At 42.6% G+C, this 57,671-nt stretch carries 47 protein-coding genes, 1 pseudogene and 1 CRISPR repeat array (1 of these 49 only partly in view); of the genes and pseudogenes, 26 read left to right on the top strand and 22 right to left on the bottom strand.

Annotated elements, in window-relative coordinates; genetic code table 11:
- The 3 genes in view from V7K84_RS09490 to V7K84_RS09480 are tightly spaced (at most 13 nt apart) and all read left to right on the top strand, a layout consistent with a single transcriptional unit that may run on beyond the window.
- Window positions 1-164: the 3' portion of a hypothetical protein gene (locus V7K84_RS09490; protein ID WP_334837565.1), read on the top strand. It extends 88 nt beyond the left edge of the window; the window shows 164 of its 252 coding nt (coding positions 89-252); its start codon lies beyond the left edge, outside the window; the stop codon is at window positions 162-164.
- A 13-nt stretch (window positions 165-177) separates the two neighbouring features.
- Window positions 178-630, top strand: coding sequence for a hypothetical protein (locus V7K84_RS09485; RefSeq protein ID WP_334837563.1), 453 nt, complete (start codon window positions 178-180; stop codon window positions 628-630).
- Window positions 631-642: 12 nt separating this feature from the next.
- On the top strand, window positions 643-933 hold the full coding sequence (locus V7K84_RS09480) for a hypothetical protein (RefSeq protein WP_334837561.1): 291 nt from the start codon (window positions 643-645) through the stop codon (window positions 931-933).
- A 234-nt stretch (window positions 934-1,167) separates the two neighbouring features.
- Here V7K84_RS09480 and V7K84_RS09475 read toward each other — a convergent pair whose 3' ends face one another.
- Both V7K84_RS09475 and V7K84_RS09470 read right to left on the bottom strand, forming a co-directional pair.
- On the bottom strand, window positions 1,168-1,941 hold the full coding sequence (locus V7K84_RS09475) for an SDR family oxidoreductase (RefSeq protein WP_334837560.1): 774 nt from the start codon (window positions 1,939-1,941) through the stop codon (window positions 1,168-1,170).
- A 160-nt stretch (window positions 1,942-2,101) separates the two neighbouring features.
- Window positions 2,102-2,941, bottom strand: a complete 840-nt coding sequence (locus tag V7K84_RS09470; protein WP_334837558.1) for a nuclear transport factor 2 family protein — start codon at window positions 2,939-2,941, stop codon at window positions 2,102-2,104.
- An 84-nt stretch (window positions 2,942-3,025) separates the two neighbouring features.
- Between V7K84_RS09470 and murG the strand changes: the two genes are divergently transcribed.
- Window positions 3,026-4,099: an undecaprenyldiphospho-muramoylpentapeptide beta-N-acetylglucosaminyltransferase gene (gene murG / locus V7K84_RS09465; protein WP_334837556.1), complete on the top strand. Its 1,074-nt coding sequence runs from the start codon at window positions 3,026-3,028 to the stop codon at window positions 4,097-4,099.
- Between the two features lie 25 nt (window positions 4,100-4,124).
- A complete protein-coding gene (locus V7K84_RS09460) occupies window positions 4,125-5,414 on the top strand; it encodes a hypothetical protein (RefSeq protein ID WP_334837554.1) in 1,290 nt (429 codons plus the stop codon).
- Between the two features lie 148 nt (window positions 5,415-5,562).
- On the opposite strand, the gene V7K84_RS09455 is transcribed toward V7K84_RS09460, so the two are convergent.
- Entirely contained in the window at window positions 5,563-5,928 is a 366-nt protein-coding gene (locus V7K84_RS09455) for a VOC family protein (RefSeq protein ID WP_334837552.1), read from the bottom strand.
- A gap of 313 nt (window positions 5,929-6,241) precedes the next feature.
- Between V7K84_RS09455 and psbA the strand changes: the two genes are divergently transcribed.
- The 3 genes from psbA (at window position 6,242) to V7K84_RS09440 (ending at window position 9,010) form a co-directional block, all read left to right on the top strand.
- Window positions 6,242-7,324, top strand: a complete 1,083-nt coding sequence (gene psbA / locus V7K84_RS09450; protein WP_334837550.1) for a photosystem II q(b) protein — start codon at window positions 6,242-6,244, stop codon at window positions 7,322-7,324.
- Between the two features lie 240 nt (window positions 7,325-7,564).
- A complete protein-coding gene (locus V7K84_RS09445) occupies window positions 7,565-8,074 on the top strand; it encodes a hypothetical protein (protein WP_334837548.1) in 510 nt (169 codons plus the stop codon).
- A gap of 48 nt (window positions 8,075-8,122) precedes the next feature.
- Window positions 8,123-9,010: a hypothetical protein gene (locus tag V7K84_RS09440; RefSeq protein ID WP_334837546.1), complete on the top strand. Its 888-nt coding sequence runs from the start codon at window positions 8,123-8,125 to the stop codon at window positions 9,008-9,010.
- Window positions 9,011-9,055: 45 nt separating this feature from the next.
- On the opposite strand, the gene V7K84_RS09435 is transcribed toward V7K84_RS09440, so the two are convergent.
- From V7K84_RS09435 to V7K84_RS09410, 6 genes are all read right to left on the bottom strand, one after another.
- Window positions 9,056-9,778, bottom strand: coding sequence for a hypothetical protein (locus tag V7K84_RS09435; RefSeq protein ID WP_334837544.1), 723 nt, complete (start codon window positions 9,776-9,778; stop codon window positions 9,056-9,058).
- 356 nt (window positions 9,779-10,134) lie between these two features.
- The gene (gene rpsU, locus V7K84_RS09430; RefSeq protein ID WP_069073011.1) at window positions 10,135-10,329 is read right to left on the bottom strand and encodes a 30S ribosomal protein S21; all 195 of its coding nucleotides are present in this window, start codon (window positions 10,327-10,329) and stop codon (window positions 10,135-10,137) included.
- Window positions 10,330-10,453: 124 nt separating this feature from the next.
- On the bottom strand, window positions 10,454-10,765 hold the full coding sequence (locus V7K84_RS09425) for an RNA recognition motif domain-containing protein (protein ID WP_094348369.1): 312 nt from the start codon (window positions 10,763-10,765) through the stop codon (window positions 10,454-10,456).
- Window positions 10,766-11,161: 396 nt separating this feature from the next.
- Window positions 11,162-12,022 (bottom strand): 3'(2'),5'-bisphosphate nucleotidase CysQ family protein, encoded by an 861-nt coding sequence (locus tag V7K84_RS09420; RefSeq protein ID WP_334837542.1) that lies wholly within the window; start codon window positions 12,020-12,022, stop codon window positions 11,162-11,164.
- 81 nt (window positions 12,023-12,103) lie between these two features.
- Entirely contained in the window at window positions 12,104-12,961 is an 858-nt protein-coding gene (locus V7K84_RS09415) for a sugar kinase (RefSeq protein WP_334837540.1), read from the bottom strand.
- A gap of 12 nt (window positions 12,962-12,973) precedes the next feature.
- Window positions 12,974-13,573, bottom strand: a complete 600-nt coding sequence (locus tag V7K84_RS09410; RefSeq protein ID WP_334837538.1) for a PadR family transcriptional regulator — start codon at window positions 13,571-13,573, stop codon at window positions 12,974-12,976.
- A 333-nt stretch (window positions 13,574-13,906) separates the two neighbouring features.
- Between V7K84_RS09410 and V7K84_RS09405 the strand changes: the two genes are divergently transcribed.
- The 3 genes from V7K84_RS09405 to V7K84_RS09395 all read left to right on the top strand — a co-directional run bounded on the left by V7K84_RS09405 (window position 13,907) and on the right by V7K84_RS09395 (window position 17,168).
- Window positions 13,907-14,320: a hypothetical protein gene (locus V7K84_RS09405; protein WP_334705113.1), complete on the top strand. Its 414-nt coding sequence runs from the start codon at window positions 13,907-13,909 to the stop codon at window positions 14,318-14,320.
- 393 nt (window positions 14,321-14,713) lie between these two features.
- Entirely contained in the window at window positions 14,714-15,688 is a 975-nt protein-coding gene (locus tag V7K84_RS09400) for a DNA polymerase III subunit delta' (RefSeq protein WP_334837536.1), read from the top strand.
- A 286-nt stretch (window positions 15,689-15,974) separates the two neighbouring features.
- Window positions 15,975-17,168: a Coenzyme F420 hydrogenase/dehydrogenase, beta subunit C-terminal domain gene (locus V7K84_RS09395; RefSeq protein WP_322710825.1), complete on the top strand. Its 1,194-nt coding sequence runs from the start codon at window positions 15,975-15,977 to the stop codon at window positions 17,166-17,168.
- A gap of 93 nt (window positions 17,169-17,261) precedes the next feature.
- On the opposite strand, the gene V7K84_RS09390 is transcribed toward V7K84_RS09395, so the two are convergent.
- The 3 genes from V7K84_RS09390 to V7K84_RS09380 form a co-directional block, all read right to left on the bottom strand.
- Window positions 17,262-17,621 carry a VOC family protein gene (locus V7K84_RS09390; protein ID WP_334837632.1) on the bottom strand — a complete coding sequence of 120 codons (360 nt, stop codon included), beginning with the start codon at window positions 17,619-17,621 and terminating at the stop codon, window positions 17,262-17,264.
- A 158-nt stretch (window positions 17,622-17,779) separates the two neighbouring features.
- Entirely contained in the window at window positions 17,780-19,405 is a 1,626-nt protein-coding gene (locus tag V7K84_RS09385; RefSeq protein WP_334837534.1) for a hybrid sensor histidine kinase/response regulator, read from the bottom strand.
- On the bottom strand, window positions 19,402-23,670 hold the full coding sequence (locus V7K84_RS09380) for a PAS domain S-box protein (protein ID WP_334837532.1): 4,269 nt from the start codon (window positions 23,668-23,670) through the stop codon (window positions 19,402-19,404). Before V7K84_RS09380 ends, V7K84_RS09385 begins: the two co-directional genes overlap by 4 nt.
- Before the next feature lie 76 nt (window positions 23,671-23,746).
- Here V7K84_RS09380 and V7K84_RS09375 point away from each other — a divergent pair, with 76 nt between their 5' ends.
- The 8 genes from V7K84_RS09375 (at window position 23,747) to aroF (ending at window position 31,606) form a co-directional block, all read left to right on the top strand.
- Window positions 23,747-23,869, top strand: coding sequence for a hypothetical protein (locus V7K84_RS09375; RefSeq protein ID WP_334837530.1), 123 nt, complete (start codon window positions 23,747-23,749; stop codon window positions 23,867-23,869).
- Window positions 23,870-24,092: 223 nt separating this feature from the next.
- Window positions 24,093-25,310, top strand: coding sequence for a circadian clock protein LdpA (ldpA, locus tag V7K84_RS09370; RefSeq protein WP_334837528.1), 1,218 nt, complete (start codon window positions 24,093-24,095; stop codon window positions 25,308-25,310).
- Between the two features lie 83 nt (window positions 25,311-25,393).
- Window positions 25,394-27,127 (top strand): R3H domain-containing nucleic acid-binding protein, encoded by a 1,734-nt coding sequence (locus tag V7K84_RS09365; RefSeq protein WP_334837630.1) that lies wholly within the window; start codon window positions 25,394-25,396, stop codon window positions 27,125-27,127.
- A 445-nt stretch (window positions 27,128-27,572) separates the two neighbouring features.
- Window positions 27,573-27,752 carry a high light inducible protein gene (locus V7K84_RS09360; protein WP_334720969.1) on the top strand — a complete coding sequence of 60 codons (180 nt, stop codon included), beginning with the start codon at window positions 27,573-27,575 and terminating at the stop codon, window positions 27,750-27,752.
- Between the two features lie 179 nt (window positions 27,753-27,931).
- Window positions 27,932-28,255 carry a hypothetical protein gene (locus V7K84_RS09355; RefSeq protein ID WP_334837526.1) on the top strand — a complete coding sequence of 108 codons (324 nt, stop codon included), beginning with the start codon at window positions 27,932-27,934 and terminating at the stop codon, window positions 28,253-28,255.
- Window positions 28,256-28,610: 355 nt separating this feature from the next.
- Window positions 28,611-29,368: a CRISPR direct-repeat array (repeat unit 37 nt; unit sequence ATCGCAATCAACTAAAATCCCTATTAGGGATTGAAAC).
- A 142-nt stretch (window positions 29,369-29,510) separates the two neighbouring features.
- Window positions 29,511-29,780, top strand: a complete 270-nt coding sequence (gene rpsO, locus V7K84_RS09350; protein WP_094348354.1) for a 30S ribosomal protein S15 — start codon at window positions 29,511-29,513, stop codon at window positions 29,778-29,780.
- 11 nt (window positions 29,781-29,791) lie between these two features.
- Complete coding sequence (locus tag V7K84_RS09345; protein ID WP_289796490.1) at window positions 29,792-30,262, top strand: PAM68 family protein; 471 nt, start codon at window positions 29,792-29,794, stop codon at window positions 30,260-30,262.
- 285 nt (window positions 30,263-30,547) lie between these two features.
- On the top strand, window positions 30,548-31,606 hold the full coding sequence (gene aroF / locus V7K84_RS09340; RefSeq protein WP_334837525.1) for a 3-deoxy-7-phosphoheptulonate synthase: 1,059 nt from the start codon (window positions 30,548-30,550) through the stop codon (window positions 31,604-31,606).
- Between the two features lie 290 nt (window positions 31,607-31,896).
- On the opposite strand, the gene V7K84_RS09335 is transcribed toward aroF, so the two are convergent.
- The gene (locus V7K84_RS09335) at window positions 31,897-32,148 is read right to left on the bottom strand and encodes a hypothetical protein (RefSeq protein WP_334837523.1); all 252 of its coding nucleotides are present in this window, start codon (window positions 32,146-32,148) and stop codon (window positions 31,897-31,899) included.
- 483 nt (window positions 32,149-32,631) lie between these two features.
- The gene (locus tag V7K84_RS09330) at window positions 32,632-33,894 is read right to left on the bottom strand and encodes an HhoA/HhoB/HtrA family serine endopeptidase (protein WP_334837521.1); all 1,263 of its coding nucleotides are present in this window, start codon (window positions 33,892-33,894) and stop codon (window positions 32,632-32,634) included.
- Window positions 33,895-34,121: 227 nt separating this feature from the next.
- Here V7K84_RS09330 and V7K84_RS09325 point away from each other — a divergent pair, with 227 nt between their 5' ends.
- Complete coding sequence (locus tag V7K84_RS09325) at window positions 34,122-35,018, top strand: ATP adenylyltransferase family protein (protein ID WP_334837629.1); 897 nt, start codon at window positions 34,122-34,124, stop codon at window positions 35,016-35,018.
- A 140-nt stretch (window positions 35,019-35,158) separates the two neighbouring features.
- Here V7K84_RS09325 and bioD read toward each other — a convergent pair whose 3' ends face one another.
- Both bioD and V7K84_RS09315 read right to left on the bottom strand, forming a co-directional pair.
- On the bottom strand, window positions 35,159-35,848 hold the full coding sequence (bioD, locus tag V7K84_RS09320; RefSeq protein WP_334837520.1) for a dethiobiotin synthase: 690 nt from the start codon (window positions 35,846-35,848) through the stop codon (window positions 35,159-35,161).
- On the bottom strand, window positions 35,848-37,593 hold the full coding sequence (locus V7K84_RS09315) for a protein kinase domain-containing protein (protein WP_334837628.1): 1,746 nt from the start codon (window positions 37,591-37,593) through the stop codon (window positions 35,848-35,850). The genes bioD and V7K84_RS09315 overlap by 1 nt, the downstream gene beginning before the upstream one ends.
- A 1,253-nt stretch (window positions 37,594-38,846) precedes the next feature.
- Here V7K84_RS09315 and V7K84_RS09310 point away from each other — a divergent pair.
- Window positions 38,847-39,863, top strand: coding sequence for a ribose-phosphate pyrophosphokinase (locus tag V7K84_RS09310; protein WP_334837518.1), 1,017 nt, complete (start codon window positions 38,847-38,849; stop codon window positions 39,861-39,863).
- Window positions 39,864-40,086: 223 nt separating this feature from the next.
- Window positions 40,087-40,782 carry a Uma2 family endonuclease gene (locus V7K84_RS09305; RefSeq protein WP_334837517.1) on the top strand — a complete coding sequence of 232 codons (696 nt, stop codon included), beginning with the start codon at window positions 40,087-40,089 and terminating at the stop codon, window positions 40,780-40,782.
- 21 nt (window positions 40,783-40,803) lie between these two features.
- On the opposite strand, the gene V7K84_RS09300 is transcribed toward V7K84_RS09305, so the two are convergent.
- From V7K84_RS09300 to V7K84_RS09275, 6 genes and pseudogenes are all read right to left on the bottom strand, one after another.
- Window positions 40,804-44,427 carry a response regulator gene (locus tag V7K84_RS09300; protein ID WP_334837516.1) on the bottom strand — a complete coding sequence of 1,208 codons (3,624 nt, stop codon included), beginning with the start codon at window positions 44,425-44,427 and terminating at the stop codon, window positions 40,804-40,806.
- A gap of 700 nt (window positions 44,428-45,127) precedes the next feature.
- On the bottom strand, window positions 45,128-46,039 hold the full coding sequence (locus V7K84_RS09295) for a hypothetical protein (RefSeq protein ID WP_334837515.1): 912 nt from the start codon (window positions 46,037-46,039) through the stop codon (window positions 45,128-45,130).
- 59 nt (window positions 46,040-46,098) lie between these two features.
- Window positions 46,099-46,377 carry a GlsB/YeaQ/YmgE family stress response membrane protein gene (locus tag V7K84_RS09290; protein ID WP_099101768.1) on the bottom strand — a complete coding sequence of 93 codons (279 nt, stop codon included), beginning with the start codon at window positions 46,375-46,377 and terminating at the stop codon, window positions 46,099-46,101.
- A gap of 390 nt (window positions 46,378-46,767) precedes the next feature.
- Window positions 46,768-47,628, bottom strand: a complete 861-nt coding sequence (gene rsmI / locus V7K84_RS09285; protein WP_334837514.1) for a 16S rRNA (cytidine(1402)-2'-O)-methyltransferase — start codon at window positions 47,626-47,628, stop codon at window positions 46,768-46,770.
- 237 nt (window positions 47,629-47,865) lie between these two features.
- Window positions 47,866-47,958, bottom strand: a pseudogene (locus V7K84_RS09280) (IS1 family transposase); the annotation flags it as partial.
- 68 nt (window positions 47,959-48,026) lie between these two features.
- Window positions 48,027-49,967 carry a heavy metal translocating P-type ATPase gene (locus tag V7K84_RS09275; protein ID WP_334837512.1) on the bottom strand — a complete coding sequence of 647 codons (1,941 nt, stop codon included), beginning with the start codon at window positions 49,965-49,967 and terminating at the stop codon, window positions 48,027-48,029.
- Between the two features lie 220 nt (window positions 49,968-50,187).
- Between V7K84_RS09275 and V7K84_RS09270 the strand changes: the two genes are divergently transcribed.
- The 4 genes from V7K84_RS09270 (at window position 50,188) to V7K84_RS09255 (ending at window position 57,334) form a co-directional block, all read left to right on the top strand.
- Complete coding sequence (locus V7K84_RS09270; RefSeq protein WP_334837510.1) at window positions 50,188-51,306, top strand: AAA family ATPase; 1,119 nt, start codon at window positions 50,188-50,190, stop codon at window positions 51,304-51,306.
- A complete protein-coding gene (locus V7K84_RS09265; protein WP_334837508.1) occupies window positions 51,293-51,862 on the top strand; it encodes a hypothetical protein in 570 nt (189 codons plus the stop codon). The genes V7K84_RS09270 and V7K84_RS09265 overlap by 14 nt, the downstream gene beginning before the upstream one ends.
- A gap of 6 nt (window positions 51,863-51,868) precedes the next feature.
- Window positions 51,869-52,975, top strand: a complete 1,107-nt coding sequence (locus V7K84_RS09260; RefSeq protein WP_334837507.1) for a precorrin-8X methylmutase — start codon at window positions 51,869-51,871, stop codon at window positions 52,973-52,975.
- Window positions 52,976-53,353: 378 nt separating this feature from the next.
- On the top strand, window positions 53,354-57,334 hold the full coding sequence (locus V7K84_RS09255; RefSeq protein WP_334837505.1) for a DUF4912 domain-containing protein: 3,981 nt from the start codon (window positions 53,354-53,356) through the stop codon (window positions 57,332-57,334).
- Window positions 57,335-57,671: the final 337 nt, after the last annotated feature.

The following is a 57,671-nucleotide window of genomic DNA, read 5'->3' as shown; positions in this document are numbered from 1 at the left end:
ATAGTACTGTTCAAGGAATGTTGATTGTCAACGGCGCTGCTAATCAGTGGTTGACCGGAACAATGGATGATTACACCTACTTTGAATTGTTAGATCATTTCGGCATTAACCCATTAGGCTTTGTTGGGGAAGTCGAAGAACACATGGCTTTGTTGATGAGGTAATCAACTACCTTAAATGACTAGAAACTTGGATTTATCTACTGAATCCAATTGGCAATTGATGTATTCGGTGTCTATCCCGGCGACGATAATAGGAACCGTTGCTAGTAAAACTTATTACGCTCGGATCGTACCAATTCGTCCGGGCGTAATTCTTGATAAACCAATACTAGGAATTGCTATAAATACGACAGTGCCCGCTGGTAAACAATGGTCTTATGCTGGCAGTCTTTCCCGCTTTACAGATTCACCTCTTGGTGAAATATACATTGACGAGCGAAAGCCATTGTTTTTGGGTAGATTCAATTTAGCAATTTCTGATAATTTATCAAACAATTATCAATTGCAAATCAATATTCCGAAATGGTTCATTTCCTGTAATTTGGGAATTTACCAATATGAGGGAGAAAGTCGAACAATAATTGAACAGGAATTAGATGCGATCAAAGCGGCGGTAATTCCTGAGTAACAAACTAAAAAGATGAAATTCGATGCTAGTCTAGCCAGCTTCCTGTTGGCTTTTGTCGGCGCGTTATCAGGCTGGATAGCTTGGTGGATCGGGAAACGACAGCAAACTATTCAAAAAGCCGTCGCTGACGCTGAAAAAGCTCTTAATGATAAGCGAAACTTCGATCATCTCGTCAGAAACCAATCTGAAATTTCAAAAAATATCGCTTACGGCTTTGAAGACATTGAGAATCAAATCACCGAGCAGAATAATGAGCTTAGGGAAATCAAGGCTTGGCTAATCCGTGGCAAAACTGGCGAATAGTTCTTGTGGGGATTCACTCTAGCTGAGTAGGTAAAGCCTTAACAAACTCTCTAGACGTAAACTGAAACATCAACTGTAAGACTTTAAATATTTGGTGAAATTAAATATGCGTTATCCAGAACCCATGTAGAGACGTAGTAGTGCTACGTCTCTACATTTTTTCTACCAAATGTCTCTTGAGTAGAGTAAGTGGCAGGGGTAAGCTTTTTTAGAATGGGATGAGATGAGTTACTTTTATGTTCGTCGATTAACTAAGGTAGCGCTAGCTTGGTCAACAGGCATTAGCACAACTTCATTAATATTGACATGGGGCGATCGCGTCACACAGAAAAATATCACATCAGCCACATCATCTGCTGTTAGGGGTGTAACTCCTTGGTAGACTTTGTTAGCACGTTCAGTATTTCCGTGAAAGCGCACCTCGCTAAATTCCGTTTCTACCATACCCGGATCGACAGAAGTTACACGGACTCGCGTACCCAACAGGTCTTGTTTTAAACCTTCAGAAATGGCTCTGACAGCAGCTTTGGTAGCACAGTAGACATTACCACCGGGATAGGTTTGATGTCCGGCGATGGAACCTAAATTTACCACATGACCGCGATCGCGACTTACCATTCCCGGAACGACATAGCGGGAGACGTAAAGTAAACCCTTAACGTTAGTATCAATCATGTCTTCCCAGTCTTGAAAGCTGCCTTCGTGCAACTTGTCTAAACCACGACTCAAGCCAGCATTATTAATGAGAATGTCGATGTCAGACCAGGCAGGGGGTAGAGTCGCAATGGCAGATTCAACAGCATGGCGATCGCGCACATCTAATTGTAGTAAATGAATTTCAGTACTAAAATCTTTACTCAGAGTATCTGCTAGCTGCTGCAAACGTTCTAACCGTCGTGCTGCTAAAATCAGTTTTGCACCCGCACTAGCGAAGATTTTTGCACAAGCAGTACCAATACCACTACTTGCACCAGTGATCAAAATAATTTGATTTTGTAGGGAAATCATTAGGATAGTTAGGAGTGAGGAGTTAACACTTATGAATTATGAATTAGCACAAGTTTCATCGTTCATAATTTATCATCAGTCGGTCTCTAACTCCTAACTCCTAACTCCTAACTCCTAACTCCTAACTCCTAACTCCTAACTCCTAACTCCTAACTTCTAACTACTTCTTCACCACTTGCAAGCGCTGAGTTACCATTGTCATTCCATTACCTCGCAGGATGACAGCAGAAACCCATTGGCTACCTGGGGTAGATGGTGCTTGTCCAACTTTAAACAGTCCGCCAGATGTTAATAATTGCAAATCTACGGGTGTAGGGTTAAGAAATTTATCTGGTTGGATGGGTTCTTCTAGCGCCGTTCCTAGTAGAAAATCATCACCAAGTGGCTCTTGGACGATCGCATCAAAATTATACTTCTGACCAACCAGCACCTGCTGCGGTAATTTAAAATCAATCTGGGGCGGTTTGCTACCAGAGGTAAGCAAGGTTCGTTCTGACAAAATATCTTGGCGGACTATTTTTCCGCCTTCAATACGCTGACGCGATTTAATCGTCGCATTGAGAGCCAACTTATTACCGTTACCAGAGGGTAAGCCAGTTATCTTCGTTTCTGTTTCAGCAATAATCCCATTGGCTTCAGGTTTTGAAGATAGCAGTTTCGTGCTGTATTGCAATTTCGGATATCGTTGCCAAAGTGAAGTCAAAGACTTTTCCAGGGTTTGGAGGTTTAATCCATCGCCATGAGTGAAATTGGGACTGTAAAATTGCAACACCCCTCTGACATCGCCTCGGCTAGCAGCGCTATCAACTTGTGTCAACAGGTTTTTCAGATCGGCTGGTGCATTTTGGGCTGTTGTGGCTTGGGATAATTGCTGTGGTGTTGCAGCCTGAGTGCGTTGCCAACCGCTTGTTAAACCAATGGTCAGTAGGAACGAAACTAGCCAAATATTTGCTGGAAATTTGAGTTGTCGTCTCACTGAGGCGGTAATAATGTTAGTCATTGGTAAGAATTTACTGATTTGATTAGAGAAAGTAAGCAAATTGTTTTATCTTAGTTAAGCTAGACGCTAAACGGTAGAGGTTTGATGGCAAACGCACCGATACGATTATTAATAGCTGCCAGTGGGACTGGTGGACATTTGTTTCCAGCGATCGCCCTGGCGCAAAAACTTCCAGATTATCAAATAGAATGGCTGGGAGTACCCGATCGGCTAGAAACTCAACTTGTTCCCAAACAGTATCCCTTGAATACTATTGCAGTTGAAGGGTTTCAGCAAGGGTTTGGACTTTCCTCGATTCGCATTTTGGGTAAACTCGCCCTTTCGATTCTAGAAGTCAGACGAATTCTCAAACAGGGAAATTTTCAAGGGGTGTTTACCACAGGGGGTTACATTGCCGGGCCAGCCGTCATTGCAGCGCGTTCCCTTGGTTTACCTGTAGTTTTCCACGAATCTAACGCCTTACCAGGGAAAGTAACTCGCTTTTTTGGCCCTTGGTGTAGCGCGGTAGCCTTGGGATTTGAAGTAGCTGCTAAGTATTTACCTCGTGCCAAAAATGTCTATGTTGGTACTCCCGTAAGAGCGCAATTTCTTGATGGGGCAATTAATGCGCCACTGGATTTAGCTATTCCTGATGGTGTGCCTTTAATTGTTGTTTTTGGTGGTAGCCAGGGTGCAGTTGCAGTAAATAAGTTGGTGCGCGAATCTGCAAAAGCTTGGTTTGATGCTGGTATTTATGTAGTACATTTAACTGGCGATCGCGATCCCGAAGCAGATAGTCTCAAACATCCACAGTACATAGCCTTACCTTTTTACAACAATATGGCAGCGTTGTTGCAACGAGCAACTCTTGCTATTAGTCGTTCTGGCGCAGGTAGCTTAACAGAATTGGCAGTGTGTGGAACGCCAGCGATTTTGATTCCTTACCCCTTTGCCGCAGAAGACCATCAATCTTACAATGCAGACGTATTTACTTCATCGGGTGCAGCGTTAACGTTGAAGCAATCTGAGTTGACGACTGAAGCATTGCAAAATAATGTGTTGAATTTATTGCAGTCACCCCAAGAGTTAGCAAAGATGGGGGAAAAAGCTTACGCGATCGCAGTTCCTGATAGTGCCGAAAAGTTAGCGCAGTTAGTGCGTGAGGTGATAGAAACATAACGTTAATTATTTAGCATTAAAGAATATGTTATTTAGCAAAAAATTTCGCTTTACAGTAGGTTGTGCGGCCTTATTAGTTGTCAGTTTAGCAAGTAGTTATCTATATACCCAGTCAAAAACTAAACAAATAGCTCAACAAAATCAGTCATTTACTCAACAAGAAAATTCTGCCCTACTTCAATCACAGATTTCTCTGACCTCAAATCAAGCTGCCGAACAACTTAACTCAAGGCTTCAAAATACTTTTTCATCTCGACAGAATTTGTTAGCAGCATCTGCACCTTATCCAGTTGTTGATGAGTTCAAAAAATATAAATTTAACATTAATGGCAGCCAAATTGCTACTCCAGGAAAACTCCCAAATAGTAAGGTTAAATTCAATCAAGGAGATTTATTAACTGTTCTCGTTAATACTAGAAAATATTTTCAAGATTATGCTTCCCAAGACCCAGATATTATGCGTACAGGAGTGCTTGCCACTCAAGGAGTTACTGTACCAGATGTCCTTAAAACTTTAGATTTCATGATTGCTGTTTTGAAGGAGGATATTGCTAATAAACGGGCTACTCGTTTACAAGACTCTAATTTTATTAATACCAATTTCCGAGTTATTAAATGGTCTGCCTACAACCCCAAGAGTAAACAGCAAAAACAATTACGAATTACCAAATATGCTGTATTTACTCACCCTGGTTCCCGCAAAAAAACTTCTACTTTTAATATACCAATTTATAGCTTAAAAGATAACTCTAATAACGATAAGTTCTACACTCGATACACAAAGCAAGATGTTTTGTCTGGTATTTATGAACCAGGTGGTAGAGAATTTGGAAAAGTTAACACTCTTGCTTATCTAACCAGAAACGGCTTAGAAGAAGCAATTATGGAAGGAACAATCCTGATTAATTTTACCGATGGTGATAAGGCATTTTTTAATGTAGATAGAAACAATGGAATAGCTTATATCCGCGGATTAAAGGCAACAGCACAAAAACGTTATTGGTATTTTAGAGAAGTTGATGATATTAAAGGCTATGGATACAAAATAGATGCAAAAATTTCTATCAAACCCGGAGTTACTTTTGCTGGAGATGTTTTAAATATTGGTTTAGGTAAAGTGGTTGTGATTGAGCATACTCAAGGTGGCCGCAAACATCTGCAAATGGGAGTCATCGCCGATACAGGCGGAGCATTTTTACCCAATCTTTATCAGCTCGATTTTTTGGCTGGTATTTTTAAGAATAAAACAGAATTTGGGCAGAATATCAGCCAATTGCCGGACTATGCTACAGCATATTTTTTAGTCAAGAAGTAATGCATTGACCTTTTTTTAATTAATTTGGGGTACCAGATCCCACCCTTCGGGAATTAAAAATGCAAAATTAAAATTTGTTTATTCAATTTTTAATTAATAATTTTTAATTTTTAATTGGAGCGAAGCGACTTGATCTGATGTCAAAAATCTATGCACGGGTTAACAATTCTAAGTTGTGGCCATCGGAGTCATAGAAATAGAAGCCGCGACCTTCATTCCAGTGGTTAATTTGCCCTTTCTTCCGATGCATGGGGTCGCTACTGTATTCAATACCTGCCTCTTTGATGCGTGCAAAAATTGCATCAAATTCTTCATCACTGACATGGAATGCATAATGATGTGGCTCGAACGCTTCAGCGTCGGCGAAGTCGAGCGTTAATGCATCATTTATATGCACAGCAGCAAAGTGACCAACGGGAAGCTCGACCTCTAAACCGAAAATTTTTGCAAAGAACCTCGCGGATGCTTCTTTGTCATGTGCGGGCACTATGGTGTGATTTAAAGTAATTGTCATGTCACACCTTCCCTCCTAATTTTGGTAGTAATCCATATCAACTCTCGATTTCAGAGTTGATAACAATAATGTTCCTTTCTATTTTATCTTTTCAGCGCTAACGCCGAAGTAAATATATTTAAATCCTGTGTTCAATGTATTGTGAACAACTGCAAACACTAAAATTCACGCTTAAATAAGCAAACCTAATGACTTACATCAGGTTTACTGTAGTAATAAAAGTTGATTAAAAATTGTAAAGCAGTGTAAAGTAGTCTCACAGGCAAAGACGAAACCGCCTGATTCATAAATAACTAACCGCACTTATAAAACAATGACAACAACCTTACAACAGCGCTCAAGCGCCAATGTATGGGATCGATTCTGTGAATGGATCACCAGCACCAATAACCGGATCTATATCGGTTGGTTCGGCGTAGTAATGATTCCAACCTTGCTAGCGGCTACCGCTTGCTTCGTAATCGCTTTCATCGCTGCTCCTCCAGTAGACATCGATGGTATCCGCGAACCAGTTGCAGGTTCTTTGATCTACGGAAACAACATCATCTCTGGTGCAGTTGTTCCTTCCTCCAACGCTATCGGGTTGCACTTCTACCCAATTTGGGAAGCAGCTTCTCTTGATGAGTGGTTGTACAACGGCGGTCCTTACCAATTGGTAATTTTCCACTTCCTGATTGGCATATTCTGCTACATGGGTCGTGAATGGGAATTATCCTACCGCTTAGGTATGCGTCCTTGGATTGCGATCGCCTATTCTGCTCCAGTAGCAGCGGCAAGTGCAGTATTCTTGGTATACCCCATCGGACAAGGATCATTCTCTGATGGCATGCCCTTGGGTATTTCTGGAACATTCAACTTCATGATCGTGTTCCAAGCAGAACACAACATCTTGATGCACCCATTCCACCAACTCGGTGTAGCTGGTGTATTCGGTGGAAGTTTGTTCTCTGCAATGCACGGTTCTTTGGTAACTTCTTCCTTAGTTCGTGAAACAACCGAAACCGAATCCCTTAACTACGGTTACAAATTCGGTCAAGAAGAAGAAACCTACAACATCGTTGCGGCTCACGGCTACTTCGGTCGTCTAATCTTCCAATATGCTTCTTTCAACAACAGCCGTTCACTGCACTTCTTCCTCGCAGCATGGCCTGTAATCGGAATCTGGTTCACCGCCTTGGGTGTAAGCACAATGGCGTTCAACTTGAACGGTTTCAACTTCAACCAATCAATCATTGACTCTGAAGGTCGTGTGATTGCAACTTGGGCGGATGTAATCAACCGCGCTAACCTGGGTATGGAAGTAATGCACGAGCGCAACGCTCACAACTTCCCTCTCGATTTGGCTGCTGGCGATTCTGCTCCTGTAGCTTTAACCGCTCCTGCTATCAACGGTTAATCATAATCTGAGATACGCTCCCCACGCTTATCTGTAGACGAAAGACGCTCTCCCGAAAGGGGGGGCGTTTTTGCATTGGGTTAATTGTTAAGCATGACACTTGACACTTTTTTGAAGTGTAAAAATGATTTTTATAGTTGAGAAGTTAGGAAATAATTATCAAAAAGTAAATTTTACGGGTAATAATTGCTAGCAGCGCAGATAATTGCCTGAAAGCTCAACTATAAGGAAAAGCCAAGAATGATTTTACACCGTGGACGTAGGGTAGTAGCCGCTTTGCTGCTGTCGGTGGTACTACTGACAACAGCCTGTAGCCCCAAAACACCTGGACGTTTTGACCAGGCGCAAAAAGAAAGCACTCAACAGAAAAAGGGTCTTGCGGTAGCTAAAACCGCAACTCAGGGTAGCGAATTTAATAAATTTTTCCCAAAAGCTGGTGATGGCTACCAACGCGTCTATACCCAAGAGAAAAAAGGCTTTGCGGAAGCGAAGTTGAAAAAAGGCGGTAAAGATATAGCGGTGCTGTCTATTTCTGATACCACTAGCACACCCAATGCAGCAGCAAAGTTCTCGAAAAGCACTAAAAAAATTGGCGGTTATCCTGCAATAGAAGTTGGTAAAACGCAAACTGCAATTTTGGTAGGTAAGTACCAAGTAAAAGCACTTTCTCGCGATTCATCATTTACAGGTAGCGATCGCGAAGATTGGCTAGAGAAGTTTAACCTTAATGGTTTGGCTAACCTGAAATGATTTGCACTACTAACATTCAAATAATAAAACCTAAATAAGGAGATTTTTGTGAGCAAATCGATTGTTGAGTTGATCGATCAATTGCCAACTGGCGGCTTGACTGTTTCTATGTTGAAGTCCCTAGATTTTGTTGCTCCTGGAGAGTGGCAAAACACCGTTGGCTTTGTCAACACTATTAAGAAAGTCACTGGCGAAGACGATGAAGATTTAATTCAGCAAATTGGCGAACGAGCGATTTATCTATTCAACGACAAATCCCAAGGATACCAAACAGCCTTGTGGTTATATCAAACTGTTGATAATACAGATAAAGCGCTTGGTGCAGCAGCTTTAGCTAACAAAGTCGGGGAAAAAATTCCTTTGTTGGGTTTTTTAAACTCTGTCACTCCCAAACCTGATAAAGCCCAAACCATTGATTTGACATTAAAGTTAGTGGCTGAGTTGGTAGCCTTCTGTCAAATTAACGGCATTCCGGGAGACAGTATTGGGGATTTTGTCGCCTCTTTAGGAGAGTATAGTGGTGAGTCACTGATCCGTATGGTGGCGTTAGTTTGTGTTGATGGTTTGATACCTTTGGGGCCAGATTTTATCAGCAAAGCGATATCTGGGCTGAATCAAACAAATCCACAGGAGTTAGAACAAAACTCGACTTTCCAAAACATCAAAGATGTGATTCCAGGGAACAATGCTGGCAGTAAACTCAACTTTATCGGCGAAAGCTTTGACTCAGTTAAAGGTTGGATGAGTGGGTTAGTTAGCGCCAATAATTTAACGCCGCAAAAGGTTGTCCACAACTTGCAAAGTTTTACCGATATTGCTGATGACAAGTTGGACTACCTCGCAGCATTCCTGGATGTAGCAACAAATTATTATGAGCACACTGGCACGCAAACTTTAGCACATCGCTTGATTGAACGCGCGGTGGCTGAGATTTAGGTTGATGGGAAGTGGGGACTGGGAAGATTTCCCAATCTCCAATCCCTATTGGGGTAAATGCAAATCTGCTGCGATCGCATACAAGTAAGGTTGAAAAATAGCCAAGTTTTCTAATTTATCAAACTTACCTGTTTGCGTACCTGTGTCAAATGCAGTAGTAATTACGTAAAGTTTAGTGCCATCAAAGGCAACGTGACCGATATGTTGCTCTTGTACTCCACCTTGTTGATTGAGTTCAGCGAACCCATAGCGGATTCCCTGAAGCTTACCAACAGGTACTGGTTGCGGTGGGTAGGATGAGAAAGTAATCTGTTTTCCATATTTACCCTGACGATCTTTCGCAAACGCAGCGTAGTGGTCTGCAACCCAAGTCTTAAGTACTGGTAATAACTGAGTTTGGTACTTGGGACTTTGGTAGTCTACTAGGGAAGCAGTTGGAATACCAGCGGCTAAGAGTTTCTTTCGGAAATCCTCATTGTTTGCTAGTGGATAAATGTTAATCTCAACTGTACCCAAACGTTTTCCTTTGGAGGAGACACACAACAGGGGTGCATTTCCTTCACAGGGAGCAACTTGCCAGTCAGTTGGAGCAGCAGCACTTCCCAGAATTTTCTGCCAGATATTTCCCTGATTAGAGTTGGGAAGTTTGGCAACGGTAGGAGGTTTTACTACTTTGGGTGGAGAAAATTGGGGTAGAAAAAATTTGGCTCCTACCGGTATTGACACCAGCAAAATAGAGCCTAGTAATAAATGATAAAGTCGTAACATTTTTTTTCAAAATCCAGAGCCAGGGATTGCAGACTAACGATATCTACAATACTTTATGGATATAGAGGAAGAATACATTTATATTGCCGCGAGTTCCGCAAATGGAACTCAACAAACTATAGCGCTTCTTTGTGGAATCAGGTATAAGTTAGAGGCGCATAGCTAGCTGTACGCCTATACTTAACGCAATTGAAAACATGTATAATTAGTAGCACCGAAAGTCAGTATAGCGCTACTACGAACAGTGTTGTTTATTGATTGATGTGTGCCTAATTACTTGTGGCTTGCCGGAGGTATGGCAACAATGAAGAGATGCTGGCTAGATGTCAAATCGAAGGGCAAATTTGCTTGGACTTTTAATTGAAGCGAGAACGTTGTTGACGACGTTGTTTGTGCCTAGCAATTGCTTTACGCTTCTCTTTTTCTATCGGTGTCTCGAAGTGACGTTTTTTTCTCATATCTTGGAAAATTCCTGCTTTAGAAACTTCCCGTTTAAATCTTCTCAAGGCTGATTCGATACCTTCATTCTCTCCTAAAACTACTTGTGTCATTCTCATTCCTCCTTAGCGTGGATGAATAGTTCAAGACTACATACCAAATAAAATATTCCAGCAGAATGGAGCCTTTGGCTTTATCTGCTGGAGACTCTAAATGTGAAATTTTCAGAAATCGACTTTAGTAGCGATTATTGTTGCGGCGGGCATTACCGCCACCCCAGCTACCACGAGGAGAACTGCTTCTTTCCTCACGAGGTTTAGCTTTGTTCACTTTCAAGTCACGTCCCATCCACTCAGCACCATCAAGTGCGTCAATGGCAGCTTGTTCTTGTGTGTCTGATTCCATTTCCACAAAAGCGAACCCACGAGGCCGGCCTGTTTCCCGATCTGTGGGTAGTTGAACACGATTTACTGTTCCGTATTCTGCAAAAGCCTGCTTTAGGTCCTCTTCTGTAACCTGATAGGACAGGTTTCCGACGTAAATTGACATAGAAATCTCCGAATTCAGGGAGTGTAGAGAGTTAAATTCGGAGAGACGGTTTTTAGAAATCAAAACGAGTAACTCAACCGAAAATAATCTTTATGTCCATGAGTGTAACACAGCCTTCAGCCTATGAATATCGTCTTGTAGTGAATTTTATTCACAAATCAAACCCTTAACGAAGGTTTGCAGACTTTCTAAAGACTGGCTTTTTTTGCTTGTACTATATAAAGTTACACTTTTAATCGGAAATCGTAATTAACTTGCGATCGCCCAGATATTGAGTGTTTTGAAAATTAAGCTGTGGACTAAAGAGTAAAAATTATTATCGGTGTTAGTGCTAATCATACCATGATTAACTATCTTAAAAGAAAATTAAAAAATATTCATCCTCAAATGCCCTATTTAGCTATGGTCAAACTGCGCTAAGATGCCTTCTGCTTTCTTACATAGTACTTCGTGATATTCACCATTACTAGCTAGCAAACCTCCCCATTGATTGATATCACCAGTGTTATACCGCAACGGTGTGCCATCGAAGTGGGTAAATTTACCACCAGCTTCTGTTAAAATCAATTCTGGAGCGGCTATATCCCAATCTTTGGGCGCAGACTTGCCGGAAAGAGATATATAGATATCTGCTTGTTGCTCGACAATGGTGGCAATCTTACAGCCAACACTACCCACAGATTTCTGATTTTGACACGGTAAGTTTTGTAGCAGATGATCTAAGCGTTGGTTGCGGTGAGAGCGACTAACGACTAAGGTTAAATCTTCAATTCGTTTACCTGATGATACTTGTAAAGGAACAGATCCGTCACGGGTTTCTACAAATGTACCTCCGCCTTTAGTAGCGTAATATAACTTTTGAGTCTCTGGTAGTGCAACCACTGCCAAGACTGGGCGTGTTTCTTTGACTAAAGCAATGTGAACTGCATAGTCTCCAGTTTTTTCGATAAAGTCTCGTGTGCCATCTAAAGGGTCAATTATCCATACCCAAGGGGCAGAAGCCTTTCTACCACTACTTGACGATTGATAAGTTTCTTCGCTGATGTAAGCAAAATCTTCGTTACCCAAAGTTGCTTGTAGCCTCTGCAAAATGTATTGACTCACAGCTACATCGGCAACGGTGACAGGCTCATTCTCCTTATATTGTATTTCTAAGTTAGGGTCTTTTGCAGTCCCGTCGTAATACGATCGCAGTATCTCTGCTGCGCCCCAACCTACCTCACGAGCGATCGCTAATATTTCTTGTAAATCTTTCATTAATTTGGCCTATTTAAAAATATGTATAACGTGATTAGGGGCGCACAGCGATACTTAGTTTAACTAATTACGAATTACGAATTATCTTAAATCCATCCAGCGCCGAGTACCAAAAAATTTACAGGAATCAGCAGCAATATTAGCTGCTAGTGCCAGTGCATCAGTAAAGCTTTCCCTTAAAATGTAATGACAGAAAGCACCGTGAAAAATATCTCCAGCCCCTAACGTATCAACCGCTTGAATCTGCGGCACATCTACGATACCAGTTTTAGTGCCGCTCAAGTATGCAATTGGTTCTTGTCCGTGGGTAATGGCGATGTGAGGAATGTCAAATCCGCTGAGATAGTTAAAAACGTCTTCTCCAGTTTGGCAGTTAGGGGGGTAAAAATTAGCTGAACAGATAGCGTAATTCACAAACGGTAGAATTTGCTCAAATCCAGGCTTCCAACTACCACCATCGATCGCTACTGGGATATTATTGGCTTTAGCCATTTGAACGATGGAATCACCAACCACCATCTGATGTCCATCAATCAGTACTATATCCACATTCTGCAAAATATCTGGCGGGATAGATGCGCTGCTAGCTTGAGTTTTGACAGCATTGATCGAAACCACAGCGCGTTCACCTGTGGTTTGAGTGACAATAATCGAAGATACAGGCGGTACTAAATCAGTGCTAGGCTCAAGGTCTGCGATCGCAACTTTGTAATTTGCCAAGTCATCTCGAATCAGCTGCGTCATTGGGTGAGAACCTACTACACCTAAGACTGTAGCCTGATTTCCTAAATAATTGAAAGTTACAGCTGCGTTTGTTGCTGGGCCGCCTGCCGCTACAGTATAGTCAGTAGCGACAATCTTCTGATTATTCTTAGGGGGAGAGTCAGCAAGGTAAATCAAATCTAAAGTTACTAAACCTACAAATAATCCACGATTCATCTGCTCTTTCGTTCAAAATTCAATTCTGAATTCTGACTCCTGACTCCTGAATTCTTTCTTGGTAAATGGATATGACTCTTGGCGACTGACAACATCGATTGCTGTCTTCAACCAATCAATATAAGTCTCTTCTCTTCGGATTAACAACTCCAGCACCAGCCTTTGCATCACCTGCTTGCGGTTGGCAGATTCATCGCCAATTGATGGCAAATCGATGGTTTCACATTCAGCCAGCTTTTTGCTTCGAGCCGCCAATTGTTGCTCCAGTAGGTGAATGATGGTTTCATTCGACAACTGATCTGCAAAATGCAACTGGACGAGTAAAGGTTCTCTGATAGTCGGTAAGGGCTGATGAATCCCTAGCCATCGCCTAAATTCCGCTTTCCCTTGTTCCGTCACACTGTAAACTTTGCGGTTGGGGCGATCGTGTTGAATCTCAATGTTACAGGTAATCCAGCCTTGCTCAACTAGCTTATCGAGAGTTCTGTAAATTTGTGCCTGATCTGCTGGCCATAAATGGGCAACGCATTGATCGAAGCAGCTCGTTTTGAGGTCGTAGCCCGTCATTTCTTGCTGCTGAAGAAGACCTAAAATTACATTTGCTAGCGACATGAAGATGGTTTTCCCATAATTGATATTTTCTCGCTCGGTTCTACACTGTGTACTTCTTATAATTTTATGCTATTATATGATTAATCAGATATAAGATATAACGGTTATAAACAGATATGCTCATTATAATGCTTCTTAGCAAGGAAACCAAATAGATAAAAAACTCCATTCACCAGGGCATGGGGAAGAAGAAAGGAATAGGTTAAAGGTTACAGGGTACAGATCCCTATCACCTGTTACCTGTCACCTCTCCCCCAATCCCAATGCCCAATTGTCAATGCTTAGAAATTATTTAAGCCATTGAAGACTATTGTAACGAGAGGATAAGTAACATTGACTTCTAACACACTTACAGAAAGAATACGTCAGCATCAATATCTGCGTGATTTACGAAACAAATTACTCGACCTTCACAAGATGTTGCTGGAGACAGAACGCATTGCCTACGAACAGATTAGTGGACGAGTATCAAGTGGAGAACTTCTTCAGCTAGTCATCGCTCACGAACAATTTGCTTGGCTACATCGCATTTCTGAGATGGTTGTGCAAGTTGATGAAATGCTCCAAGCAGATGAACCGATATTGCTGGATGATTTCCAAAAATTGATTGCTGATGTCCGCACACTCATTGTACCGTTAGAGACGGGTAATACCTTTGAGAGAAAGTATTACAACGCTCTCCAGCGCGAACCTGGGGCTGTGTTAGCACACGCGGAGATATCCAGATTTCTCACGTCTAAGGTTTAAGTAGTAGGGGCACGGCATACGCATTGGTGTCAACTTAACGTATAAGCTAGCTTTGGCGAGCTTTCCAGGTTTTACCCTCACCCCCAACCCCTCTCCCAAAATTGGGAGAGAGGAAATTCTCTAGTTCCCCTTCTCCCAACTTGGGAGAAGGGGTTAGGGGATGAGGGTAAAACGTCCTCTCAAAGCAGATTTTTTCTTAAGTTGACACCAATGACGGCATACCGTGCCCCTACGTTCGCGGAGCGTCCCGCAGGGATGGGGTGTTTTTTTTAACTGGAAGTCCCTAAAAGTAAGATTTTTATAAGCGATGCCCCAAAGTAATTGCAACTACGAATTACCAATTATCAATTACGAATTATGTTGACCTGTCAGCAGTTCTACAACATCTAATTAATGATTAATGACCCATTTGCACCAGTTATCGGACAACAGCAAGCTATAGAATTACTCACTCAGGCTGTCAGGCAAAACCGGGTTCCTCCAGCCTACTTATTTGTAGGGCCAGATGGTGTAGGTAGGAGTTTAGCAGCTAGGTGTTTTGTAAAATTGCTATTTTCTAATGGGATGGGAGTTACTGCATCTTTACAAAACCGTTTGCGTCAAGGCAACCATCCAGCTTTATTGTGGGTGCAACCAACGTACCAATACCAGGGACAACGATTAACAGCAGCAGAAGCAGCCGAAAAAGGACTCAAGCGTAAAGCACCACCTGTAATTCGATTAGAGCAAATTCGGGGAATTACCGAGTTTTTAGGTCGTCCGCCCTTGGAAGCGCCGAGAAATGTGGTAGTGCTGGAAGAAGCCCAAACAATGGCAGAAGCCGCAGCGAATGCCTTACTTAAAACTTTGGAAGAACCGGGACAGGCGACATTAATTTTAATTGCACCTACACCTGAATCTGTGTTGCCGACTTTGGTATCACGCTGTCAACGCATTCCTTTTTATCGCTTAAATGCAGAGTCTTTGGCTGTTGTACTCACACAAACAGGCCATCAGGAAATTTTGTCAAATCAGGCAGTTTTGAGTATAGCAGCTGGTAGTGCTGGAAGTGCGATCGCATCTTATGAGCAACTACAAGTTATTCCCGATGAGTTACTCGAAGACTTGAAAAAAGCGCCCAAATCTTACCGTAACGCCTTAGAGTTAGCCAAAAAAATTGATAAGGATTTAGATACAGAAGCACAACTGTGGTTAGTTGATTATCTTCAGCAATTCTACTGGCAGCAATGGCATCAACCTAGTATCATTAACCAGCTAGAACAATCTCGTAAACACTTGCTTTCTTACGCTCAACCACGGCTTGTTTGGGAATGTCTGCTTTTATCTGTGTATCAAAAATCAAATTCTATTTCTCCTATTCATCGTTGAATGCACTCGCATTTCTATAATTCCTCATCAAAGACTCAGTACAATATTTAATTAATTCGTAGCAAAATAAATTAAGCAAAACTCTGCGTTCCTACCCTGCGGGAAGGCGTACCACTTCGTGGAAGCAAGCTACGCGTAGCGTCTCGTAGAGAAGCGCCTATGCGTTTACTTTGCGTCCCTCTGCGTTTCAAAATATTACAATGTCTTGTTCATCCTCTATCGTCAAGTTCATAGCGAGTGAAGGTATTGTAATAAAAGCGATTCCTGGATAAAACAAAAAGTTTATATGACCTCAGTTTCTCCTCACAAAAAAGCCAGAGCCTTAAAACCTACCAGCCGCCGCCCTGCGAAAGAACTCTGTAGCGAGTGCGGACTATGCGATACATACTATATTCACTATGTCAAGGAAGCTTGCGCTTTTATTAATCAGCAAATAGGCGAACTTGAACAAGAAACACACACGCGATCGCGCCATCTCGAAAACCCCGATGAACTCTACTTTGGTGTTCATCAAGACATGATAGCAGCGAAGAAACAGCAACCCATCGAAGGCGCACAATGGACGGGTATTGTGAGCAGCATTGCCATTGAAATGCTGAATCGCGGCTTAGTTGAAGGTGTCGTCTGCGTGCAAAACACCAAAGAAGACCGCTTTCAACCCATGCCAGTCATCGCCCGTACCCCAGAAGAAATACTAGCCGCACGGGTAAATAAACCAACACTTTCTCCGAACCTTTCCATATTAGAACAGGTGGAAAAATCGGGGATGAAACGGCTGTTGGTAATTGGTGTTGGTTGCCAAATCCAGGCATTACGAGCCGTAGAAAAACAACTTGGTTTAGAAAAGCTGTATGTTTTGGGTACGCCCTGCGTAGACAACGTTAACCGCGCCGGACTGCAAAAATTCTTAGAAACCACCAGCCGATCGCCTGACACAGTTGTGCATTACGAATTCATGCAAGACTTTCGGGTTCACTTCAAACATGAGGATGGCTCATCAGAAACCGTGCCTTTCTTTGGCTTGAAGACCAACAAACTCAAAGATGTCTTTGCCCCATCTTGTATGAGTTGCTTTGATTACGTCAATTCCCTAGCCGACTTAGTTGTTGGCTACATGGGCGCACCCTTCGGCTGGCAATGGATTGTAGTTAGAAATGACACTGGTAAGGAAATGCTGGATTTAGTGAAAGACCAGTTAGATACTCAACCAGTAACGTCTAAAGGCAACCGAAAAGAAGCCGTACAACAAAGTATTCCTGCTTACGATAAAGGCGTTACACTGCCGATGTGGGCAGCAAAACTAATGGGTGTGGTAATCGAAAAAATCGGCCCCAAGGGTCTAGAATATGCGCGATTTTCCATTGATTCTCACTTTACTCGGAATTATTTGTATGTGAAGCGCAATCATCCAGAGAAATTAGAAGCGCACGTTCCAGAGTTTGCCAAGCGTATTGTTGGACAATATAAATTACCAGAATAGAAGTGGGGCAGAGGGGCAGAGGAGAAAGACTTACTACTACTAATTCTCCCCTACTCCCCTGCTCCCCTGCACCTCTGCTCCCCCTACTTCCCCTCACTGCTGACTCAACTCGATAATATTCCCATCAGGGTCTTGAGTAAACAGGGCAGCGCGACCGGAGGCGCTAGCTTGAATGGGATAATTTTGATTGAGAAATTCCTGTTTGGCGGCGTCTAAGTCAACTACTGTGAAGGCAACGTGGGGATTACGTCCCCATTTTTCGTTTGGGTTTTTCGTGGGGACAGTGGTTGCAACTATCAAGTGAATTTGATAGTCGCCGACTTGATACCATGCACCAGGGTAGTTTAGGGAACGATCTATTTTGGATAATCCCAATACTTTGCCATAAAAATGTTCAGAGCGTTCTAAGTCAGTCACAAGAATCGCTGTATGGAGACTTTGGGTAATCTGCATTGTCGGTAAGATGCGATCGCGTTTATTTAGATTTTGGCGTAGTTTGAACTCTTTCGGAAGGTGAGGGTGGCAGGAAGCATTAATAACCAACGTCTAATGACAAAGGACAAAGGACAAAGGACAAAGGACAAAGGACAAAGGACAAATGACAAATACCATTACAAATTTAAAGGCAGTTGAACTGTAAACGTTGTCCAGCCCTGAGAACTGGTAACTTCAATCGTGCCTTGGAGATATTCTACTAACTTCTTAGCCAATGTTAAACCTAATCCTGTGCCGCTTTGTTGCCAGCGATCGCTTTCAGGAATCCGGTAAAACGGCTCAAAAATTCGAGATTGTTCTTTTTTTGGAATTATCACCCCAGAATTGCTAATTGTGATTTGAAAATAAGGAACTTGAAAATTATGTAATACACCAGATTTAGCATTCTCATCTATCAGACTTTTTGTGATGTAAATTAGCTGAACGTTTAACACAATCTGTCCATCAGGCGGAGTGTATTTACAAGCATTGTTGAGTAACTCTGAGACAATTTCAGTCAGGCTAGCCAAATCTGAAACTAAAGGTGGTAAATTTGGAGAAACACTAATTTCAAAAGACTGTTGCCTAGCTTGAGCGCGTTCTTGAAAATACTCGGCAACGTGAGGTAGCCAGTTTTGGAGTTGAATTGAAGTTAATTCTAACGGATAGATATCTGCATCAATCATTCGTATATGCAGTAAGTTGTCTATCAAATCTAGCTCTTGTTCGCACTGATCGCGCAAAATAGTTAAGTAGCGGGCTACAGAGTCAGATGGAGAAGCTGTTTTTAAATGTAAAACTCCCTGGCGATCGAGAATATTTTCTAGCACAGAGATTGCCATTTTGATGTTTGACAAGGGCGTTCGCATTTCCTGAGAAATGGTTGCCAGAAAATCCTCTTTTAATTGGTTCAGGCGTTGAAGTTCTGCCACACGAATTTCTAGTTGTTGGGCACGTTCAGCTGCAAGATTACGTTCTTCGGTTAACCGTCGTTGCGTGTCATCTCGGAAAACAAATACGGCTCCTGTAATTACACCATTGTTATTTCTCAGGGGAGTAGCGCTATCAGCTATTGGTATAGTTGTCCCGTTTCTGGCAACTAGTAGGACGCCACCGCCTAAATATATAGTAGTTTCTTGTTGCAGGGCTGCGATAATTGGATTTTCTATTGGTAGCTGAGTTTGTTCATCAATGATTTTGATAACTTCAGTTAACATCTTCTCTTTAGCTTCATCCCATCGCCATCCTGTTAAAGCTTCAGCTACCTGATTGATGTATTTAATATTTAATTCAGTATCAACTACAATTACCGCATCACCCATTCCCCGAAGTACAGAACTTAAAAATTGCTCGCGATCGTAGCGATTGAGTGCTGTTTGAATGGCAACATAAAGTTCTTGCTCTTTAATAGGTTTGAGAATGTATCCAAAGGGGGATGTCAGCGTTGCTCGCTCAACAGTACTTTTATCAGAGTGCCCGGTGACGTAGATAATCGGAATTTGCAAATGATGCCAAATTTGCTCCGCTGCCTGGATGCCGTCCGTTTCACCCCGTAGCCTGATATCCATTAAAATCAAGTTTGGGCGTAATTCAGTTGCTTTTGCAATTGCCCCTTCGGCAGAATCGGCAATATCTAAAACAACATATCCTAAAGACTCTAAAGTTTCTTGTAAGTTGATAGCAAGGATATATTCATCTTCAACAACAAGGACTCGAACTGTCTCTTTTGTCTGTGTGTTTGATGAAATGTCAATTATGTTCATGTCCGGCTGTTTGTAAAAGTAATTTTGAACTCTGTTCCCTGTTGAGAGTCAATTTCAAGTTTTCCTCTTAGCTGCTTGACTAAACCCTGGACGAGGGTTATGCCCAGTGTTTTAGTTTTCTTACTATCAAAGTTTTCAGGTAAGCCAACACCATTATCTCTAATAATGAGTGTCAAAGTAGATTCCGATTGTTGATAAAACTTAACCTCAATTTTGCCCCCAATATTACCAACAAAGGCGTATTTCAAAGCATTAGAAACTAGTTCGTTGATAATCAAGCCACAAGGAATGGCGGTTTCGATGTCAAGGCTAGCATTATCAACTTGAATATTTAGTTCAATTTGGTTGGAACTGACATTATAGGAATCAAATAAATGAGTTGTTAAATCTGGAATGTATTGAGCGAAATCAATATCAGCGAGGTCTTCAGAACGGTATAGTTTTTCATGAACTAGGGCAATGGAAGCAATGCGGTTTTGGCTATCGCGCAAAATAGCTGTCACTACAGGATCTTGTGTTCGTCTGCATTGCATTTGCAGCAAACTGCTGACAATTCCTAAATTGTTCTTAACACGATGATGAATTTCTTTGAGTAATACCTCCTTTTCTTTTAGAGAGGCTTTAATTTTTTCTTTTGCTTGCTTTTGCTCGGTGATATCTTGTTGGATAGCTACAAGAACGCTTCCATACTCAGGATGTTCAAAAACGGAAGCGGTAGCGCTACACCAGAATAGAGTGCCATCTTTTTTAATATTATGGATTTCATAGGTTACTTCACTGTGTTCTAAAACAGCAGTGCTAATCGCCTGATTAACATCTTCAGGTGTATTATTTTCATCACCATAGTTGACGATCGATACATACTGACCGATTAATTCACCAGGCTCATAACCAAACATCTGCTCGAATTTAGGATTGGCGTAGACAAACACGCCATCTGTAGCACGAACTAGGCAAATTCCCTCAGCCATATTGCGGGTAATGACTGCTTGCAACTCTAACATTTGTTCAGCGCGTTTGCGATCGCTGATTTCAACTACTACAATGCCCATGCTAATAGGTTCATTAGCTTCAGACTGAATCGGAAAATAGGAAGCTAGCCAAGTCCTGATTACACCTGGAAATTTTGGGGTTTCTCCACTGATTTCCAAATCCAGAATCGGTTCACCCGTTGTTAAGACCTGTCGAAAGAGTTGCTCTTGCTTTGGTGCTATATCAGGGACAATCTCCCACGTTGTCTTGCCAATATGCTCTGCTGCGGGAATGCCATTAATTTCTGCTAATGCTTCATTAATCAATGAATAACGCAGTTCCCGATCGAGAATAGTTATCCCAACAGGTGCATTATTGATAAAGGTATCCAATAACTTTTGCTTGTGAGCTAGTTCTCGCTCTAGAATCTTGCGTTCTGTAATATCAATCGCCACCCTACCCACTAGCTTTTGTTCAGACAATCCGAGAATTGGGAATTTGTATACCAAGAACTCACCAAGGGAACCGTTTGGTCGGGGAGCAAATTCAATCACCTCAATTACCTGATTTGTCTCTATGACTGTGCAAATGTTATCGAAATGCTGCCGAGCAATTTCATCTGGGTAGAGGTCAGAAATATATTGCCCAATCACCTGTTCGGGTAGTAATTTAAATGTTCGCAGGTATGTTTGATTTAAGTAAAGTACACGCCCATCTGTATCAGTGATGCAAGCTAGCACTGGGCTGTTGTTCATAAATGCCTGGAATCGGGCTTCACTTTCTTGCAAAGCTGCTTCTGCTTGCTTGCTTTCATTTGTATCAATAATTACTCCTAACATCCGTACAGGTTCGCCTGCTTCGTTGTAAACGCCACGTCCTTTCCCTGTGAGCCAGTGAACCCTGCCATCGGGAAAAATCACTCGATATTCACCTTGAAAATTAATATGTTGTGTCAGTGCATTTGATACAGCCTGTTCGATTCGGTCAACATCCTCTGGATGCACGCGATCGCGCCATAGTTGATAGTTGGCTGCTGATATTTCTGGATCTAAACCTAACAAACGATAATGGTTGTCGTTCCAGATAACTTCGCCTGTTTGAACATTCCAATCCCAAAGACCGATGTGGTTAAATTCCAACGTTAGTCTCAGTTGTTCTTCACTTTTGGCTAAGGCTGCTTCGGCTTGTTTGTGTTCGCGTAGCGCGCCTTGTCGATCGCTGATATCCCGATGAGTACCAGTCATTCGCAGAGGATTACCATCTGCATCTCGCATCACAACCTTGCCGTAGTTGGCAATCCATTTGCATTCGCCTGACTTAGTTCGGAGTCGATAGTCAAATTTGTACAGTATTGAACTATCCTTGAGGTGATCTGTCAAGATTTTCTCCACCCAAGGTAGATCGTCTGGATGAACTAATCGCTCCCAAGTACTCAAATTCTGTGGGAGTTCATCAAAGCGGTATCCTAGCATTTCTAAATAGCGAGGGCTGTAATAAACCTCTCCAGTCAAAATATTCCAGTCCCACAAAGCATCTCCAGAAGCCTCAAGGGCTAATTGTAGTCGTTCCTCGCTTTCTCGGAGAGCTATTTCTGCCCGTTGCTGCTCTTTTTCACCATACTTGCGGGCAGTAATATCTGTGATTCGTACCAGTTGCATCACAGTACCAGCGACCGTAATTTGTTTGGCTGCGATGTTTCCCCAAAAGGGTTTGCCCTGCTTAGTAATATATTCAACTTCTCGACTCCAAAACCCTTGCTGGTGAATTTCTTCCATAAAGGTGGCAATCTCATCGGAAGTGAACGGTTGTTTTTGCAGAGTGTTAACTTTAATGTTAATTAATTCGGCTTTACTAGAGGCTGCAAATAGCTCCACTGCTCGATCGTTACAGTCAGCGATCAGTAATGTTTCGACATCTACCAAAAAAAGCGCATCAGCGGATTCGTTATAGACAGCTTCTAACAGGTCACGACTACGGATGATTTCTAACTCAGTTTGTTTGCGTTCTGTAATATCTATAACCGCTCCCAATAGCTTAACTGGCTGTCCTTGAGCGTCATAAGCTATTTTTGCTTTTGATTCAACATAGCGCACTGAACCATCAGGTTGGATAATTCGATACTCAAGATTGAAAGGGGCTTGTTGAGCGTAGGTGTAGCCAGTCGTAGACATCGCCTGTTCCAGTTGAGCCTCTATCCAGCCGCGATCGTCTGGGTGAACTATTTGAAGAAGTTCCGTTTGGTTGGGTTCGCCTTGAGTGGGATTTAGGCCAGAGATGCGAAAGGTTTCTATTGACCAGGAGCGCTTTTTCGTTTCTAAATTCAATTCCCAACTGCCTACATGGGCGATTTGTTGAGTAGTAGCTAGCAGTGCTTCACTTTGTTGGAGTTTTTCTTTAGCCTGTTTGAGTTCGGTGATATCTCGCCCTTCGGGAATCAACAAAACAACTTGACCTGTCTCATCTAAAAGCGGACGGAGTGAAAAATCGATTGTTGCTACCCGATTATTTGCACCGAGAACATCAACTTCATAGCGGATAAACTCCCCTTGGGCTGCACGAGCGATCGCTTGTTTTAATTCTGCTTGAGTTTGCGGTGAAATTGTCCACCAGCATACTTCCCAAAAAGGGCGATCGATCGCATCTTCTAGTTTCAGTCCGGCAAAATTTAGCGCCGTCTGGTTCACCTCCAGTAAAATGCCAGCTGGCGTTAGCAGTCCTATGAACTGGAAAGTGTTATTAAAGATGGCGCGAAAACGGCGATCGCTTTGGTGCAATTTGGCAGTGCGCTCCTGTACCTTCGCTTCTAACTCGGTGTTGAGGGTTTGGAGATTGTGATAGAGTTCGGCTTGTTGGATAGCGATCGCTCCTACTAACTTTTGTTGTTCCTGTTGTTGTTTTAGCTGCCGCATTAGCTGCATCTGCTCGATCGCCCCATGAACCGCTCGGCGTAAATTATCAGAGGTCAGTTTTCCTTTGACTAGATAATCTTGCGCCCCACTCTTGGTCGCTTGGACTGCGATCGTTTCGTCTCCCTGTTCAGCCAGTATAATTACTGAAATTTGGCTGTCAGAAGTTTGCCTCTGTAGCTGAGTGAGAAATTCCAGCCCGTCTAAATCTGGTAATCGATAGTCCAACAAAATCACATCTGGTATTTTTCCTTGACAAGCTTGTAGCGCCTTATTTCCAGATTCAAATTCGTAAATATCATAAGTGTAGCGATCGTCCCGCTCTAGGAAGCGTCGATACAAAGCTCTATCTTCAGCAGAGTCTTCTACAAAAAATACAGTTGTCATCTATGTCGGCCTCCTAAGACAGCTGCGGGAGTGGGGAGATGGGGGAGCAGAGGGGCAGGGGAGCAGGGGAGCAGAGGTGCAGGGGAAAATTAGTAGTAGTAAGGTGATTTCTCACAAAGAATATACCCAGGTTGACGAGTTTCGACTTCTCTTCGAGACGCTACGCGAACGCTCAACTCTCGATCCCTTAGTTGGTTGAGTTTCGACTACGCTCAACTACCGCGGAGTCGAAACCAACGGCGACGGTAGATTTATTAACGGAAATTGCCTAAATCTTTCTCCTCTGCCCCTCCGCACCTCTGCTTCTTTTGTCCAATCCCCAATTCAATAAACCCTAAATCGATAAACCCTAAATCAGCAAATTCGGACTTTTTCTCGATCGCAGACTACTATTTTTAGTCGCATAAACGCATAATAGAATAGTGACTGATCTGTTCCTACCTTTACAATCTCTCAAACAAGGTGACTGGTTCAAGCTGATCTGCGGAGCCAGCTTCCAGCATTTGCCGGCAGTCAGAAGTTTAACGTTAGCCTATACTTTGGCGGGCGCTGACTGCATAGATGTTGCAGCTGATCCAGCAGTAATTGCAGCAGCGCAATCAGGGCTACAAGCAGCCAAATCTCTGGCTAAGGATGCCCAAAAGCGAGGCTTTGACTACAAAGGCAATTTACCGTTTTTGATGGTCAGCCTAAACGATGGAGAAGACCCCCATTTTCGCAAAGCAGAATTTAATCCTCATGAGTGTCCTACAGACTGCCCTAGACCCTGTGAACGGATTTGTCCGGCACAAGCGATCGTGTTTGACAGTATCAAAGAAGACTTTTCAGGAGTAGTATCCGAAAAGTGTTATGGCTGCGGTCGTTGCATCCCAATTTGCCCTTATAGTATAATTTATACAGCTTCATACGTGACAACGCCGGGAGCGATCGCGCCATTGGTAATGTCAACGGGAGTAGATGCCGTAGAAATCCATACACAAGTCGGGCGATTGGCAGAATTTGAGCGATTATGGCAAGCAATTTCACCGTGGGTCGATAAACTAAAGTTACTAGCCATCAGCTGTCCTGATGGTGAAGGGATGATTGACTACTTAAGAGCGCTCTACGACAGGATTGCCCCATTCAAGGGTACTTTAATTTGGCAAACCGATGGTCGTCCGATGAGTGGTGATATTGGCGATGGCACCACAATAGCCGCGGTGAAATTAGGACAAAAAGTTTTGGCAGCTAAGTTACCGGGATATGTGCAGTTAGCAGGCGGCACAAATAAGTATACCGTTGCTAAATTAAAAGCGATGGGGTTGCTCAAAGAGGCAGGGGAGCAGGGGAGCAGGGGAGCAGGGGAGAAAGAAGAAATTTTCCCCTCTGCCCCTCCGCCCCTCTGCCCCTCGGTCACTGAGCGTAGCCGAAGTGCTGCCCCTCTGCCCCTCTGCCCCTCCGCCTCCATCGCCGGGGTTGCCTACGGTAGCTACGCTCGCGTACTGCTGTCACCAATTCTCGAACAGTTAGAGAATAAGGAGGTAAGTAACACCAATATGAAGGCGACTGTTCGCCTAGAAGAAGATGAAGTATTGCTTTGGCAAGCTGTAGAACTTGCCCATTCTCTCGTTTCCCAGATCAAGTCACAGCAGGAGCGTTAATCGCTCGTTCGGAAAAATTCCCAGAGCGGGTTCTCCTGCACGCAAATGTCCTCGCTATCTCTAAAAACGTCACCATAGAAAGCATGACGATTACAGACGATCTCCAAAAGTTATTAGACATTTTGCCCCAAGACCTGCAACAAGTACTAGAGAGTCATCCCAAACGAGATAGTTTAGTAGAAGTGGTCTTGGATTTGGGTCGTCGCCCAGAAGCTCGCTTTCCTAATCAAGCTGAGTATTTGAGCGAAGTACCCGTTACTCAAGAACAAATAGATGATTGCATTCAACGAGTCGGAATCTTTGGCGGAGATAATCGGGCAGGAATTGAGCAAACTTTGCATCGGATCAGCGCTATTCGCAACCGCACTGGTAAGATTATTGGCTTGACCTGTCGTGTTGGTCGGGCGGTATTCGGAACCATTGGCATGATCCGCGACTTGGTAGAAACTGGTAAATCGATTCTCATGCTGGGGCGTCCAGGCGTGGGCAAAACTACCGCCTTGCGGGAAATAGCCCGTGTTTTAGCGGACGATCTGCATAAGCGAGTAGTGATTATTGACACTTCCAACGAAATTGCTGGGGATGGTGATATTGCCCACCCCGCCATTGGTCGCGCTCGGCGGATGCAAGTAGCTCATCCAAACGAACAGCATCAGGTGATGATTGAGGCAGTGGAAAACCACATGCCAGAAGTCATTGTCATCGATGAAATTGGCACGGAACTGGAAGCTTTAGCGGCTCGTACCATTGCGGAACGGGGCGTACAGTTGGTAGGTACTGCTCACGGGAATCAGATCGAAAACCTGATTAAAAACCCCACCCTCGCTGATTTAGTTGGGGGTATCCAAGCTGTGACGCTGGGAGACGATGAAGCCAGACGGCGAGGCTCTCAAAAGACCGTTTTGGAGCGGAAAGCCCCGCCTACCTTTGAAATTGCGGTGGAAATGTTAGAACGCCAACGCTGGACAGTACACGAAAGTGTTGCTGACACCGTAGATAATCTGTTGCGCGGACGTCAAGCTACCCCACAAACCAGAACCGTTGATGACCACGGCAAAATTGCGGTTACACGTCAGTTAGCTGTTGTCAACGGTCGTGGTGGACAGCTAGCAACAGTGGAAGATTCTTTCCCACCGGCGCGACCGTCTAATGGCTGGCGTTCATCTGGACAAATGGTTGCACTGCCGCAATTACCTGTAGAGCGGGTAACTGGGCGCAGTGAGTTTGACCGTTTGCTAGATGAATCCTTCAATTATTCTGAGAGCATTGATTTTGATGCTGCTACAAGAGTGCCAGGGCCGAATGGGGAAGATTTGCCATTGCACGTTTACCCTTATGGGGTTAGCCGTCACCAACTGGAACAGGTGATTAGCGTGCTAACTTTGCCAGTGGTATTGACAAAAGATATAGATACTGCTGATGCAATTTTAGCACTGCGATCGCACGTCAAAAACCACGCCAAATTACGGCAAATGGCCAAAGCTCGTCATGTACCCATCCACGTAATTAAGTCCAGCACTATTCCCCAAATTACCCGTGGTTTGCGGCGGTTGCTGAACATCGACGATCCAGAGATGGCCGACGACAGAGAACTACAATTGTTTTTGCACAATGGTAGCGATGATGAGATGGATGCCTTAGAAGAAGCTAGACTTGCAGTTGAGCAAATTGTGATTCCTAAAGGACAGCCAGTCGAGTTATTGCCACGTTCTCCCCAAGTTCGCAAAATGCAACATGAGTTGGTAGAACATTATCGCCTCAAGTCGCATAGTTTTGGCGAAGAACCAAATAGAAGATTACGGATTTATCCAGCGTAACTTTAATAACTCTATCAAAGAGTTTACTTACGATGTACACACAAGCCTTTGTCAAGGTAATTTACGGTTAGTCTCATAGATAGCCCCTGAGATACCTCAACCTGTCCCTCTCCTTAGTAAGGTAGGACAGGGTGAGGTTTTGGAGGACTTTTGGGTAATCGGATTATGTGTACAGCGTAACCTTTTAGGAAAAAAGTTTATGCATTTGAAAAGCGCTTTAACCATCAAAAATCGCCAATATCATTATCTATACTCAAGCTAATAGTCCAATTTTCTTGCACCAATTCGCTGTTATCACCAACATCACGCAGCGTCTCGTAGACAAATAATTCGTAAAAAGTGAGTGAGTCCTAATTCACTCAATCTTGCATTTTTTTTAACATCTGTTACATTACTTTACAGACAGTTATAACTGCTACAACATTTGAACTTTGGAGTTATTCTCATGTCAGCCTTTAAGAATCCTGCGCCTATTGTTTCAGAAGATCCTAATGCTGTACGTTTTGGCTTCACTCCTCAGAGTGAAAATTGGAACGGTCGTCTTGCAATGATTGGTTTTGTATCTGCAATTTTGATTGAAGCTTTTTCTGGTCAAGGGCTACTCCATTTCTGGGGTATCCTCTAAATTGGCGATCGTAGGGTAGTATAACCGTTCTACCCTACAAAACTCCCTATATTCCATACCAGTCATTCGTTTCTAACATCTGGCGGCTGTTGCCATTGGTGCAAAATATCAGATTTTTCCGGTTGAGCCAAAATATAAGTGAATAATTACTTTACGTTGAATATGTATAGCTAAAACTCATGGAACTACCCCAACGCGTATCAGTCCGCTACAAAGACGCGTCCTTCAACACCAATGAAATCCGTTTGAGAACTTTTCGGCTTGGCTTGCAAATATGGGATGAACAGACCAAACCCAGAAAAACAGAGCTTTATCAGTTTATATCGTCTTGCTTGAAACAAGTTGACCGCCAAGATCGTTTTATGTTTTCTCTGTTGTTCATAGAATTAACAGACCTCATACGCAACTCTTCTCTGGAAAGAGGAACAAAAGAGGTTCTGATTAAAACAGCTTTTAGAGAATTTGCTTATGCAATAACAGACTTTGAAGACGTTGGCAAATAAGGTTAGTCATGGGGATGCTGGAATTGTATAGGCGTAGGCATCACCCTAAAGTCAGCGAACCTAATCGAGTAGGATATCTATAAAGTAAACAGAAACAGCTTTCCAATCGGATTAGTTTTTTCGCTCAATGCGCGGATGGGTAGGTGTTGGGGAAGGGGTGAATACAAAAATAGCTGAATTGCCGTATATGCAAGGATTTGAGGGCTGTAGTATCTTGAAGCCATCCGCGCACCTTATGTAGACTGACTTTCAGCTATTTACAGTTAGCACAATTGCTACTCCTTATGTTATGATTTTTGCATTCGCGCTATTGAACCTTGAAAATCAAATAACACAAGCCTTTCAGAAGCCTGCGATCGCAATCAACTAAAATCCCTATTAGGGATTGAAACAAAAAACTACTTGATAATATAGTTAGAGTAATCAAATCGCAATCAACTAAAATCCCTATTAGGGATTGAAACAACTCCTATATCTAATAAGGTTGATCTGTTTAGGATCGCAATCAACTAAAATCCCTATTAGGGATTGAAACCCGCCTAGCAAGCCGCCCAATGCAGCCCACAAAGATCGCAATCAACTAAAATCCCTATTAGGGATTGAAACAAATATTGCCAAATCTGAGGGATAGCAGCCAGGAAACATCGCAATCAACTAAAATCCCTATTAGGGATTGAAACAATTGAAATGTCTGAAAAAGAAATTGATTATAGGGATCGCAATCAACTAAAATCCCTATTAGGGATTGAAACGCAGACTGGAGCAAAAACTCAAGAGTTTTTAGAAATCGCAATCAACTAAAATCCCTATTAGGGATTGAAACTACGAAGGTTAATAGAAATGACGACAGGATACGGCAATCGCAATCAACTAAAATCCCTATTAGGGATTGAAACATTTATTTTTGATTTAAGTAATTTTGCTGTAGTAATCGCAATCAACTAAAATCCCTATTAGGGATTGAAACAGAAGGGTTTATAGTTGCACCTTTATAGTTTTCGATCGCAATCAACTAAAATCCCTATTAGGGATTGAAACGTAGTAGCTTGCCCCTTCCGGTTCCCACATTTCTACTGGTCGCAATCAATTAAAATCCCTATGAGGGATTAAAACGTATATCGAGAGTTAACCTCTAAAACTTAGTATCAAAAAATACAAATATTACCTCAAGAGTCATTCCACATCCAGCTTGAGGGCTGTGATATTATAGGAGACTGCTGCATACATTTTAGAAAAACTAGAAACTGAATCGACCATGGCCCTCACGCAACTGCGGAAACAAGAAATAATCTCCAACTACCAAGTTCACGAAACTGACACTGGCTCGGCCGATGTCCAAGTAGCGATGCTAACTGAGCGCATTAACCGCCTCAGCGAACATCTCCAGGCAAATAAAAAAGACCATTCTTCTCGGCGGGGACTGTTGAAGCTAATCGGACAGCGCAAGCGTCTTCTAGCTTATATATCGCAAGAAAGCCGGGAAAAATATCTAGCTTTGATTGCTCGTCTCGGTATTCGTGGATAGGACTACCGCTTATGTCTGCTGAAGAATCTGAACGCAGTCGTTTGCCCTTTGAACCGAATAAAAAGCGCCAAAAACCCGCAAAAACTCAAAGTAAACCAGCAGCACAGCCCCAAGAATCCGTCAAACAGGCTGATAAAAAAGTGGTTTACACCAAACAAGAGATGGCAATTCCCCAAGTAGTCAGCCAACGGATGATCCGACGGGTAGCTGGGTTCTCTGGTGTACCAACAGCTTTGGGCATTAGCGCCTTGGTTGCTAGCTATCTGCTTGCTGCCTACTCCGATATCCGACTACCTCCCATCGCCGTGTTATTGGTGAACATGGGATTATTTGGTTTGGGGGTTTTAGGGATAACTTATGGTGTTCTCTCTGCCTCTTGGGATGAAGAAAAAGTCGGAAGTTTGTTGGGTTTGGGTGAGTTCAACACCAATTTGGGACGAATGGTGGCAGCTTGGCGCGAAACTCGGCAAAAAAACTTATAATGAACGGCGCTCAGGTATTAAGTAACTGTGATATTGGGTAAATGAAAAAGTTAATGTTGAAGTTGAAATTTTATCACTTCAACATTGTAATTAAAATTATATAATCCTTTTTATACCCCATATCTAGTTATTTAATAGTAAGACTACTGACTGAGCGCTACATTTTGTCTATTTATTTTGTAAACAAATTTTATTTTTAACTATTTGTAATTAGGCCAATAGGTAACAATATAGTTAGCCTATTTACACAAAATTTTACTCAATTAATTAATCAGGAACTTTCAGATGATTATAGTAATGAAAAGTGGTTCTCCAGAGGCGGAAATAAACCGCATTGATGAGGAACTAAGCAGTTGGGGGCTAACTCCAGAAAAAATTGTAGGTCAACACAAAGTAGTTATTGGTCTAGTAGGTGAAACCGCCAACTTAGATCCGCTACAAATTCAGGAACTTAGCCCCTGGATTGAGCAGGTGTTACGGGTAGAGCAGCCTTACAAACGAGCTAGCCGTCAGTACCGCCACGGTGAAGCTTCGGATGTAGTTGTTAATACTCCCAATGGAGCGATAGTATTTGGGGAACACCAGCCTTTGGTAGTTGTTGCTGGCCCCTGCTCTGTAGAAAATGAAGAAATGATTGTGGAGACAGCGCGGCGCGTCAAGGCTGCTGGAGCCGCATTTTTGCGCGGAGGGGCATACAAACCCCGGACTTCACCTTATGCCTTTCAAGGACACGGCGAGAGTGCTTTGGATTTGTTAGCAAGGGCGCGGGAAGTCAGCGGACTAGGTATTATTACAGAAGTAATGGATGCCGCAGACCTGGATAAAATTGCCGAAGTTGCTGACGTGATTCAGGTGGGGGCAAGAAATATGCAAAATTTCTCCTTGCTCAAAAAAGTGGGAGCGCAGCCGAAACCAGTTCTGTTGAAGCGGGGAATGGCAGCTACTATTGAAGATTGGTTGATGGCAGCCGAGTATATTCTGGCATCTGGCAATCCCAATGTAATTTTGTGTGAAAGAGGAATACGCACCTTTGACCGTCAGTATACGCGAAATACACTGGATTTATCGGTAGTACCCGTGTTGCGAAAGCTAACTCACCTGCCAATTATGATTGACCCCAGCCACGGCGTAGGTTGGTCTGAATTTGTGCCTTCAATGGCAATGGCTGCGATCGCAGCTGGTACAGATTCCTTGATGATAGAGGTTCACCCTAATCCTGCCAAAGCTTTATCCGACGGGCCCCAATCTCTGACACCAGACCGTTTCGATAACTTGATGCAAGAATTGGCAGTAATTGGTAAAGCGGTGGGACGCTGGCAGCAACCAGCAGTAGCTCTAGCTTAAAATTCAGTTGCAACTTATTGCTAGGCATAAATAAATTAAAGTTTTTAGTCAGGACTTTAGTCCTGATAAATCAAATTCTCCCCAAATTGGGAGAATAGAAGCCATTTTCAAAGTCCCTCTCCCAAGCTTGGGAGAGGGATTCAGGGTGAGGGCTGAAGTCTATTGTAAATATGAAATAATGCCCCTTTAGAAGATTTCTAAAGGGGATTTTTAAACACTAACTAAAGCTATGAAAAAAGAAATCTGCAATCAATATTGATAGACAATATTTTTTGCAATTGTAAGACTTCTTATCTATATACAGAGCGAGCAGGTATCCAGCGGCGACCACGATTTGTTTGCACCCAACGTCCAGGAATCACTATTCTCCTTCTCGCTTGAACAGGGGTACGAACCCTAACTCGCACTGGTCTTCTGATTATTCTAGCTGGAACCGATCGCCTAACTGGTCGTCCGATCTGAGCATCGGCTTGAAAAGGAATAAAGGTAACAGCAATTGGTAAAATCAGCGCTGCAATAGCAAGCACTCTTTTAATACTCATTCGCAAACTTTCCTTTTATGATATTGACATCAAAGAAATTAATTTTTCATAAAATATGAATTCCTTTGACAAATAAATACTAGGGTTAAAAAGAGCTATTCACTAGTGAAAAAGGTAATTAGTTGAATCGTGACTAATGTCATGGATAAAAAATGTAAACATGACTCTGCTATTGAATAAAACTATTTTTACAGGGTGGCAGTGTTTACCTAAGAGGATGTTTGAAAAGTTCTCTTGTCGGTAGCAAAACGTTCTAGATCCCCCTAAATCCCCCTTAAAAAGGGGGACTTTGATTCCGGTTCCCCCCTTTTTAAGGGGGGTTAGGGGGGATCTAAAAGCGCCTAAAATCACAGCGAAACACTTTTCAAACAACCTCTAACTGCAATACGGTTACTGCAACTCAATTTTGCCACCAGAAAAAAAGGGACGGGCACAATACCCATCCCAGAAAATTCCCTTTTACTTAATTGACTAGCAAAACTTTTATTGCACTTGGATGGGGAAAGCACCAGGTTGCACAGCTATGTTAAGATTCTGCCCATTGCGACGTAATTCCATACGTAAATCGCTCCCGACTTGGCTATTTTCTACAGCCTTTTGGACACTGCTGGCATCTGTGACTGCTTGACCTCCAAGCGTTTGGATCACATCACCAGCACGTATCCCTGCTTTAGCAGCTGGTGAATTTGGTATAACTTTTACAACTAATACACCTTTATCTTCATTGACACTCAAACCGCTATTGGGATCTGAGTTGATATTTTGTTTTAGCTGAGGTGTTAACCCCACCATCTGAATTCCCAAGTAAGGATGTTCTACTTTACCTGTAGCTATTAGTTGACTGGAAATGCGTTGTGCTGTGTTGATAGGAATAGCAAAGCCTAATCCTTGTGCCCCTTGAATAATGGCTGTATTCATGGCAATTACCTGGCCACGAGAATTTAGCAGGGGGCCGCCGGAGTTACCGGGATTAATTGCGGCATCGGTTTGAATATACTCTACTCGCTTATCGGGAGCGCCGATTAGATTGCTACTGCGTCCGGTGGCACTGATAATTCCGGTAGTTACTGTATTATCTAATCCAAGGGGGTTGCCGATCGCGATCGCCCATTCTCCGGGTTGTAGTTGATCTGAGTTACCCAAGGCTACTAATGGGAGATTGTCTGCTTGAATCTTGACAACGGCAACATCGGTCAACTCGTCTTTTCCTAACACTTTACCTTTAAAGCTACGCCCATCTTTGAGTGTAACTGTTACGGTATCAGCACCATCAACTACGTGGGCATTGGTAAGAATACGACCATCAGCACTAATAATAAAACCTGAACCAGTACCCTTTTCTACACGATTCTGTTGTTCTGGCATTTGAGAGCCAAAAAAGCGTTGGAAAAGTGGATCGTTAAATTCATCTGGTAACTGGGTTTTTACGGTTCGGGAAGAGTCAATTCGCACTACAGCAGGCCCTACCTTTTGCACCACCTGGATAACAAAGTTAGGATCTGTGCCTGCTGGTAATGGAGGAGCAGCATTTACTCGACTTACTGCCAAATTAGATGCATTTTCAGACACCTGCTGAGAGTGTCCAGCCATATAGCCGCCTGCCAATGTCATACCCGATCCCAGCAGCACCAGCGATAGAGAGGCGGCAGCCTTTTTCCAGGGTGCTTGATTGCGGTATTTGGCATCAGCAGTGTTATGTGAAATGCTATTTGATGGGTGTTCTCTGTCGCGAGATTCGTTTTGCATTGCTGTCTGGAAGGATATTTAGATGTATTACTAATGTAGATATGATTTGTGACAGTTTTGTTGCGGAGGTATTGCGTTGTTGTGAAAGCTTTGGTATTTTATTGAACCGTATTGGAATATAGTCATTCGTAGAGACGTACATCGCTGCGTACTCTTTACCAAACTCAGTGCTGTTAGCGGATAGCTAACGGAACTCAGCACTCTTCATCATGCCTGAAGGAATAAAAATGGCACAGGGGAAAATCTTACTTAAAGCTGACACTTTATGGACAAGTGTTAAAGAACGGACTGAATATGCTTTGCAATGCGGAGCGTTACTATCGATTCCGACAGAATTTGAATTTGTTGAACAGGATGGCGTGCGCTTTTTGGTACGGATTTTGTCTAACCTGAATCACAAAAAATCAGCTAAGAAGAAACAGGAAAAACAATCTGCTACTTCTGGTGAAGAGTTTAACCCTTTTTTGCCCTACGAAGAAGATTTATTTGTAGCGGATATCTCCGATACCCATGTATGTATTTTAAATAAATTCAATGTTGTAGAGTATCATCTGCTAATCATCACCCGTGGTTTCGAGGAACAAGAAAGCTTACTCACTCTGGAAGATTTTACGGCTATGTGGGCGTGTTTAGCTGATTTCGATGGTTTAGCATTTTACAACAGTGGCAAAACCGCAGGTGCTAGTCAGCGACACAAGCATTTACAATTAGTGCCACTACCACTTGCCCCTTCAGGGTTGCAAATACCGATTGAAGCTTTGCTAACATCAGCACAATTTCAAAACTCGAATGCAACTTTAGCAAAACTTCCTTTTGTACATGCTTTCGCACCATTAAATTCTAATTGGGTGCGATCGCCATTGGCAGCCGCCCAAGAGACACTGGAAATTTATCACACTTTGCGTCACGCTGTAGGTTTAGATGACAAGCAATCTGGTGCTTACAATCTGCTAGCAACACGAGAATGGATGTTAATCGTACCGCGATCGCAAGAGCATTTCCAATCTATCTCTGTGAATTCATTAGGATTCGCTGGTGCCCTGCTGGTACGAAACGCAGCAGAAATGGAGATTCTCAAAACCCAAGGGCCAATGACTATCCTCAAAAATGTTGCTGTATCCTAATTGAGTTAGTGCGATATACAGCAGTTTTCAAGTAGATGAATTACAAAGTGCAGGACTTAAAATCGCCATAAAAAAAGTTTTACTCCCTTCCTCTGCTCCTCTGCCCCCCTGCTCCCTGCCCCCCTGCCTCCTCCCCCAATTTAATCATTCTCAAGTGTTAGTGTTTCCCAATCTAAATCTGATGCTATTTGAGCAAGTTTATCTAAATCAGTCAGGTTATCTAGATAGGGTAAGCAGCCTAAAACTGGCGTGTTAGTGAGTGATTGAATCAATTGAGATGGTGTCCAGTCGGCTATTTCTGCATCCGTTCGGGGTTGTACGCAGTTCAAAACAATGCCTTTGAGATTGACGCGCGATTGTCTAGCTAACGCTACATTCGCCACTGCTTGAGCGATCGCACCCAATCTCACTGGTACTACCAATACTGTTGGTAAATGCCATTCCCCCGCCAAATCAGCTACCGTTAATTCTTCAGTTATTGGCGAACCTAACCCTCCCAAGGCTTCTACAAGTACAAAATCACGCTGCGATCGCAACTTAGATAAAGCTTGCCAAACTACTGCTAAATCTACTCGGCGATTTTCCCGTGCTGCTGCTATAGGAGGAGCCAGGGGTGCTTGAAAGTATAAAGGTGTAATTTCTTCAGCAGATTGTTCTAGCGCAAATAGCTTTTGATACCATTCGCGATCGCCAATCCCCGATTGAATCGGTTTCATGATTCCCCAGCGACGCTGCGGGTAATATTTTTGCCAATAAGCTGCTAACGCTGTTGTTAAAACAGTTTTACCAGCTTCCGTATCAGTTCCAGTAATCAGTAGTGTGTTTAACATTAATTTCTTTGGCCAGAAAATGGTTGTGTTTCATCAGCCGGCGGCAAAGTTGGCGCTTCAGTAATCGTCGGAATTGGTAAGGGTGTCTCTGTGGGAATTGGCAAAGGTGTTTCTGTGGGAAGTGGCAAGGGTGTTTCTGTAGGAAATGGCAAAGGTGTTTCTGTGGGAATTGGTAAGGGTGTTTCTGTAGGAAGTGGCAGAGGTGTCTCTGTCGGTGTTGGTTTGACTGGTTTTTCTAATGCAACATTGAGATTGTAATTGCTTTCGGCAACTCCTGAAAGCAGAGTTAACTCAATGGTATATCTACCAGTAACCAACAATGTACCTTGATAAAATGTGACTTGTTGGGCAGTACTCTCAATTGGTTGTCCATTGGGACTTAAGACTGTTAGCAGAATGTTGCTTCCTGGGTCAATAAACGTGTTTAATTTAGCACCTTCTCGCCCAAAAAAGCTGTACTGGATGATTTGATTTGCTTTGAGAGTACCTTCAACCGCGATCGGGTTAGATGCTGTAAGGTTGAGGCGCTTAGTAGATATAACAGGTTGGTTAGTAGGTGTGGGTGTTGGTGTTGGTGTTGGTGTTGGTGTTGGTGTTGGCGTCGGTGTGAATGTAGTACCACCAGAAATTACTGGTGAAGGGAAATTTTGTGGAAGCGTCTCATCTGGTGTTTTCGACTGACTGCGGATGGAACTAACTAGTGCCCAAGAACCAAATCCTGCTACGATCGTCACAGCAATGGCAATTGCGGCGATCGCTAGCGGATTATCCAAGATTGATCTGGTGGAACTTGGTGGAATCACAGGATCGGGTTTTTTGGGCGAAGCTGCTGGTGCTACTAAGTCAGGACGGCGACTAACTGCCATTGTTTGCAAGTTAGACACATTTACATTCGGAAGATTGACTTCGTGTAAAGGTTGTAGTGCTTGAGATACACTAGCAGCACTTTGATAGCGATCGCTCGGTATATGATTCAACATTCGATTCAACACTACAGCAAATCGCGGATTCACTTTTACCCACCGCTGCCAATTCCAAGTTAGTTGGTTTTGATCGAATAGATCCTTTGGTTCTTTACCAGTCAGCAAAACAATCGCGCTTACCGCTAATGCATACAAATCACTACTAGGATAAGCTCCCCCTGTTTGCATTTGTTCGCTGGGAGAGTAGCCTAATTTTCCTACGGTGGTTTTTGGTATGGGACTATCTGGCGATTGTAAACGCGTTGCCAGTTCCTTCACCACCCCAAAGTCAATTAACACAGGTTTAGCGTCACTATCTCGTAAAATAATGTTTTCTGGCGAGATATCCCGGTGAATAATTCCTCTACTGTGAATATGCTCTAAAACAGGCAACAACAACTCTATCAGCTGCAATACTTCAGCCTCTGTGAAAGTTTTACCCACAGCTTGACGTTCAGCCAGCAGAGTGCGGTACGTCTGACCTGCAATGTAGTCTTCCACCAAAAATAAGCGTTGATCTTGCTCAAATCTTTCGCGGAATTTCGGTACTTGTGGGTGTTCGATTTGATATAAAATGGCAGCTTCTCGGTGAAAAAGCTCTTGTGCCCTCTCCCAATCCAAAGCCGACCCTGCTGTTGAATTCAATTCCTTGATCGCGCAAAGTTCGTTAAAGCGCCTCTGGTCTTCTGCCAGATAGGTTCTACCAAATCCTCCTTGTCCGAGAATTTGAATTATGCGGTAACGGTTTTGCAAGACAGTGCCAACTGTAATCGGTGGTTGCATGATCGGTTGATTGAGTGTAGTAGCAACTGAAGAGACAGTCACCCACAAAGATTGAGTCCAAGAGGCGACGGACAGTTACCTGCGGCAATATTCTACTATACTCAACAAGTACACTCCACCAGGGCAAGGTTTTTCCTACTCCACAACTTCAGAGTCCCCAATCTCCCATTCAATTTCTCTTCCTAGAAAAACCAGAGATTTTGAAATATGCAAAATTCACTTGAGAATCCAGGTTATACAAATCACTCTTCTGTTTTTTAATCAATTCTTGGGGAAATTGAAGAAGAATGCAGAATTCAGAATTCATAATTCAGAATCAAGATCGAGAATGATTTTTTTAGCACTAAAAATCTTGATTTTGTCAATTTTTGTGCTATTCGGCTATTTCCCAAATTTATTCGAGTGGCGATCGCCCCGACATCCTAAATTCTCATTCGTTTGAATCGAAAGTCAGAAACAGTTATCGCTACCACAACTGGAGCGATCGCAACCACCCAAAGATTAAAGCAAACCCAACAGTACTAATTTTATCCCGGCAACAATACGGATGCTCACTAATTCAGCGGCAATTGGTAGCTTACACTTGACAGGATGCTCAGGTTCAGGCTTAACATTTACAATACAATGTTATTGATATTGAACAACTTTTCTACATTTAATGAAAAACTTTTAAGTAAAAATATTTACATGAATTTACTTAGATAAAATTATTTTTATTGAGTCATATTTTTAGTATCAAAAAATATCTTTATTTAATATTTATTTAATATTTATGAAAACTTTATCTAAAAATGTGCTTCTACACGGACTAATTTGTCCGCTGCTAGCCTCTTCTGGGCTTGTTATGATTGTCATTTTTGTTAATGCGTAAATCATAGAGTAATAAGCTACCATTTGACTACTTAGTGACAGGTGCTATACTGTGTGAGGACAAACTCTTTAATATCACTAAAGTTGTCAATGCTTTACTCTCAGCTATCAATGAGGTAATTAAAAGAACCTACCACACCAATAATGTTTAAGCAATTAGGGTTATTTACCTCAACCAAAAAATTGAACTATAGACCTAGTGCATTAACTTGATGTCAGTTAAGCTATCAATAGCTTGTTTGTCAAGAAAACTAGATAACTAGCGAATAATAGTTTTATGCAAAAATGTTTAAATTTTGTATGGAAGCTTCAATAAAACTTACAGATGTTTTTTTAGGCTATTTCTTGGTTAAATCTATGAAATCTCTAATGATAATATTACTATGAATGCACATAGAGGATCTGCTGTGCTCAGTTCTGCAACTTTCAAAATGCAACCATCTGCAACAGGACTGAACGATAATCATCGCCTGCGGCTGTTTTCTGGCTCTGCCAATTTACAACTGTCTCAAGAAGTCGCTCGTTATCTGGGCATGGACTTGGGGCCAATGATTCGCAAAAGATTTGCGGATGGAGAACTTTACGTTCAAATCCAAGAATCGATTCGGGGTTGTGATGTCTATTTAATCCAGCCATGTTGTCAACCCGTCAACGATCATTTGATGGAATTATTGATTATGGTTGACGCCTGTCGTCGAGCTTCTGCGCGACAGGTAACGGCAGTAATTCCCTACTATGGCTATGCTCGTGCCGATCGCAAAACAGCAGGACGAGAATCAATAACCGCCAAACTGGTTGCTAACTTGATCGTGGAAGCCGGTGCCAACCGCGTTCTAGCAATGGATTTACACTCGGCTCAGATTCAAGGCTATTTCGATATCCCCTTTGACCATGTTTACGGTTCACCAGTATTACTAGATTATCTAGCAAGCAAGCAATTGCCCGACCTTGTGGTTGTTTCTCCCGATGTTGGTGGTGTAGCAAGAGCTAGGGCATTTGCGAAAAAACTGGGTGATGCTCCACTGGCGATTATTGACAAACGTCGTCAGGCCCATAATGTTGCAGAAGTGTTAAATATCATCGGCGATGTCAAAGGCAAAACGGCAGTGTTAGTAGATGACATGATCGACACTGGGGGAACGATCGCAGAAGGAGCGCGATTACTGCGTGAAGAAGGAGCGCGTCAGGTATATGCCTGTGCAACTCATGCGGTATTCTCTCCACCAGCGATGGAGCGGTTGTCTAGTGGCTTGTTTGAGGAAGTCATTGTCACCAATACCATTCCCATACCAGAAAACAATCGTTTTCCACAACTAGTGGTGCTGTCAGTAGCTAATCTGTTGGGAGAAACGATCTGGCGAATTCATGAAGATACTTCAGTCAGTAGTATGTTCCGCTAACCACATTCCCGTTACAGGGATAAATTACCCACATTGACTCCTCGATCGGGTGCAGTGTGGGTTTTTGCTTTTAATTATTATGCCAACACTAACGTCCCTTGTGAGCTAAACCCCTAATCGCTGCACAAGAGCTTTTTGATGTGCAGTAGTAAAATGGATGCAGCACTGCCAAATTAGAATACTTTGATTCAGTTTGGACAATTTGGGTAAAGAGGACAAAAGGATGGTTGCAACTCCTAAAAAAGTGATTTCAGTTTTACCTTTGGAAAATGGCGATCGCTTATCTCGCTGCGAATTTGAGCGTCGCTATCAGGCAATGCCGCATTTAAGAAAAGCTGAACTGGTTGAGGGAGTTGTGTATATCATGGCATCGCCACTGAGAATTAAAAGTCATGGGGAACCACATGGAAACTTGATTGGGTGGTTGTGGAACTATAAAACGGCAACGCCTGGCCTTGTTCTGGGAATTGAACCCACAGTGCGTTTAGATGCGGATAATGAACCACAGCCTGACGCGGTACTATTCATTCCGGGCAGACAGGCATTGATTAGTGAAGATGATTATATCCAAGGCGCACCCGAACTGGTGATAGAAGTGGCAGCAAGCAGTGCAGCCATAGATTTACATGATAAAAAACGCACCTATCGGCGGAATGGAGTACAGGAGTATATTGTCTGGCGAACATTAGATAATCAGTTGGATTGGTTTAGACTACAAGCGGACGAGTATGTTTCGCTACCAACCGATGAGCAGGGAATTATTCGTAGTCAGGTGTTTCCAGGGTTGTGGTTGTCGATACCTGCCTTGCTGTCAGGAGAGATGACAACGGTGTTATCTGTGTTACAAGCAGGTTTAGCTGCCACTGAACATCAAGAATTTATGCAAAAGTTGAATGAGACTATCGGAAAGAGGGAATAAATACAGCAGTTTTCTATAATCTCACCGATACAGCCAAACGCGGAGCAGTGAAAGCAGTTGCTCGGTATCTACAGGTTTGGTGATGTAGTCAGAGGCTCCAGCTTCGATGCACTTTTCGCGATCGCCTGGCATGGCTTTGGCAGTTAAAGCAATGATTGGTAGTGAGCGAAACTGTTGTTGCTTGCGGATGGCGCGGGTGGTTTCGTAACCATCCATTTCTGGCATCATGATATCCATCAAAACTATATTAATTTCAGGATTAGCTTGCAGTCTTTCTATACCATCTCTGCCGTTTTCGGCAAACAGCACTTGCATTTGATAGCTTTCTAAAAAGCTGGTCAGGGCAAAAATATTTCTGAGGTCATCATCTACAATCAAAATTTTCCGATTAGCCAGCACTGGGTCGGTTTGATGTAGTTGCTCTAGCATTTGCCGCTTTGGTGTGGGCAAATTTGCTTGCACCCGATGCAAAAATAGGGCAGTTTCGTCTAACAACCGCTCTGGCGATCGCACATTTTTAATAATAATTGTTTCTGCTAGTCCCCGCAGCTGGGTTTCTTCTTGTCGGCTGAGTTCTTTACCGGTGTAAACAATTATCGGCAGTTTCAAAAGCTTGGGTTCCAGCTTTATCCGCTCAATTAGGGCAAACCCGCTCATATCGGGCAGACCGAGATCGAGTACCATACAATCAAAGTGATGCGATCGCAAAATCGAGAGAGCTTCTGCCCCCGTACCTACTGCTGTACTCTGGACATCGCCATTACCAATCAGTTCGATAATACTTTGGGCTTGTACGGGATCGTCTTCGACAATCAGGAGATTTCTTACCTGACGCTCAATAAAGCTTTTAATTTCAGTTAATACCTGAGTTAGCGCTTCTGGAGACACGGGTTTTTGGAGATAGGTAATCGCTCCTAGCTGTAATCCCCGTTGTTGTCTTTCATCAACAGAAAGTATGTGTACTGGTATATGTCTGGTATCTGGTTTATGCTTCAGACGATCCAGCACCGTCCAACCATCCATCTCTGGCATGTGGATATCTAGCATAATTGCATTGGGTTTAAACTGTTCTGCTAGTGCTAGACCTTGTTTGCTTTGTAAAGCAACAATAGTTTTAAAACCCTGCTGACGGGCCATATCTAGTAAGATACGGGCGAATTTATCGTCATCTTCGATAATTAACAAAATGCGATCGCCCGATTGAATTATTTCCCGGTCATCTGGAATATCGTGGGGTAAGCTGGGAAGTACTTTCACTGATGGAGAGATGTCCGCGGTTGTGGGTCTGTTTTCCAGTATCGAAACTTCTTTTATGGTCGATGTTGTACGGATAGAAGTAGTTTGCTCAAGGGATGGTGTAGTGATATTTGGGCCATTCTTTTCCTGTTGCTTGGGCAAGTAAAGGGTGAAGGTGCTTCCCTGTCCTGGTTGGCTGAGTAGTTCAATTCTCCCTCCCAACAGTTGAGCTAATTCACGGCTGATGGACAAGCCCAAGCCAGTCCCGCCGTACTTGCGGCTAGTTGTGCCATCTGCTTGCTGAAATGCCTCGAAAATAATCTTCTGCTTTTCGGCTGGAATGCCTATGCCCGTGTCGCTGACGGCAAAAGCGATCGTGGAATTATCAACTTGGAATATTTGTAACTTCACGCCTCCCTGTTCTGTAAATTTAAAGGCGTTAGCTAGGAGATTTTTCAGTACTTGTTGCAGACGTTTAGAGTCGTTATAAATTGTTGGGGGTAACTTCTCATCCCGTTCAATAGTAAAATTGATTTCTTTATTGTGGGCAACTTGCCGGAAAGTCTGCTCTAGAGATGTCTCCAAATCTGCAAGAGCAATTTGCTCAATATCGAGCGACATAGTACCCGACTCAATTTTTGCCAAATCTAGAATGTCATTAATCAATTCCAGCAAATCAGTCCCAGCCGAGTAAATAGTTCGACTGTACTCTACCTGTTTGTCGGTCAAGTTGTTAAGAGAGTTATCTGCTAGCAGCCTTGCTAAAATTAATAGGCTATTTAACGGTGTTCGCAGTTCGTGGGACATATTCGCCAGAAATTCTGACTTATATTTGGAAGACAAGGCCAGTTGTTCAGCTTTTTCTTCCAAAGACTTCCTCGCCCGCTCAACTTCCTGGTTCTTGCGGGCCACCTCTCGATTTTGAACTTCTAACAATTCTGCCTTTTCTTCTAGTTCCTCATTTAGTTGTTGCAATTCTTCGTTAGATTGCTTGACAAGAAATTGTGATTCCTCAAGCTCTTGCGTCTGTTGTTCCAAGCGTTGATTGCTTTGCTGTAGTTCTTCTTGCTGGGTTTGCAGTTCCTCTGTTAAAGCAACAGATTCTTCAAGTAGTTGCTGTGTTTGCAATTGTGAGGCGATGTTATTTAAAAATACACCCAAATTTTCACTCAATTGCTCTAAAAATGTTAGGTGCAACTGGTTAAAAGGCCCAAAAGAGGCAAGTTCAATTACAGCATTTACCTGCCCCTCAAATAGTATGGGCAAGACAATAATATTTAGCGGTGGTGCTTCTCCCAAGCCAGAAGCGATGCGGATATAGTCACTGGGAACTTCTGTGAGGAGGATTCTTTGTTTTTCTAGGGCGCATTGTCCCACCAGTCCCTCACCCAAACGAAACTGATTTGCTAGATTTTTTCGCTCTTTATAAGCATAACCACTCAGCAACTTCAGCACAGGCTGGTCGTCTATGGAGTCCATCACATAAAAAACGCCCTGTGAGGCCCCAACTAGTGGTGCTAAATTCGACAAAATCAGATTAGACACGCTTTCCAGATTTCTTTGCCCTTGGAGCATCTGGGTAAATTCAGCTAAGTTAGATTTGAGCCAGTTTTGCTCCTCATTTTTTTGAGTTGTATTTCGCAGATTAACGATCATCTGGTTAAAGGTGCGTGTCAACACACCAATTTCATCTTGGCGATCGCTATCTGCTAAACTTACCGATAAATCCCCATCTGCCATTTTTTCTGCTAAATCAGAAACTTGCTTCAGGGGTACTGAAATATGTCTGGTCAGGGTGAAGCCAATCAAAGCTAAGAGCAAAGAAAAGAAGGGAATACTATAGACTATGCTAGCGAGGGTTTGCCGACCAGCTGCCTGTGCTTTCTCAGAACGCTGTTTTAGCAGCGCATTCTCTTCATTTTTCATCGCCTGGATAACTTTCTGGATATTATCCATCAGCTGCTTACCCTGGTCTGTGAGAACTGCTTTCTGAGAAGCTTCTAAGCCTTGGCTTTGCCGTAGCTCTATGACTTCTTTCATTACAGCCATTCTCTCGGTTAGTAGTGGCTGCAAAATATCAAGCCGATTTTGTTGGTTGGGGTTATCTGCCGTTAACCTTTGAATTTCCCTAACTTTTTGATTTAGTACTTGAATGGCAGCGTTATAAGGTTCTAAATAGCGCTGTTCTCCAGTAATAATGTAACCGCGTTGCCCTGTCTCAGCATTTGTCAGTTGCAAGTTGAGGTCTTCAAGCTGACTTAACACTTGGTAAGTATGGCTTTCTTTGCGCGAAGTTTCAATTAGCTCATTGGTGCTTTGGTAGGAGATTAGACCAATGGTGGTCAGAGTTGCCAAACTCAAAGCAAAACTTACTCCAATCTTGGGTCCAATCTTCAAACGGTTTAACATTACTCCAGGCAGGTATTCAAATTATTTCTGTTTTTGAGACTATTTTAATTATGTTTTGGCTATGCAAAATCAAGGGGTGATATTTAGTTTATCTAGGATATATCTAATTTTTTGCACACTAACTACTATCATTTGTATCCTAAATTTTTAGAAACGTAACGAATACTTAAATAAGTATATATCTAAATACTAATATTTTTATCTAATATTTTGGCAATCATTCATTCAATAGCATAACTTATTTCAAAATAAGCAACTACTTTATTATATTTTTAATTTAATATTGACCGTGAATAAGGAAAATTTTTGCTTAGATTCTAAATTTAACATTAGCTAAAAAATGGGATTTTAAATTTATATTGTAATGGTTCAATAACTTTGAAATCAACAAAAAGACTGGATAGTAAAATTAAACAGCCGAATCGGGAAAATTAAATTAATTAAAACATAATATATTTATCTAGACACTAGATAATATAGTGGATTTTGCGGTTGAATATAACATCTATGCCATTGTACATCAATCTACAGAGCAACCGTAACCTTAGCGATCGCAAGCAGCATTAATTCCACAGCAAACTTAAGGGTTAAAAATACAACCTATACCCATAGAAGTATATAATTTACAGTACAAATGTATTACTAAAATTGTAAGCTGTTAGTAAGTCGTAAAAACTATTAATATTAACTTGAGGATTAACTAGAAGTTGGTAATAACCTGGCGATCGCTTCTAGCCGCATCTAGTTCAGATTGACTATAAATACTAAAATGTTGAATCTTGTTACTCTCTAAAATAGCTCTTGCGCCTGCTACATAGATATCAGTGCTTTTTAATACTAATAAGTAATGACCAAGAGTCAGATGACGTTCATAATATCTAGCTAACTCATCAGAAAGTCCTAAAGTAGTATATTTATCTTGAGAAGTGCTGATGTCTACCTCATAAATATCACTAAAGTTGCTTGTATTTTTAACAACTATTGATATTTGACTCATTGGGAAGTCAGCAGTTCTCAGTTCAGTAAGCGCTCTTTCTGCGTCTTGACGCTGATAAAAAACACCAAGTGCGTGTTTATAGCGATTATTTGGGGTTGAGTATGGCTCAAAGACTCCCCATTGTTGAATATCACGGCGATTAAAAATTCTCTTGGCGAGACGAATCTCTATGTCTATACCGGTTACTATCACCAAATAGTAACCCTTACAGACAAGATCGCTATAACCCTGTGCTTGCTTTTCAGCAATTCCTAAACTTAGGAACAAACCGGACAAACCACCTGCTAAAGTGGTAGCGATCGCAGTTACTTCCGCTCCGGCTAAGATGACTGGGCCTATACCAGGAATTACCAAGAGGACTAGATCGACTGATAAACCAGTAAGACCATCTAAAGCATCACTACTAAAGGCTCCAGCAGCATCTTCTGAGGATGTATTGCCAGTGTTTTCGATGATTTCAACACCAGCAATATCACTTTGTTCTTCTGTATTCCGTGCAATAACAGAAACTTTCTCCATTGGAAAATTAGCGGCTTTTAGTTCCTTTAGTACCAATTGTGCATCGGAATACCCAGCGAAAACTCCTATAGTTCTTCGCTCTTTTTCTAATGTCATTTTATCGGTTTATTGCAGTTAGAAGTGATTCCCAAAATTGTTACCTGAAATTGAGGTAATTACACAGCTCGACGAGTCAGTAAACCCCAAAGGAAAATTAGTATCATTGCACCAATAACAGCAAATAAAATGCTTCCCAGAGATAAAGCTCCTACAGATGCAGCTGCTGCCGAACTACTTCCTAGTAATACTTGACCCAAATAACCACCGAATACGGCTCCCAGGATTCCTAATACAATGGTAGAGATAATACCGCCACCTTGGGTTCCAGGATAAAATAACTTCGCTAACGCACCTGCGATTAAACCCAAAACCAGCCAAGCAATAATGTTAGTCATCGAATTTCTCCTTCACTGAAAATCTGCTTTGTTTGCGTTTGACTAATTTCATATTAAAGTTTGCCTCCAAAATTTCCGATCTATCTAGAGAACTAATATCATAAATCTTTAGATATCATTTGAATATTCGCCAAGTCATCTTTGAGGATGAATATACAAATTAGTCACATTCTGTACATTCAAGTGTTTGTATAGCAGTCCAATTTGACATCATATAAGATGTAGATAAGGAAGCTAACCGCATTCTATCTGAGACACGACGTGTAGCTTACTTCCCTGTATGGGTAAGCGTAGTATCTCGTAGAGAAGGACAGAAAAGGAAGAAAAAATAAAGAAATATATACATTTCAAATTTAGATTTTTGATTTTCAAAAAAGCGATATCAGCCGTTCAAAGCTCAGAACTGGAGACTATAGAAAGAGCTAGTTGATATAGTTGGCGACGGGGAAGGGAAGTAAATTTTGCTAACTGACGGCTAGCTTGCGATCGCGATATTCCTTGACTAATTAACTGTTTCAATTCAGCTTTCAATTCTTCTTGTGTCAGTTGGGGCTGACTGGCTGGAATTCCCGCTACTACTAATGTATATTCACCTTGGGGTTCTCGTTGAGTGTAGTAAGCGATCGCTTCGGCAATTGTCCCCCGCCAAAATTCCTCATACAATTTAGTTAACTCCCGTCCTAGCACAATTTGGCGATCGTTTCCCCAAACAAGAGCTAAATCTTGCAAAGTATCTCGCAAACGGTGCGGCGATTCGTAGAAAATCAAGGTGCGAGATTCTGTTTGCAGAGATTCTAAATGTTCTTGTCTCTGTTGAGTTTTCGCTGGGAGAAAGCCTTCAAAGACAAACCGGTCTGTTGGTAATCCAGCTGCACTCAAAGCGGTAATTGCTGCACTAGCGCCAGGAATCGGAACTACTGGAATTCCCGCCTCAATGCAGGCTTTTACCAGTTCATATCCAGGATCGGAAATTCCTGGCATCCCAGCATCACTCACCAGAGCGATCGCTTTATTATTAACTAAATGCTCTAATAATTCTGGAATACGGCTGGTACGATTGTGTTCGTGGTAACTCACCTGGGGTGTTTTAACTTGAAAATGTTGTAGCAGTTTCCCTGTATGACGCGTGTCTTCCGCAGCAATGATATCCACAGTTTGCAAAATTCGTACTGCCCGAAAGGTGATATCTTCCAGGTTGCCAATTGGTGTGCCGACAACGTAAAGTGTTCCTGGTTTTGGATCGGTTTGCATGAGTAAGAGTTAGGAGTTGGGAGTTAGGAGTTAGGAGTTATATCATGTCCGCTTGATTGCTTATTAAACCCGAAGAACCCCACCCTCGCCAAAGCTACGCTTTGCCTCCCCTCCCCGCCTGCGGGGAGGGGCTGGGGGTGGGGTGCAATGATTGTGGAAATCATAACTAATTACCCGGACTTGATATTAGGAGTTAAAAGTTAAGAAGTAAAAATAATAATTTACGTCTAATACGAATTGAGTATTGGTAACACTCCATACGTCAAATTTTGTTTTTTTTGACCCGATGAAAGTTTCTAATTCATCAATTTCAGTGATTTTGGGTATTTCTGCTCTTTTAAGACGCGATAAATCGCGTCTCTATATCTGGGTTTTGTTGCTCATCTGGCGTTCTAATCTTATTTCAATAATCTTAGTCCACTGAGGGTAACTAATACTGTGGAACCTTCATGGCCAATAACGCCGATAGGTAGGTTAATATTTCCTAGAAAGTTGCCGACTAAAAGCAACATAATGAAACTCAACGCTACAACTATATTTTGTTTTACTATGAGTTGCGATCGCCTGCCCAAATGCATCGCTACAGCAATTTTTTCTAACCTGTCTGCCATCAGTACTATATCTGCGGTTTCCAATGCCACATCACTCCCAGATATTCCCATCGCTATACCCACGGATGCTTGCGCTAAAGCTGGTGCATCATTGATTCCATCGCCTACCATTGCAACTGTTTGATATTGTTGCTGTAAACGGCGGATAACATCCAGCTTATCTTCTGGTAGAAGTTGGGCATATACCCGATCGATTCCGACTGCTTTGGCAACACTGCGAGCAGTTTCCTGATTATCTCCGGTTAACATGACAATTTGTTCAATTCCCAGTTGCTTTAATCGACTGATGGTTGCGGCGGCTTCGACTCTCACCTCATCTGCGATCGCAATTACACCCATCACCTCTGCCCCTCTGCCCCCCTGCTCCCCTGCTCCCCCTCCTTCCTGTGCTACCCAAACGACAGTTTTACCTTCTTGCTCCAAAGATTGAGCCATTTCTCGCAATTCTTTAGGTAAATTTGTGACATACTGCTGCATAAAAATGGCATTCCCGACAATTACCTGTTGTTCTTGAGCAATTCCGACAATTCCCTTTCCAGGTAAGGCTTGTACTTCGATTGCAGCAACCCAATTTAAATCACTAGCCGCTTGTACAATTGCCTTACCGATGGGATGTTCGGAAGATGCTTCGAGACTGGCGGCAGTTTTTAATACATCATCTCTAGTGTATTTACTAACTGAAACTACTTGGCATACCTGCAACTGTCCTGTTGTTAGAGTACCAGTTTTATCAAATGCGATCGCACGGACTTTGCCAATCTTCTCCAACTGCGCCCCATTCTTAAACAAAATCCCCTGTCTTGCACCATTGGCGATTCCCGAAAGTAGGGTGGGCATAATTGCAGCCATCAAGGCACAGGGAGAAGCCACCACCAAGAAAGTAAGGGCGCGATAAATTGTTGTTTCCCAATCCCAACCCCAAAGAAATGGCGGTAAAGTTGACAGCAATATCCCAGCTACTACAATGACTTTGGCATATCCCTTTTCAAAGCGATCAATAAACTCTTGGGAAGGTGGTGCTTCTGTCTGCGCCTGTTCTACCAAACGAATCACCCGCTGAATTAAACTGCTTTGGGCTGGTTTGTGTACTTTAATCTGCAATGCACCATAACCGTTGAGTGTACCAGCAAATACTTCTGCGCCCACTGTTTTCTCTATAGGTAAAGACTCGCCTGTAATCGCAGCTTGATTGAGGGTGCTGTAACCAGATAAAATTATTCCATCAGTAGGAATTAGCTCTCCAGGTTTGATGACAATCTCATCACCCACTTTTAGCTGACTGATAGGAATTTCTTCTTCCCTGCCTTGAAGTAAAACTCTTGCTGTATCTGGTGTTAGGCTCATCAAACTGCGGATGCTCCGCTCAGTTCGCTGCATTGCATAGCCTTCTAATGCGCCACTGATGGCAAAGATCAGAATCAAAATTGCCCCATCAATAATTAGATGATATTCTCTTCGCCATAAGCCGAGGCTAGCAGCACCAATGGCGGCGACAATCATCAGCAAATCGACATCGAGTTCTTTTTCTTTGAAGAGGGTAGTTAATCCTTCCCGCGCACTTTCGTAACCGCCAATTACATAAGCGGCGGGTAGCAGCAGGAATGCCAATCCCAACCAACCAAAATGCAAGGCAAACCATCCGAGTAATAATAGGAATCCACACAAAAGGGCTGCTAAGGTATCTGCGTGTTCTCTGGTAAATTGGCTGAAACGTTGGGGGTAGAGCATGAGAGGTGAATTAACAGGGGCTTTCTTAGGCTAAACCTTGACATTAATGTTAATGTCAAGGTTTATAATGATTTTGAAACGCAAAGGGGCGCTGAGGGAAGCGCAGAGGTACACAGAGTAAATCTTTATCTGTGTTTTTTGAGTGTTTTTCAAAAGCGGGATGTGGGTAAATGCGGCGATTTAACTGTTACGTTTAAAGTTGCACTAATAGGAAAAATCTATGCTAAAGCGAATATATATTGATAACTTTCGCGGTTTGGTAAATTTTGAGATGAATTTTGACTCGATTAACCTGTTTCTTGGTGGTAATGGAACAGGTAAATCAACAGTTTTTGAAGTCTTGCGGAAAATTCAAACGTTTGTAAGTGGTGATAGTAAAGTAGAGGGCATTTTTAAACCTTCTGATTGTACCCGTTGGCAAACTCTGTCTCTTCAACGTTTTGATCTAGATATTGCTGGTAATGGTGGTAATTACAAATATGAACTTGCCATTGAACACCATCAAGGAAAAAGCTATGTTTGGTATGAGCGTTTGCGGTTTGATAACAAAGCTTTGTTAAAGTTTGAGATGGGCGAAGTTGAAATTTTTGATAATAATTATTTACCTAGTTCAAGATATCATTTTGATTGGTCGCAGTCTATACTGTCCCTAATAATGCCAAGAGATGATAATACAAAGTTGACTTGGTTCAAAAAACGTCTAGAAAAGTTTATTATTGTCCAAATAGTTCCTAGTTTGATGGTCGATGGTAGTGAACATGAAGAAATACAATTGACTTGTAGAATGGAAAATTTTGTTTCTTGGTATCGCTACATTTCCCAAGATCAGGGTAAAATTGCTGAACTGATAAATATTCTAAAAGATGTATTAGATGGTTTTGTAAGTTTTAAATTTGAACAATTTAGTGAAAACTATCGAATTCTAAAATTACGATTTTCAACAGATGAAGAGAGGAAAAATATTATTGATTATCGCTTTGGTGAATTATCTGATGGTCAAAAAGTAGTTATTGCTCTGTATACCATTCTCTATTGCACTGAATCTGAAGATTATACACTTTGTATTGATGAGCCAGAGAATTTTTTAGCTCTGCCGGAAATTCAACCTTGGCTAATTCAACTTTATGATTTTTGTATTGACGGAAAAATACAAGCTTTACTAATTTCACATCATCCTGTACTAATTAATTATCTTTTAACTTCACCTATAGGTTATTGGTTTGAGCGTCAAAGTAATGCACCTGTAAGAGTAAAACCAATTAGTAATCAGGAAGCTGAAAATTCAGGATTACCAATTTCAGAACTGATTGCACGGGGCTGGCTGTATGACCCAGAATAGAGTACAGATAGTAATTTTGTGTGAGGATCTACAACAGCAAGTTTTTGCATACCATTTTTTAAAAAAGCGAGGCTTTAATATAAATCCAAAAAACGTCACAATTAGGACTTCCCCAACAGGTAAAGGTGCAGGAGAGCAGTTTGTTAGAAAACATTATGCAGCAGAGGTTAAAGAATACCGGCGAAAAAACTATCGTTCAGGAATGCTAGTAGTATTGATTGATGCAGATACTGCGACAGTAAAGGCAACACTGAAAGAATTAGATAATGCATTGATAGAAAATTCACAGGAACTTCGTAAGCCTGATGAGAAAATAGCAATCTTCGTGCCAAAAAGAAATATCGAAACTTGGATACATTATTTACGAACAGGAGAAGTTGTTGAAGAAGAAGCAGAAAAATCCAAATATCCAAAATTCCCTAAAAATGAGGCAATCTGTAAACCCGGTGTTGAACAATTAGCAAACCAGTGTTCTCAAGGGAGTTTAGATGAAAATGCACCGCCATCTCTTCTGGCGGCTTGTGGAGAATTACAAAGAATTTTGCCGTTATTATAGTAAATCATGAATGCTGGTTGCTTAACTATTAAAGAACTTACTGATGCAGTTGGCGGTGGTTTGACTCCGCGGATGGTGCGACATTATCATCAATTGGGACTGTTACCCCAAGCAGTGCGATCGCGTAGCAATTACCGTCTCTACACCAAAACAGATGTTCTCAGGTTACAACGGATTGTCGCACTTAAGCAGCAAGGGTTTCAGCTAAATCATATCCGCAATATTTTGGAAGTGGAACCAGAAGCCGACACAACGGTTAACCTCATGGGACAACTTCAGCAGCAATATCGCGCGGTGATGCAACAAATTTCTCAACTGCGGCAAACTGCATCAGCATTAGAAGGATTATTGGGGCGCGATCGCCATTGTCAAATTATCCAAGCGGAAGTTTTGGCGCAACTGAAGTTACTTGATGTTGAAACCCAAGCCGGATTGGGAGGATTGGAAAATCTTTGGAGTGGCTTGGATGCTGAAATTCATACCCACTCGGAAGCTTTTACTGAATCGCTACAACGCTTACTACCCGATCTGTCTCACCGTTCGGAAATTGAACAGCATTTAATTTCTCAGTTGGTTTTGGCTTGTGGCGATGTCAGTTTAGTATCTTTTATTAAATTGAGTCGAGATGCGATCGCAGCTAGTCGAGAAGCTTTATCTTCAGGCTGTCAAATTGTTGTCGATACCCAAACGGTTGCTGCTGCTTTGGATCAAACCCGATTACTTCACTTGGGATGCCGCACCGAAACTTTAATTGATAATCCCCATATTACTACTGCCACAGAAGCCGAAGTTGCTTTTTGGCAACATCGAGAATGGCGAGAAAAATTGCTGCAAGTAAGTAGGGGTTGTGTGTTGGTAGTTGGTTATGCTCCCTCAGTGCTTGTAGAAGTTTGTGAGGCGATTGCCAACCAAAAAATTCAGCCTGCATTAGTAATTGGAATGCCCATTGGCTTTAGTCATGCTCCCGCAGCCAAGCGACAACTGAGGCAACAAGGGATACCTTATATTACAGTTGAAGGGACTTTGGGAGGTGGTGCTTTAGCTGCAACTGCCCTAAATGCTTTGGTTGAGTCATTGATTGATAAGCCAGATTGTCATTGTTATCTCAAATAAGTGCTGAACAATAAGTATTCATTTAAGCACTCAGCACTCAGAACTACTGAAAATAATATTGTTAAATAATATTGAATTTGCTACACTTTACCAGTTTTAGTAATTCAATAATTCATAATCGCGGTCATAAACTCCCAACTTGTGTATAAGTTGCAATATAACTTAGAAGAATTTATAGTAAACAGACTTTGGCAATTAGAGTATAAATTATCATGCTATCCAAGCTAGAGCGAAGTATAAATCAGCATAAGTGCTTTGAAGTAATTAGAACTAAAGATAACTCAGATGTATAATTAGCGCGTCTCCTCCATAATCTTTATTAAAGATCGCGATTTAGGACTGGCAGACTTTCTATTTTTTACTTTAATTAAGGGGCTTATGTGGCAACAAGAAAAAAAAGATACTTTGATAGTCAGACTGTTATTATGGGTTGCCTTAGCTACAACCCCGATGGCAGCATCTCTGGTGGTATCAGCACCGATGCTGGCACAATCTACACCTGAAGCTACCTCTTCGCCACTGCCACAAACAGTGCGGAATGAACCGATAGTGCGGATTGACGGTTCCAGTAGCTTGAGTGCAATCAACCAAAGCCTGAAAGAAAGTTTTGAAAAACAGTTTGCCGATAAAAAGGTTGAAGTTGCTGCTAACGGCACTGAGAAAGCGCTGAAAGATTTGCTAGATGGCAAAATCGATATAGTCGCAATGGGGCGCGGGTTGACGCCAGCAGAAAAAGCTCAAGGACTAGAACAAGTTCGTTTGCAGCGTGAGAAGATTGCGATCGTGGTTGGTGCAGACAATCCTTTCAAAGGAAGCTTGACTAGTAGGCAATTCGCCCGGATTTTTCGGGGGCAAATTACAAATTGGTCGCAACTGGGAGGGCCTTCAGGGAAGATTCGATTAATCGATCGCCCAAACACGAGCGAAACTCGCAATACTTTTCGTACTTATCCAGCCTTCAAAACTGCTGAATTTGCTACAGGTGCTAATGCTACCCAAGTAACTGACGACAATACCGCAGAAATCATCAAACAACTGGGCAAAGACGGCATCAGCTATGTGTTAGCTAATCAGGTGTCGAAGTTGAAAGGTGTGCGAGTTCTGCAATTACATCAAGCCTTGCCAGCTGATGCCAGATATCCCTTCTCGCAACCTTTAGTTTACGTTTACAAAAAAGATCAGAGTTTAACCACAGTAGATTTTCTTGGCTTTACCCTAGCACCCGCAGGACAGCAGGCTATAGAAAAAGGTAGAGCTGCCGAAGCCGAGGCGATCGCAGCCAGTGTATTACAACCTGCTGTTGCAGCTTCATCCGGTGTCCAAACGACACCAGCGCCTACGCCTTCCCCCAATGCCACTAGTTCTGCATTTGCCGAACAGCCCTTTGTGGCTGCTCCTACACAAAGCGCTCCAATTGTAAATAAAGAAACACCATTGTGGTTGCTGCTACCTGTCTTTTTTATAACTGTGGGCGGCTCTGTACTATGGTGGATTCTGAAAAAACCCCCATTGCCCGCCGAGAGAATAGACAATTTACCAGAATCAAATCCTCATCCACCCAATGGAGAAACGGCGGCGCTCGATGCCAGCACAGTTTCCTCCCTGAATGGAACGACGCTGGAGGAGGAGGCAGTACCGCACTTTGAAGAGCAAGAAACCCCCGATCGCACTCCTTTCAACATCTACGCTCAAACAGAATCCGATCTGAACCAAAATGCTACTCAGGGGACAGGAAATTTAGTACAAGAGACAAGTAATGGCACTTCTAACCTCTATGAAGGCGCGACATCGGGCGTAGCGAATAACTCGGAAAATAACAACTTAGGAGCCGCAGCTTTAGGTGGTGCGGCTATAGCAACAGGCATCGGCACGGCTACTTGGTCTACCTTTAACAACAAAGAAACCGAACAAAATGCAATTGATGAGACAGTCGATCTAAACAATTATACGGAGACATACACTCCTGATTCTGATGAAGTTGCATGGGATATAGAAGCCCCGGCGGCTGTAGTAAATACTTCATATCCTTACCCAGGTAATATTCCAGAAGAAGTGTCTGATGTGGAACTGCCTTCATCTGAGGTGACAGCCCCACTCCCAGAATTACCAGATGTGCCACAAGCAACATCTGATTTTGGATATTGGGACACAGCAATTAGTGAAGATGAGGTAGATGATGAACTTCAGGCAGAATTGAACTGGCTAGAGAGTATCACCTCAACTGAAGATACAGCCTCAGTAGATGAATTGCCCTTAGCGGAGTCTAACGAAACGACAGCCGATGAAGAAGCATCAGCGACAGATACATCTTCACTGCTCGATTTACCGGAATTTCCAGAAGATGTATTGAGTAAAGATGCATTGAATGTGGTAGCGGACGCAGCCGAACCCACTTTAACTTTGCCAGATGAAGAACTTCCCCCCGAGCCGACTGTTGGGGAAGCTAACTCCACAGATTTGGCCGCAGCCGCAGCTTTAGCGGGCGCGGGAGTTGGCGCTTGGGCTAGCACTTTCGGAGCGGATGCTTCAAATGGGACGATGTCTACGACGGGCTATGCCTACGCAGTTGATGTAGATGAAGAAAGTAGTATTGTGCTCACACCACATACTTATACATCGGCTCATGTCTCTTGGGAGATTCCTCCAGCTAAGAAAGCAGAACTGTGGCAACAAGGCGGTACTCAATTGGTAGTGCGGCTGTATGATGTGACTGGTATTGATTTGAGTTATCAAAGTCCGCAGTTGGTGAAGCAGTATGAATGTGCAGAGACAGCACACGATCGCTTTGTAGAAATTCCCCAGGGCGATCGCGACTACATAGCTGAAATTGGCTATCTCGCTTATGGCGAACACTGGTTATTCATCGCCCGTTCTGCAATTGTTCGTGTCTTCAGTCTTGTGAATCCAGATCCGATAGTTGATGATGTGGCAATGGCAGCCGAAACAGCTATTGGTTTGGTAGATACTCAAGAAGAAAGCAGTATTGTCCTGACACCAGATACTGATGGATCGGCTCATGTCTCTTGGGAGATTTCCGAAGCTAAGAAAGCAGCACTGCGGCAACAAGGCGGCTCTCAATTGATCGTGCGGCTGTATGATGTGACTGGCATTGACTTGAGTTATCAAACTCCGCAGCTGGTAAAGCTGTATGAATCTGAGGAAACAGAAAACGAAGGATTGGTGGACATTCCCCAGGGCGATCGGGACTACATAGCTGAAATTGGCTATCTCGCTGATGGCGATCGCTGGTTATTCATCGCCCGTTCTGCAATTGTTCGTGTCTTCAATCCTGTGAATCCAGATCCGGTAGTTGATGATGTCGCAATCGCAGATAAAACAGATGTTGATTTGGTAGATGTCCAACAAGAGAGCAGTATTGTCCTCACACCCCGCACTTTCCAATGGGCTGAAATCTCTTGGGAGGTTTCCGAAGCCAAAAAAGCAGCACTGCGACAACAGGGCGGCTCTCAATTGGTAGTGCGGCTATATGATGTGACTGGCATAGATTTGAGTTATCAAAATCCTCAGCTTGTCCAGCAGTACGAATGTGAAGAGACAGCACGCGATCGCTTTGTGGAAATTCCCATCAGCGATCGCGACTACATAGCTGAAGTTGGCTATGTCGCTGATGGCGGTCGCTGGTTATTCATTGCCCGTTCTGCGATCGTTCGTGTCTTTAGTCCAGTGCCTACAGAGTCGACAACAGATTCCACTGGTGAAAATGTACCATTAGTCAGCGAAACCGCTGTTGGCTGGGCAAATGTAGAAGCAGAAACTGCCCCAGAAGAGAGCAGTATTGTCCTCACACCCCGGACTCCCAAGTGGGCTTATGTCTCTTGGCACATCTCCAAAGCTCAGGCGGAAGCACTGCGACAACAAGGCGGTTCCCAATTAGTAGTGCGACTCTATGATGTCACCGGCATTGATTTGAGTTATCAAAGTCCCCAGCTTGTCCAGCAGTATGAATCTGAAGAAGTAGCACGCGATCGCTTTGTGGCGATTCCCGTAAGCGATCGCGATTACATGGTTGAAATTGGCTATATTGCTGATGGCGATGCCGAAGGCGGTAAACTACGTTGGTTACTTATAACTCGTTCCGCTAACGTCCGGGTATTCAGTCGTCCTTACGGAGATTTCTGGTTTGTGGCTGATGCTGAGTTAATTATTCACGGAGCCACTCAACCAAATACCAACGTAAACATTGGCGGACATGCCATCAAAGTTAAACCCGATGGTACTTTCCACCTACGTCTCCCCTTTTCAGATGGTTTAATGGACTATCTCATCACAGTAGCTGCTGATGGGGAATCCACAAGAACTATTCATAAAAAGTTCTCTCAGGAAACTTCCGAAAGCTAATATTACCCTGAGTTATCCCAATAAAAGCCCAAAGGCTTGTGTCGTCTTGTTCCCAGCCTCTAGGCTCTTAACCAGTCAGAGCAATGGCATTCCCCTCTAACCCGATTCTTCCTTTTAGGGAGTGGAGGAAGGGGGGATTTTATTATGCCAACTTTCGTTTTCATCCCTGTTAGCGGAAGTGATTATAATACGATTCCATTAAGGTTTTTTGATGAAAATTATAGATCGCAAAAATGTGAGAAATCATCACAAAGACACGATTCATCGCGTATTGTAGAGACGGCGATTCATCGCGTCTCTTGCTTGAGTTAGACATTTCCTAAATGCTAACGTCTAC

Origin of the sequence: Nostoc sp. (genome assembly GCF_036917315.1) — a bacterium.
In the GTDB taxonomy this organism is placed as follows: Bacteria; Cyanobacteriota; Cyanobacteriia; order Cyanobacteriales; family Nostocaceae; genus Nostoc.
This window is presented reverse-complemented; position numbering and strand designations above follow the sequence as displayed.

Coding starts and splice junctions, on each gene's coding strand:
- V7K84_RS09485 (WP_334837563.1), top strand. CDS start 178: ATGACTAGAAACTTGGATTTATCTACTGAATCCAATTGGCAATTGATG.
- V7K84_RS09480 (WP_334837561.1), top strand. CDS start 643: ATGAAATTCGATGCTAGTCTAGCCAGCTTCCTGTTGGCTTTTGTCGGC.
- V7K84_RS09475 (WP_334837560.1), bottom strand. CDS start 1,941: ATGATTTCCCTACAAAATCAAATTATTTTGATCACTGGTGCAAGTAGT.
- V7K84_RS09470 (WP_334837558.1), bottom strand. CDS start 2,941: ATGACTAACATTATTACCGCCTCAGTGAGACGACAACTCAAATTTCCA.
- murG (WP_334837556.1), top strand. CDS start 3,026: ATGGCAAACGCACCGATACGATTATTAATAGCTGCCAGTGGGACTGGT.
- V7K84_RS09460 (WP_334837554.1), top strand. CDS start 4,125: ATGTTATTTAGCAAAAAATTTCGCTTTACAGTAGGTTGTGCGGCCTTA.
- V7K84_RS09455 (WP_334837552.1), bottom strand. CDS start 5,928: ATGACAATTACTTTAAATCACACCATAGTGCCCGCACATGACAAAGAA.
- psbA (WP_334837550.1), top strand. CDS start 6,242: ATGACAACAACCTTACAACAGCGCTCAAGCGCCAATGTATGGGATCGA.
- V7K84_RS09445 (WP_334837548.1), top strand. CDS start 7,565: ATGATTTTACACCGTGGACGTAGGGTAGTAGCCGCTTTGCTGCTGTCG.
- V7K84_RS09435 (WP_334837544.1), bottom strand. CDS start 9,778: ATGTTACGACTTTATCATTTATTACTAGGCTCTATTTTGCTGGTGTCA.
- rpsU (WP_069073011.1), bottom strand. CDS start 10,329: ATGACACAAGTAGTTTTAGGAGAGAATGAAGGTATCGAATCAGCCTTG.
- V7K84_RS09425 (WP_094348369.1), bottom strand. CDS start 10,765: ATGTCAATTTACGTCGGAAACCTGTCCTATCAGGTTACAGAAGAGGAC.
- V7K84_RS09420 (WP_334837542.1), bottom strand. CDS start 12,022: ATGAAAGATTTACAAGAAATATTAGCGATCGCTCGTGAGGTAGGTTGG.
- V7K84_RS09415 (WP_334837540.1), bottom strand. CDS start 12,961: ATGAATCGTGGATTATTTGTAGGTTTAGTAACTTTAGATTTGATTTAC.
- V7K84_RS09410 (WP_334837538.1), bottom strand. CDS start 13,573: ATGTCGCTAGCAAATGTAATTTTAGGTCTTCTTCAGCAGCAAGAAATG.
- V7K84_RS09400 (WP_334837536.1), top strand. CDS start 14,714: ATGATTAATGACCCATTTGCACCAGTTATCGGACAACAGCAAGCTATA.
- V7K84_RS09395 (WP_322710825.1), top strand. CDS start 15,975: ATGACCTCAGTTTCTCCTCACAAAAAAGCCAGAGCCTTAAAACCTACC.
- V7K84_RS09390 (WP_334837632.1), bottom strand. CDS start 17,621: ATGCAGATTACCCAAAGTCTCCATACAGCGATTCTTGTGACTGACTTA.
- V7K84_RS09385 (WP_334837534.1), bottom strand. CDS start 19,405: ATGAACATAATTGACATTTCATCAAACACACAGACAAAAGAGACAGTT.
- V7K84_RS09380 (WP_334837532.1), bottom strand. CDS start 23,670: ATGACAACTGTATTTTTTGTAGAAGACTCTGCTGAAGATAGAGCTTTG.
- V7K84_RS09365 (WP_334837630.1), top strand. CDS start 25,394: ATGACGATTACAGACGATCTCCAAAAGTTATTAGACATTTTGCCCCAA.
- V7K84_RS09360 (WP_334720969.1), top strand. CDS start 27,573: ATGTCAGCCTTTAAGAATCCTGCGCCTATTGTTTCAGAAGATCCTAAT.
- V7K84_RS09355 (WP_334837526.1), top strand. CDS start 27,932: ATGGAACTACCCCAACGCGTATCAGTCCGCTACAAAGACGCGTCCTTC.
- rpsO (WP_094348354.1), top strand. CDS start 29,511: ATGGCCCTCACGCAACTGCGGAAACAAGAAATAATCTCCAACTACCAA.
- V7K84_RS09345 (WP_289796490.1), top strand. CDS start 29,792: ATGTCTGCTGAAGAATCTGAACGCAGTCGTTTGCCCTTTGAACCGAAT.
- aroF (WP_334837525.1), top strand. CDS start 30,548: ATGATTATAGTAATGAAAAGTGGTTCTCCAGAGGCGGAAATAAACCGC.
- V7K84_RS09335 (WP_334837523.1), bottom strand. CDS start 32,148: ATGAGTATTAAAAGAGTGCTTGCTATTGCAGCGCTGATTTTACCAATT.
- V7K84_RS09330 (WP_334837521.1), bottom strand. CDS start 33,894: ATGCAAAACGAATCTCGCGACAGAGAACACCCATCAAATAGCATTTCA.
- V7K84_RS09325 (WP_334837629.1), top strand. CDS start 34,122: ATGGCACAGGGGAAAATCTTACTTAAAGCTGACACTTTATGGACAAGT.
- bioD (WP_334837520.1), bottom strand. CDS start 35,848: ATGTTAAACACACTACTGATTACTGGAACTGATACGGAAGCTGGTAAA.
- V7K84_RS09315 (WP_334837628.1), bottom strand. CDS start 37,593: ATGCAACCACCGATTACAGTTGGCACTGTCTTGCAAAACCGTTACCGC.
- V7K84_RS09310 (WP_334837518.1), top strand. CDS start 38,847: ATGAATGCACATAGAGGATCTGCTGTGCTCAGTTCTGCAACTTTCAAA.
- V7K84_RS09305 (WP_334837517.1), top strand. CDS start 40,087: ATGGTTGCAACTCCTAAAAAAGTGATTTCAGTTTTACCTTTGGAAAAT.
- V7K84_RS09300 (WP_334837516.1), bottom strand. CDS start 44,427: ATGTTAAACCGTTTGAAGATTGGACCCAAGATTGGAGTAAGTTTTGCT.
- V7K84_RS09295 (WP_334837515.1), bottom strand. CDS start 46,039: ATGACATTAGAAAAAGAGCGAAGAACTATAGGAGTTTTCGCTGGGTAT.
- V7K84_RS09290 (WP_099101768.1), bottom strand. CDS start 46,377: ATGACTAACATTATTGCTTGGCTGGTTTTGGGTTTAATCGCAGGTGCG.
- rsmI (WP_334837514.1), bottom strand. CDS start 47,628: ATGCAAACCGATCCAAAACCAGGAACACTTTACGTTGTCGGCACACCA.
- V7K84_RS09275 (WP_334837512.1), bottom strand. CDS start 49,967: ATGCTCTACCCCCAACGTTTCAGCCAATTTACCAGAGAACACGCAGAT.
- V7K84_RS09270 (WP_334837510.1), top strand. CDS start 50,188: ATGCTAAAGCGAATATATATTGATAACTTTCGCGGTTTGGTAAATTTT.
- V7K84_RS09265 (WP_334837508.1), top strand. CDS start 51,293: ATGACCCAGAATAGAGTACAGATAGTAATTTTGTGTGAGGATCTACAA.
- V7K84_RS09260 (WP_334837507.1), top strand. CDS start 51,869: ATGAATGCTGGTTGCTTAACTATTAAAGAACTTACTGATGCAGTTGGC.
- V7K84_RS09255 (WP_334837505.1), top strand. CDS start 53,354: ATGTGGCAACAAGAAAAAAAAGATACTTTGATAGTCAGACTGTTATTA.